55 protein-coding genes (2 of these 55 cut by a window edge) are annotated in these 56,525 nt (G+C 73.2%); 17 read left to right on the top strand and 38 right to left on the bottom strand.

All coding sequences use genetic code 11. The features are described from left to right. Positions 1–160, top strand: partial view of a PfkB family carbohydrate kinase gene (locus FXF65_RS41675; protein WP_148356001.1) — the 3' end only. It extends 797 nt beyond the left edge of the window; only the last 160 of its 957 coding nucleotides appear in the window; its start codon lies off the left edge, out of view; it ends in the stop codon at positions 158–160. Here FXF65_RS41675 and FXF65_RS41670 read toward each other — a convergent pair. Next, positions 136–849 carry an HIT family protein gene (locus FXF65_RS41670; protein WP_148356000.1) on the bottom strand — a complete coding sequence of 238 codons (714 nt, stop codon included), beginning with the start codon at positions 847–849 and terminating at the stop codon, positions 136–138. The genes FXF65_RS41675 and FXF65_RS41670 overlap by 25 nt on opposite strands. 167 nt (positions 850–1,016) lie before the next feature. Here FXF65_RS41670 and FXF65_RS41665 point away from each other — a divergent pair, with 167 nt between their 5' ends. Then, positions 1,017–2,441: a prenyltransferase/squalene oxidase repeat-containing protein gene (locus FXF65_RS41665; protein ID WP_148355999.1), complete on the top strand. Its 1,425-nt coding sequence runs from the start codon at positions 1,017–1,019 to the stop codon at positions 2,439–2,441. Between the two features lie 6 nt (positions 2,442–2,447). Here the strand turns inward: FXF65_RS41665 and FXF65_RS41660 are convergent, their stop codons facing one another. The 8 genes from FXF65_RS41660 to FXF65_RS41625 form a co-directional block, all read right to left on the bottom strand. Next, on the bottom strand, positions 2,448–3,302 hold the full coding sequence (locus FXF65_RS41660) for a shikimate dehydrogenase (RefSeq protein WP_148355998.1): 855 nt from the start codon (positions 3,300–3,302) through the stop codon (positions 2,448–2,450). After that, positions 3,299–4,462 carry an endolytic transglycosylase MltG gene (gene mltG / locus FXF65_RS41655; protein WP_148355997.1) on the bottom strand — a complete coding sequence of 388 codons (1,164 nt, stop codon included), beginning with the start codon at positions 4,460–4,462 and terminating at the stop codon, positions 3,299–3,301. The genes FXF65_RS41660 and mltG overlap by 4 nt, the downstream gene beginning before the upstream one ends. Continuing rightward, entirely contained in the window at positions 4,459–4,917 is a 459-nt protein-coding gene (ruvX, locus tag FXF65_RS41650; RefSeq protein WP_148355996.1) for a Holliday junction resolvase RuvX, read from the bottom strand. Before ruvX ends, mltG begins: the two co-directional genes overlap by 4 nt. A gap of 40 nt (positions 4,918–4,957) precedes the next feature. After that, positions 4,958–7,627, bottom strand: coding sequence for an alanine--tRNA ligase (gene alaS / locus FXF65_RS41645; RefSeq protein WP_148355995.1), 2,670 nt, complete (start codon positions 7,625–7,627; stop codon positions 4,958–4,960). 2 nt (positions 7,628–7,629) lie between these two features. Continuing rightward, complete coding sequence (locus FXF65_RS41640; protein WP_246199459.1) at positions 7,630–8,019, bottom strand: hypothetical protein; 390 nt, start codon at positions 8,017–8,019, stop codon at positions 7,630–7,632. After that, positions 8,016–8,489, bottom strand: a complete 474-nt coding sequence (locus tag FXF65_RS41635) for a DUF948 domain-containing protein (protein ID WP_148355994.1) — start codon at positions 8,487–8,489, stop codon at positions 8,016–8,018. Before FXF65_RS41635 ends, FXF65_RS41640 begins: the two co-directional genes overlap by 4 nt. Positions 8,490–8,606: 117 nt before the next feature. Continuing rightward, on the bottom strand, positions 8,607–9,860 hold the full coding sequence (locus tag FXF65_RS41630; RefSeq protein WP_246199465.1) for a replication-associated recombination protein A: 1,254 nt from the start codon (positions 9,858–9,860) through the stop codon (positions 8,607–8,609). 165 nt (positions 9,861–10,025) lie between these two features. Then, a complete protein-coding gene (locus tag FXF65_RS41625; RefSeq protein ID WP_187412804.1) occupies positions 10,026–10,850 on the bottom strand; it encodes a phosphatase PAP2 family protein in 825 nt (274 codons plus the stop codon). A gap of 166 nt (positions 10,851–11,016) precedes the next feature. Between FXF65_RS41625 and FXF65_RS41620 the strand changes: the two genes are divergently transcribed. The 4 genes from FXF65_RS41620 (at position 11,017) to FXF65_RS41605 (ending at position 13,452) form a co-directional block, all read left to right on the top strand. Next, positions 11,017–11,475: a hypothetical protein gene (locus tag FXF65_RS41620; RefSeq protein ID WP_148355992.1), complete on the top strand. Its 459-nt coding sequence runs from the start codon at positions 11,017–11,019 to the stop codon at positions 11,473–11,475. Between the two features lie 100 nt (positions 11,476–11,575). Next, a complete protein-coding gene (locus FXF65_RS41615; protein ID WP_148355991.1) occupies positions 11,576–12,193 on the top strand; it encodes a thioredoxin-like domain-containing protein in 618 nt (205 codons plus the stop codon). After that, the gene (locus tag FXF65_RS41610; protein ID WP_246199458.1) at positions 12,190–12,816 is read left to right on the top strand and encodes a DUF305 domain-containing protein; all 627 of its coding nucleotides are present in this window, start codon (positions 12,190–12,192) and stop codon (positions 12,814–12,816) included. The genes FXF65_RS41615 and FXF65_RS41610 overlap by 4 nt, the downstream gene beginning before the upstream one ends. A 69-nt stretch (positions 12,817–12,885) precedes the next feature. Continuing rightward, the gene (locus FXF65_RS41605; protein ID WP_148355990.1) at positions 12,886–13,452 is read left to right on the top strand and encodes a TIGR03086 family metal-binding protein; all 567 of its coding nucleotides are present in this window, start codon (positions 12,886–12,888) and stop codon (positions 13,450–13,452) included. Positions 13,453–13,477: 25 nt separating this feature from the next. On the opposite strand, the gene FXF65_RS41600 is transcribed toward FXF65_RS41605, so the two are convergent. Both FXF65_RS41600 and FXF65_RS41595 read right to left on the bottom strand, forming a co-directional pair. Continuing rightward, a complete protein-coding gene (locus tag FXF65_RS41600) occupies positions 13,478–14,713 on the bottom strand; it encodes a DUF349 domain-containing protein (RefSeq protein WP_148355989.1) in 1,236 nt (411 codons plus the stop codon). A gap of 73 nt (positions 14,714–14,786) precedes the next feature. Beyond that, complete coding sequence (locus tag FXF65_RS41595) at positions 14,787–15,539, bottom strand: peptidylprolyl isomerase (RefSeq protein ID WP_148355988.1); 753 nt, start codon at positions 15,537–15,539, stop codon at positions 14,787–14,789. Positions 15,540–15,746: 207 nt separating this feature from the next. Here FXF65_RS41595 and FXF65_RS41590 point away from each other — a divergent pair, with 207 nt between their 5' ends. From FXF65_RS41590 to aspS, 3 genes are read left to right on the top strand one after another with little or no spacing between them, the layout of a single operon-like run. Then, entirely contained in the window at positions 15,747–16,469 is a 723-nt protein-coding gene (locus FXF65_RS41590; RefSeq protein ID WP_148355987.1) for an MBL fold metallo-hydrolase, read from the top strand. Between the two features lie 12 nt (positions 16,470–16,481). After that, positions 16,482–17,762: a histidine--tRNA ligase gene (gene hisS / locus FXF65_RS41585; RefSeq protein WP_148355986.1), complete on the top strand. Its 1,281-nt coding sequence runs from the start codon at positions 16,482–16,484 to the stop codon at positions 17,760–17,762. Next, a complete protein-coding gene (gene aspS, locus FXF65_RS41580) occupies positions 17,759–19,522 on the top strand; it encodes an aspartate--tRNA ligase (protein ID WP_148355985.1) in 1,764 nt (587 codons plus the stop codon). The genes hisS and aspS overlap by 4 nt, the downstream gene beginning before the upstream one ends. 22 nt (positions 19,523–19,544) lie before the next feature. On the opposite strand, the gene FXF65_RS41575 is transcribed toward aspS, so the two are convergent. The 18 genes from FXF65_RS41575 to pgsA form a co-directional block, all read right to left on the bottom strand. Then, the gene (locus tag FXF65_RS41575; protein ID WP_222869028.1) at positions 19,545–21,719 is read right to left on the bottom strand and encodes a RelA/SpoT family protein; all 2,175 of its coding nucleotides are present in this window, start codon (positions 21,717–21,719) and stop codon (positions 19,545–19,547) included. A gap of 533 nt (positions 21,720–22,252) precedes the next feature. Then, the gene (locus tag FXF65_RS41570) at positions 22,253–22,777 is read right to left on the bottom strand and encodes an adenine phosphoribosyltransferase (protein ID WP_148355984.1); all 525 of its coding nucleotides are present in this window, start codon (positions 22,775–22,777) and stop codon (positions 22,253–22,255) included. Positions 22,778–22,902: 125 nt separating this feature from the next. Next, entirely contained in the window at positions 22,903–24,081 is a 1,179-nt protein-coding gene (secF, locus tag FXF65_RS41565) for a protein translocase subunit SecF (protein WP_148355983.1), read from the bottom strand. 3 nt (positions 24,082–24,084) lie between these two features. After that, positions 24,085–25,884 carry a protein translocase subunit SecD gene (secD, locus tag FXF65_RS41560; RefSeq protein ID WP_246199457.1) on the bottom strand — a complete coding sequence of 600 codons (1,800 nt, stop codon included), beginning with the start codon at positions 25,882–25,884 and terminating at the stop codon, positions 24,085–24,087. Positions 25,885–25,925: 41 nt separating this feature from the next. Then, complete coding sequence (yajC, locus tag FXF65_RS41555; protein WP_187412803.1) at positions 25,926–26,423, bottom strand: preprotein translocase subunit YajC; 498 nt, start codon at positions 26,421–26,423, stop codon at positions 25,926–25,928. A gap of 178 nt (positions 26,424–26,601) precedes the next feature. Next, positions 26,602–27,669 (bottom strand): Holliday junction branch migration DNA helicase RuvB, encoded by a 1,068-nt coding sequence (gene ruvB / locus FXF65_RS41550; RefSeq protein ID WP_148355982.1) that lies wholly within the window; start codon positions 27,667–27,669, stop codon positions 26,602–26,604. Next, entirely contained in the window at positions 27,666–28,274 is a 609-nt protein-coding gene (gene ruvA, locus FXF65_RS41545) for a Holliday junction branch migration protein RuvA (RefSeq protein WP_148355981.1), read from the bottom strand. Before ruvA ends, ruvB begins: the two co-directional genes overlap by 4 nt. Next, positions 28,271–28,846, bottom strand: coding sequence for a crossover junction endodeoxyribonuclease RuvC (ruvC, locus tag FXF65_RS41540; RefSeq protein ID WP_148355980.1), 576 nt, complete (start codon positions 28,844–28,846; stop codon positions 28,271–28,273). Before ruvC ends, ruvA begins: the two co-directional genes overlap by 4 nt. A gap of 93 nt (positions 28,847–28,939) precedes the next feature. Then, positions 28,940–30,091, bottom strand: coding sequence for a GNAT family N-acetyltransferase (locus FXF65_RS41535; RefSeq protein WP_148355979.1), 1,152 nt, complete (start codon positions 30,089–30,091; stop codon positions 28,940–28,942). A gap of 78 nt (positions 30,092–30,169) precedes the next feature. Then, the gene (locus tag FXF65_RS41530) at positions 30,170–30,925 is read right to left on the bottom strand and encodes a YebC/PmpR family DNA-binding transcriptional regulator (protein ID WP_067894429.1); all 756 of its coding nucleotides are present in this window, start codon (positions 30,923–30,925) and stop codon (positions 30,170–30,172) included. A 3-nt stretch (positions 30,926–30,928) separates the two neighbouring features. Continuing rightward, positions 30,929–31,546 (bottom strand): pyridoxal 5'-phosphate synthase glutaminase subunit PdxT, encoded by a 618-nt coding sequence (gene pdxT / locus FXF65_RS41525; protein ID WP_148355978.1) that lies wholly within the window; start codon positions 31,544–31,546, stop codon positions 30,929–30,931. 138 nt (positions 31,547–31,684) lie between these two features. Further along, on the bottom strand, positions 31,685–32,299 hold the full coding sequence (locus tag FXF65_RS41520) for a DUF6928 family protein (RefSeq protein WP_148355977.1): 615 nt from the start codon (positions 32,297–32,299) through the stop codon (positions 31,685–31,687). A 112-nt stretch (positions 32,300–32,411) separates the two neighbouring features. Further along, positions 32,412–33,335, bottom strand: a complete 924-nt coding sequence (gene pdxS / locus FXF65_RS41515; RefSeq protein ID WP_148355976.1) for a pyridoxal 5'-phosphate synthase lyase subunit PdxS — start codon at positions 33,333–33,335, stop codon at positions 32,412–32,414. Between the two features lie 92 nt (positions 33,336–33,427). After that, the gene (locus FXF65_RS41510) at positions 33,428–34,465 is read right to left on the bottom strand and encodes a DUF3048 domain-containing protein (protein ID WP_148355975.1); all 1,038 of its coding nucleotides are present in this window, start codon (positions 34,463–34,465) and stop codon (positions 33,428–33,430) included. A 104-nt stretch (positions 34,466–34,569) separates the two neighbouring features. After that, the gene (locus FXF65_RS41505) at positions 34,570–35,112 is read right to left on the bottom strand and encodes a hypothetical protein (RefSeq protein WP_148355974.1); all 543 of its coding nucleotides are present in this window, start codon (positions 35,110–35,112) and stop codon (positions 34,570–34,572) included. 3 nt (positions 35,113–35,115) lie between these two features. Continuing rightward, positions 35,116–36,285: a glycosyltransferase family 4 protein gene (locus FXF65_RS41500; protein WP_148355973.1), complete on the bottom strand. Its 1,170-nt coding sequence runs from the start codon at positions 36,283–36,285 to the stop codon at positions 35,116–35,118. Positions 36,286–36,386: 101 nt separating this feature from the next. Continuing rightward, positions 36,387–37,322: a phosphatidylinositol mannoside acyltransferase gene (locus FXF65_RS41495; protein ID WP_281289007.1), complete on the bottom strand. Its 936-nt coding sequence runs from the start codon at positions 37,320–37,322 to the stop codon at positions 36,387–36,389. Beyond that, positions 37,319–37,951, bottom strand: coding sequence for a phosphatidylinositol phosphate synthase (gene pgsA, locus FXF65_RS41490; RefSeq protein WP_148355972.1), 633 nt, complete (start codon positions 37,949–37,951; stop codon positions 37,319–37,321). The genes FXF65_RS41495 and pgsA overlap by 4 nt, the downstream gene beginning before the upstream one ends. A 358-nt stretch (positions 37,952–38,309) precedes the next feature. Between pgsA and FXF65_RS41485 the strand changes: the two genes are divergently transcribed. Continuing rightward, positions 38,310–40,475, top strand: a complete 2,166-nt coding sequence (locus FXF65_RS41485; protein WP_148355971.1) for an elongation factor G-like protein EF-G2 — start codon at positions 38,310–38,312, stop codon at positions 40,473–40,475. A 145-nt stretch (positions 40,476–40,620) separates the two neighbouring features. Continuing rightward, on the top strand, positions 40,621–41,463 hold the full coding sequence (locus tag FXF65_RS41480; protein WP_148355970.1) for a polysaccharide deacetylase family protein: 843 nt from the start codon (positions 40,621–40,623) through the stop codon (positions 41,461–41,463). 83 nt (positions 41,464–41,546) lie between these two features. Here FXF65_RS41480 and FXF65_RS41475 read toward each other — a convergent pair whose 3' ends face one another. Then, complete coding sequence (locus FXF65_RS41475; RefSeq protein ID WP_246199455.1) at positions 41,547–41,942, bottom strand: thiol-disulfide oxidoreductase DCC family protein; 396 nt, start codon at positions 41,940–41,942, stop codon at positions 41,547–41,549. 17 nt (positions 41,943–41,959) lie between these two features. Next, positions 41,960–42,499 (bottom strand): HIT family protein, encoded by a 540-nt coding sequence (locus tag FXF65_RS41470; protein ID WP_246199462.1) that lies wholly within the window; start codon positions 42,497–42,499, stop codon positions 41,960–41,962. A 270-nt stretch (positions 42,500–42,769) separates the two neighbouring features. Here FXF65_RS41470 and FXF65_RS44965 point away from each other — a divergent pair, with 270 nt between their 5' ends. Beyond that, positions 42,770–43,432 (top strand): Asp23/Gls24 family envelope stress response protein, encoded by a 663-nt coding sequence (locus FXF65_RS44965; protein WP_222869022.1) that lies wholly within the window; start codon positions 42,770–42,772, stop codon positions 43,430–43,432. Here the strand turns inward: FXF65_RS44965 and FXF65_RS41460 are convergent. The 4 genes from FXF65_RS41460 to FXF65_RS41445 form a co-directional block, all read right to left on the bottom strand. Further along, a complete protein-coding gene (locus FXF65_RS41460; RefSeq protein ID WP_148355968.1) occupies positions 43,411–44,007 on the bottom strand; it encodes a hypothetical protein in 597 nt (198 codons plus the stop codon). The genes FXF65_RS44965 and FXF65_RS41460 overlap by 22 nt on opposite strands. A gap of 36 nt (positions 44,008–44,043) precedes the next feature. Continuing rightward, positions 44,044–46,020 carry a threonine--tRNA ligase gene (gene thrS / locus FXF65_RS41455; RefSeq protein ID WP_246199453.1) on the bottom strand — a complete coding sequence of 659 codons (1,977 nt, stop codon included), beginning with the start codon at positions 46,018–46,020 and terminating at the stop codon, positions 44,044–44,046. A gap of 314 nt (positions 46,021–46,334) precedes the next feature. Next, entirely contained in the window at positions 46,335–47,801 is a 1,467-nt protein-coding gene (locus FXF65_RS41450) for a sugar porter family MFS transporter (RefSeq protein WP_148355966.1), read from the bottom strand. A gap of 77 nt (positions 47,802–47,878) precedes the next feature. Further along, positions 47,879–48,511: a class I SAM-dependent methyltransferase gene (locus FXF65_RS41445; RefSeq protein ID WP_148355965.1), complete on the bottom strand. Its 633-nt coding sequence runs from the start codon at positions 48,509–48,511 to the stop codon at positions 47,879–47,881. 149 nt (positions 48,512–48,660) lie between these two features. On the opposite strand from FXF65_RS41445, the gene FXF65_RS41440 reads away from it, so the two are divergent. Both FXF65_RS41440 and FXF65_RS41435 read left to right on the top strand, forming a co-directional pair. Further along, positions 48,661–49,932, top strand: coding sequence for an ATP-binding protein (locus tag FXF65_RS41440; RefSeq protein ID WP_148355964.1), 1,272 nt, complete (start codon positions 48,661–48,663; stop codon positions 49,930–49,932). A gap of 40 nt (positions 49,933–49,972) precedes the next feature. Continuing rightward, positions 49,973–50,647 (top strand): response regulator, encoded by a 675-nt coding sequence (locus FXF65_RS41435; RefSeq protein ID WP_148355963.1) that lies wholly within the window; start codon positions 49,973–49,975, stop codon positions 50,645–50,647. 38 nt (positions 50,648–50,685) lie between these two features. Here FXF65_RS41435 and FXF65_RS41430 read toward each other — a convergent pair whose 3' ends face one another. Both FXF65_RS41430 and FXF65_RS41425 read right to left on the bottom strand, forming a co-directional pair. Next, on the bottom strand, positions 50,686–51,639 hold the full coding sequence (locus FXF65_RS41430; RefSeq protein ID WP_148355962.1) for a quinone oxidoreductase family protein: 954 nt from the start codon (positions 51,637–51,639) through the stop codon (positions 50,686–50,688). Positions 51,640–51,671: 32 nt separating this feature from the next. Further along, positions 51,672–52,418: an SDR family oxidoreductase gene (locus FXF65_RS41425; RefSeq protein ID WP_148355961.1), complete on the bottom strand. Its 747-nt coding sequence runs from the start codon at positions 52,416–52,418 to the stop codon at positions 51,672–51,674. Between the two features lie 46 nt (positions 52,419–52,464). Here FXF65_RS41425 and FXF65_RS41420 point away from each other — a divergent pair, with 46 nt between their 5' ends. Together FXF65_RS41420 and FXF65_RS41415 are read left to right on the top strand one after the other, a co-directional pair. Beyond that, a complete protein-coding gene (locus tag FXF65_RS41420) occupies positions 52,465–53,688 on the top strand; it encodes an acyl-CoA dehydrogenase family protein (RefSeq protein ID WP_148355960.1) in 1,224 nt (407 codons plus the stop codon). Continuing rightward, positions 53,685–54,386, top strand: coding sequence for a TetR/AcrR family transcriptional regulator (locus tag FXF65_RS41415; RefSeq protein WP_148355959.1), 702 nt, complete (start codon positions 53,685–53,687; stop codon positions 54,384–54,386). The genes FXF65_RS41420 and FXF65_RS41415 overlap by 4 nt, the downstream gene beginning before the upstream one ends. Here the strand turns inward: FXF65_RS41415 and FXF65_RS41410 are convergent. Further along, positions 54,383–55,411 carry an ROK family transcriptional regulator gene (locus FXF65_RS41410; protein WP_148355958.1) on the bottom strand — a complete coding sequence of 343 codons (1,029 nt, stop codon included), beginning with the start codon at positions 55,409–55,411 and terminating at the stop codon, positions 54,383–54,385. The genes FXF65_RS41415 and FXF65_RS41410 overlap by 4 nt on opposite strands. 64 nt (positions 55,412–55,475) lie before the next feature. Here FXF65_RS41410 and FXF65_RS41405 point away from each other — a divergent pair, with 64 nt between their 5' ends. After that, positions 55,476–56,525: the 5' portion of an MFS transporter gene (locus tag FXF65_RS41405; protein WP_148355957.1), read on the top strand. It continues 195 nt past the right edge of the window; only the first 1,050 of its 1,245 coding nucleotides appear in the window; the start codon lies at positions 55,476–55,478; its stop codon lies beyond the right edge, outside the window.

The raw sequence follows: 56,525 nt of genomic DNA, 5'->3' as shown, positions 1-56,525 counted from the left end.
GCTGCGGTTCGGCCCGACATCGTTGGAACGGGTGCTCGCCCATCAGCGCGGACGTCCGCCGATCGAGTATTCGAGCGGATACCGGCACGGCGTGGAGCGCGCGGGGTTCGGCGACCGGCTCGCCGCGTCCGAGCTCTACTGGTGGCTGTCCGAGGACTGAGGCTCCTCGGACAGCGGCTCGTCCTGGACCGCGGCGCGCAAGGACCGCAGCGTGCGCAGGAAGCGGCGCCTGCTGGCCGGGAGGCCGAACGCCTCCTGCCAGCGCCAGGTCTCTCCCGGCCGTCCGGCGGTGGTCACGGCCCAGCGCAGGAACTGGCTGCGCACGCCGTCCCCGGGATGGACTGTCGCGACGCCGTCCTCCTCGATCAGGAGGTAGGAGCGCCCGGCGCGGAGGCGGGCGCGCAGCGCGGCGTGGCCGGCGGGCGCGCCGGGGAGCCCCCGGTCCTCGGCGAGCCTCCGCACGCCGGGCGTGCCGGGCAGGAAGTGCCAGTGCGCGTGGTCGATGCACGCGCCGCCGCCCTGCGGGGTGGCCGGGCCGTGCTCGAAGAGGAGCAGGTCGTCCGTCCCGTAGGCGCGGCGGTAGAGGCGGGCGGCGCGGTCGCGCCAGCGCAGGGCCCGCTCCCACAGCGGCGGGGCGAAGGCGGCGGCGCACTGCCAGTGCTCGCGGGTCACCAGGAGGAGGTGGCCCTCGGCGAGCGGCGCGACGTCCGGCATCAGCAGGAAGTCGGCGTCGCGCGCGATGACGCCCGCCTCGCCCGGGAGGTCGGCCATCTCGTTGAACCGGAACCGCAGGGGCGGGCAGAGGACGCAGTCATGGCCGGGCTCGTGCCGCGGCGTCGGCTCGACCAAGCCTCCTCCAGTCCGGGCGTCGCGCGGTCCCCGTTTTCCACCGTGCCCGGTGCGCGGCGGACGCGACCGGTGTCCGGCAGAGATCTGTACGGCGGCGGATACCGACATACATCCCATGCGGTACAAAACCTGGCTACACGGGAACAAAGTCAGCAGAAGGCGACATCGTGAACCAGAGAACCCCGCTCCCCGCACCGGCCCCCCGCGCCGCCCCTCCCGCCGCCGCGTCCGCCGCCCCCGACACGGCCGCCATCGACCTGGCGGTGCTGCACGCGCGGCTGGAGGAGTCCCTCGACGTCCTCCGCGACACCTACGCGCACGCCCTCGGCACCGGCGGCGGCTGGTACCACGAGCTGACGCGCCCCGAGCCCGGCATGACCGCGACCGCCCTCGGCCTGCTGGCGTTCGTGGAGGCGGGACGCCCCTTCGAGTACTTCGACGAGGGCCTCGCGTTCCTCGCGTCCCGGCAGACCGCGTCCGGCGACGCGCTGCGCGACGGCGGCTGGGCGACCAAGACCAGCCTCGGCATGCCCGTCGTGGAGGCGACCGGCTGGATCGCCCGGTTCCTCGCCCGCGCCCGCTGCGACCTCCGCGACGACGCCCCCGACCTGAAGCGCGCCTACCAGTGGCTGCTGCGCAACCAGAACCCGGACGGCGGCTGGGGCTCGCTGCACGGCTGCCGGTCCCGGGTGTGGCTGACGTGCCTGGCGCTCCGCGCGCTCAGCCAGCTCAACCCGTACGACCCGGCGGTCGACCGGGGCGTGGAGTGGCTCACCGCGGACCGGACCGCCGCCCGCCCCGGGTGGGGGCCGACGCAGGAGGCCGCGCCGACCGTCACGCACACCGCGTTCGCGCTGGTCACGCTGGCCGAGGCGCGTCCCGACCTGCGGACCGACCGGCTCCTCGACGCCTACGACTGGCTCCTCGCCCACCTCGACCCCGACGACGACCACACCTGGATCGAGACCTACGACGTGTCGCCGCACGGCACCCCGTCGAACGGAACCGCGTCGAACAACACCGGGTCGAACAACACCGGGTCGAGCGGCGCGGCGCCGGAGCCGGTGTGGCGGCTCGCGCTGTGGCACTACGGGCTGCCGATCGCGCTGTCCGCGCTGCTGCGGGACCCGCGCGGGCCGCACGGCCCGGCCGTCGCCCGCGCGTTCCGGACGCTCGTCCGCCGCGAGGCCGTCGACCCGCGCTGGAACGTAGGACCCGGCGGGCGCACGTCGCTGTGGACGCTGTGGTGGCGGCTGGAGACCCTGACCGCGCTCAGCCGCGTCCCGCTCGCGGGCAGCGGCGACGTCCTGCACTGGCTGCCGGACGCGACCGTCGTGCAGCGCGCCCACGCCCGCGGCCGCCCGCTCGCCGACCTGCTGCCGCACAGCAGGCTCGTCGACCCGGTCGGGTTCGCGCGGCGGCACTGGGCGGCGGTGGTGCTCGGCGCGGTGTGCTCGGGCAGCGTGCTCGGCGTCGCCCTCGGCGCGTGGGGCTGGCGGGACTTCTGGCTGAGCGTGATCCTGCCCGTCGTCCTCACCAGCGTCGACGAGTCGGTGAAGCGGCGCCGCCCGCCGCGCGACCCGCCCGCGTGAAGAGGCTCAGCCGCGCCGGGCGAGTTCGGCCTCGCCCGCGGCGCGCATCGCGGCGACGGGCACGTCGTCGCGCCCGGTCATCAGCGCCACCTGCCGTACGGCCTGGTGCAGCAGCATCTCGAAGCCGCCGACGACCGTCCCGCCCGCGCGCCCGACGGCGGTGGCGAGCGCGGTCGGCCACGGCGCGTACACGACGTCGAACAGGGCCGCGCCGGACGCGGCGACCGCCTCGGCGAACGGGTCGGCGGCGCGTCCGGGCAGCGTCGACACCACCAGTTCGGCGGGCAGGTGCTCGCCGACCCGGTCGAGCGGCACGACGCGGACCGCGAGCCCGAACCGCTCCCCCACCTCGGCGGCCTCGGCGGCGCGCTCCGGGGTGCGGGCGGCGAGGACCGCCTCGTCCAGCCCGAGCCCGGCGAGCGCGGCCAGCGCGGACGCCGCCGTCGCGCCGCCCCCCAGCACCACCGCCGACGCCCCTTCTCTTGCCAGCGGAGCCTTCAGCCCGGCCTCGGTCAGCGCGGTCACGATGCCGTGGACGTCGGTGTTGTCGCCGTGGCGGCGGCCGTCCCGCAGGACGACCGTGTTGGCGCCGCCGACCTTCACCGCCAGGTCGGACACGGTGTCGACCAGGCCCAGCGCGACCCGCTTGAGCGGCATCGTCAGCGACAGGCCCGCCCACTCGGGGCCGAGGCCGTCGAGCAGCGCGGCGAGGCCGTCCTCGCCGCACTCGATCGCCTCGTAGGACCAGGCGTCCAGGCCCATCGCCGCGTACGCCCCCCGGTGCAGCGCCGGGGACAGCGAATGCGCGATCGGCGAGCCGAGCACCGCCGCCCGGCGGCGGTCCGTCCGTTCCGGTGTCACTGGCCCGGGTGCGCCCTCTGCCACGCCCGGAACTTCTGCTCCAGCCGGATGCGCTGGGCGTCGGTCACCGCGAACTCGGTGATCTTGCGGGACGGGTCCGTCGCGATGAAGAACAGCCAGTCGCCCTGCTCGGGCGCGAGCGCCGCCTCGATCGCGTCCGGGCCCGGGTTGGCGATCGGCCCGGGCGGCAGGCCCTTGTGCCTGTAGGTGTTGTAGGGCGAGTCGACCTGGAGGTCCTGGTTGGTGACGGTGAGGGTCCGCTTGTTCAGCGCGTAGAGGACGGTCGTGTCGAACTGCAGCGGCATGCCCTTGTCGACCCGGTTGTAGATCACCCGGGAGATCTTGGGCAGGTCGCTCGGCTTGCCGCCCTCGGCCTGGACCAGGCTGGCGAGGGTGATCACCGTGGCCGGGTTCATGCGCGCCTGGCGCGCCTTCCCGACGAGGTCGACGCTCTCGGCCTCCTGGTTGAACCGGCCCACCATCTGCTTGAGGATCTGCTCGGCCGTCCCGTTCGGGTCGAGGTCGTAGCGCCCCGGGTACAGGAACCCCTCGACCTTGCCCTTCGCGTACGCGGGCAGCCCGAGCGACTGCGGCCGCTTCGCCGCCGCCTGGAACTCGCGGACGGTGATCCCGGTCTTCTTCCCCAGCAGCTCGAAGACCTCGACGGCGCGCCGCCCCTCCGGGATCGTGATCTGGTTGCCGGCCCGGGACTTCGGGTCGAGCAGCAGGGCCATCGCCGCGGCCGACGACATCTGCAGCCGCATCTGGTAGAAGCCCGGCTGGATGCTCGACGCCCGCGTCTCCTTGGTGTACGCCTTCACGAACGCGCGCGAGCTCTTCACCACGCGGTGCCGCTCCAGCGTCAGGCCGATCACCGCGCCGCTCGCGCCGTCCTTGATCTGGACGGTCACGTTCCCGGAGCCGGCGCCCGAGTAGTCCGGCGGGTGCGTCCGGTTGTCGAGCCAGGCGTAGCCGAGGACGCCGCCGGTGCCGAACACCGCGACCAGGAACGCCAGCGCGAACATGGCGGCGGCGCGGCCGTTGCGGCGGCGGCGCTTCTGCCGCCTGCGGACGCGCCGCTGGTCGCGCCTGCCGCCGTGCCGGTCGTCGGGCGGCTGCCCTTCGCCGTAGGGGTCTGAGAACAGGTCCAAGTCGTTCATGAGCTCTCCCGGACGATCTCGCCTGGGGGGTTGCCCGTCAACCGTTCAGCGTCCAACGCGGCCTGGAGCAGCACCGTCGCGGCCGCCTGGTCGACGACCGCGCGCCGCGCCTTGCCGCGCACTCCTCCGGCCCGCAGGCCGCTCTCCGCCGTCACCGTGGTGAGGCGCTCGTCGTACAGCCGGACCGACCCCTGGGGGAGCCGGCCGGCCAGCCTCGCCGCGAACGCGCGGGCCGCCTGCGCGGCCGGGCCCTCGCGTCCCGACAGGGACGTCGGCAGGCCCACGACCACCTCGATCGCCTCGTGCTCGGCGGCGAGGGCGACCAGCCGGTCCACGTCGCCCCTGCCGCTCCTGACCGTCTCCAGCGGCGTCGCGAGTATGCCGCCGGGATCGCAGCGCGCGACCCCCACGCGCACGCTCCCGACGTCGACCCCCAGCCGGACCCCGGGCCTCATGGCCCGGACTCCGGCGCGTCTTCCCCCCGAAGCCCCGGCCTCACGCGGCCCCTACGGCCTGCTGGACGGCGGCGAGCGCCTCCCCCACGGCGCCCGGGTTCGCGCCGCCGCCCTGGGCGAGGTCGTCCTTGCCGCCGCCGCCCCCGCCGAGCGCCTTCGCCGCCAGCCCGACGAGCGCGCCCGCCTTCAGGCCGCGCTCGCGGGCGCCCTCGGTGACGGCGACGACCACGACGGGACGGTCCTTCGGCACGCCCGCGACCATCACCACGGCGGGCCGGGCGGTCAGCCGCCCGCGCACGTCCACGGCGAGCTTGCGCAGGTCGTCGGCGCCGGTGCCGTCCGGGGCGCGGTGGCCGACGAACGCGATGCCGTTCACGTCCTCGGCGCCGTCGGCGAGCGACCCGGCGACGGCGAGCACCTGCCGGGAGCGGAGCTTCTCCAGCTCCTTCTCCGCCTCGCGCAGCCGCGAGACGACGCCGGACACGCGCTCGGGCAGCTCCTCCTTGCGCGCCTTCAACTGCTCGGCGAGCTGCGCCACGAGGACGCTCTCGCGCGCCAGGAACCGGAAGGCGTCGATGCCGACGAGCGCCTCGACGCGGCGGACGCCCGCGCCGATCGACGCCTCGCCCAGCACCTTGATCAGGCCGAGCTGCCCGGACCGCGCGACGTGCGTGCCGCCGCACAGCTCCCGGGAGTACTCGCCGACCTCGACGACCCGGACCTCGTCGCCGTACTTCTCGCCGAACAGGGCGAGCGCGCCCATCGCGCGGGCCTCGTCGATCGAGGTGTGGAACGCGCGGACGTCGAGGTCGCCGACGAGGACGTCGTTGACCTCGTCCTCGACGTCGCGGAGCACGCTCGGCGGGACGGCCCCCGACGCGGTGAAGTCGAACCGGAACCGGCCGGGCGAGTTCTCCGACCCGGCCTGCGCCGCGGACTCGCCGAGCGCCCGCCGGAACCCGGCGTGCACCATGTGGGTCGCGGTGTGCGAGCGGGAGATGGCGCGGCGGCGCTCGACGTCCACCTCGGCGTGCGCGGTGTCGCCGGCCTGCGCCTCGCCGCTCGCGACCTTGCCGCGGTGGACGATGAGCCCGGCGAGCGGCGACTGGACGTCCGTCACCTCGATGACGGCGCCGTTGCCGAGCCGGATCACCCCGTGGTCGGCGAGCTGGCCGCCGCCCTCGGCGTAGAAGGGGGTGCGGTCGAGGACGACCTCGACCTCGGTGCCCTCCCCCGCCGCGGGCGCGTTCGCGCCGTTCACCAGCAGCCCGACGAGGCGGGCGTCGCCGAGCAGGTGCCGGTAGCCGATGAAGTCGACCCGGCCGCCCGCGCCGGTGAGCAGCTCGTCGAGGACGGACACGTCGAGGTTGCCGGTCTTCTTGTCGCGGGCGTCCTTCTTGGCGCGCTCCCGCTGCTCGCGCATGAGCCGCCGGAAGCCCTCCTCGTCGACCTGGAGGCCCTGCTCGGACGCCATCTCCAGGGTGAGGTCGATCGGGAACCCGTAGGTGTCGTGCAGCTTGAACGCCTGGTCGCCCGCGAGGGTCGCGCCGCCCGCCCGCCGGGTCTGCTCGGCGGCGGTGTCGAAGATCGCGGTGCCGGTGCGGAGCGTCTGGAGGAAGGAGTCCTCCTCGGCGTCGATGACCGTGTGGATGTTCGCGGCGGTGCGGACCAGCTCCGGGTACTGCTCGCCCATCGCGGCGATCGCGACGGCGGTCAGCTCGTGCATGAGGCCCGCGTCCTCGCCGCCGAGCAGGCGCAGGTTGCGGATGGAGCGGCGCAGGATGCGGCGCAGCACGTAGCCGCGGCCCTCGTTGCCCGGGCGGATGCCGTCGGCGACCATCATCGTCCCGCTGCGGACGTGGTCGGCGATGACGCGCAGCGACACGTCCGCGCGGTGCTCGCGGCCGTACCGGGTGTCGGTCAGCCCGGCGGCGCGGTCGAGGACGCGCCACAGCGTGTCGGTCTCGTAGATGTTGTCGACGCCCTGCAGGATCGCCGCCATGCGCTCGAGGCCCATGCCGGTGTCGATGTTCTTCGAGGGCAGGTCGCCGAGGATCGGGAAGTCGGTCTTGCTCTCCCCCGGGCCCCGCTCGTACTGCATGAAGACGAGGTTCCACACTTCGAGGTAGCGGTCCTCGTCGGCGACGGGGCCGCCCTCGCGGCCGTACTCGGGGCCGCGGTCGTAGTAGATCTCCGAGCACGGGCCGCACGGGCCGGGGACGCCCATCGACCAGAAGTTGTCCTCCATGCCGCGCCGCTGGATGCGGTCGAGGGGGACGCCGACCTTGTCGTGCCAGAGCCCCACGGCCTCGTCGTCGTCGTTGAAGACGGTGACCCAGAGCTTCTCCTCGGGGAAGCCGAAGCCGCCGTCGTCCCTGGACCGGGTCAGCAGCTCCCAGGCGAACGGGATCGCCTGCTCCTTGAAGTAGTCGCCGATGGAGAAGTTGCCCAGCATCTGGAAGAACGTGGCGTGCCGGGTGGTCTTGCCGACCTCCTCGATGTCGGGCGTCCGGACGCACTTCTGCGCGCTGGTCATCCGCGGGGACGGCGGCGTGCGCTGGCCGAGGAAGTACGGCTTGAACGGGACCATGCCCGCGTTGACCAGCAGGAGGGTCGGGTCCTCGGCGACCAGGCTGGCCGAGGGCACCACCGTGTGCCCGCGCTCCTCGAAGAAACCGAGGAAGCGGCGCGCCACCTCTGCCGACTCCATGATCAGTGGCCATCCTTCTCGTCGTCGCTGTGATCGATGCCGCGGTCCGTGCCGGGGTCGATGCCGTGATCGATGCGGTGGTCGGCGGGCTCGCCGACGATCGTGTACCGCGCCCTGAGCACCCGGCGGGGCCGGGCGGCGAGGGCGTCCGGCGGGGCCTGGTCCAGTCGGACGGCCTCGCGGATCTCGTCCTCGCGGGCCTTCATCTCGGTACGCACGTCGGAGGCGAAATGCCTCAGCCGGTCGCCCGCGCCCTGCCCGGTGGCCACGGCCCGCGCCGCGACGCCGCCCGGCGACCAGGTGCGCGCGAAGCGTTCCACGCGGCGCTTGACGCGGTGCGAGGCGTACACTCCGGCGCCCGCGCCGACCGTCACCCAGAACAGCCGCCTCATCGCCGCCCCCTCCGGGTCGGACGGGACCGCCGCCGCGACTCCGGACCGGCCTGGAGCTGCGGCCTGGACGGCGCGGCAGCCCGGCCATCGGCGCGGGTCTCGGCACGGGCCTCGCCGTCGCGGCCGCCGTTCGCGAGCGCCTTGCGGACCCCGTAGGAGAACGCGGCAGCCTTCACCAGCGGCCCGCCCACCACCGAGGTCATGACGGTGGTGACGGCCGAGACGTTCTGCGTCACCCCGGCGACCTGCTTGGTGATGACGTCGGTGCGGCCGAGCTGCTCGTCGGCGCGGCGGACCGTCCGGGACATGTCGTCCAGCAGGGGGGCGGCCTGGTCGCCGATCTCACGGACGACCTCGCCCGCCTCGGCGAGGAGGCGGGAGAGCCGCAGCAGGGCGAGCGCGATGAACGAGACGAGCACCGCCCAGAACACGGCCACGATGAGACCCGCGAGCTGTCCACCAGTGAGCATCAGGGCTTTCCGTTTCGTGCGAGTTCGGCTCGGCCGCGCCCGCCCGGAGGCGACACGGCCTGACAGACCTTACCGGTCCCCCGGGCCGTGTGGCGGGACCACCGGCCGGGCGGGCGATCACCGTTCGCCGCGCAGGACGGAGCGTATCCGCGCGAGGACCTCGGTGAACCGGGATTCGGCTCCGTGCCTGGTCGGGCGATAGTACTCCCGGCCCCGCACGGCGTCGGGGGCGTACTGCTGCCGGACGACGCCGCCCGGATGGTCGTGCGCGTACTTGTAGCCCTCGCCGTGCCCGATCTTGGCGGCGCCCTTGTAGTGCGCGTCGCGCAGGTGGCCGGGGACGGGCCCGGCGAGGCCCTTGCGGACGTCGGCGAGCGCCCCGTCCACCGCCATGATCACGGCGTTGGACTTGGGCGCCAGCGACAGGTGCACGACCGCCTGGGCGAGGTTGATGCGGGCCTCGGGGAGGCCGACGAACTCGACGGCCTGCGCGGCGGCGACCGCGGTCTGCAGCGCGGTCGGGTCGGCCATGCCGACGTCCTCGCTGGCGTGCACGATGAGGCGGCGGGCGATGAACCGCGGGTCCTCGCCGGCCTCGATCATGCGGGCGAGGTAGTGCAGCGCGGCGTCGACGTCGCTGCCGCGGATGCTCTTGATGAACGCGCTGATGACGTCGTAGTGCTGGTCGCCCTCGCGGTCGTAGCGGACGGCGGCCCGGTCGACGGCCTTCTCCAGGACGTCGGCGTCGACCGTCCCGCCGTCGTCGACGACCAGGGACGCGGCCTCCAGGTAGGTGAGGGCGCGGCGGGCGTCGCCGCCGGCGAGGCGGATGAGGTGGTCCTCGGCGGCCGGTTCGAGGGTGACCGCGCCGTTCAGGCCGCGCTCCTCGGTCAGCGCGCGGCGGATGACCTCGCGCAGCTCGTCGTCGCCGAGCGGCTCCAGGGTGAGCAGCAGCGAGCGGGACAGCAGCGGGCTGATGACGGAGAAGAACGGGTTCTCGGTGGTGGCGCCGATGAACGACACCCAGCGGTTCTCGACGGCGGGGAGGAGCGCGTCCTGCTGGGCCTTGTTGAAGCGGTGGACCTCGTCGACGAACAGGACGGTCTGCCGTCCGGCCATGCCGAGCTCGCGCCGGGCGAGGTCGATCTCGGCGCGGACGCGCTTGACGCCGTCGCTGACCGCGGAGATCTCCACGAACCGGCGCGAGGTGACGTGGCTGACGACCGTGGCGAGGGTCGTCTTGCCGGTGCCGGGCGGGCCCCACAGGACGAGCGACATGGGGACGTCCCGGTCGACGAGCTGCCGGATCGGGGTGCCGGGCCCGAGCAGGTGTCCCTGCCCGACCACCTCGTCGAGGGCGCGCGGGCGCATCCGCACGGCGAGCGGCTGCGCCGACAGAGGCTGCGCCACCTGGTGCCGGTCGGGGCGCGCGTCCAGGCCCGGCGTCGCCGGGCGGCCCGCGGCCTCCGGTGGCGCCGGGGCGTCGAAGAGGCCCTCAGGCTCGCCCGATTCCGCCCTGTCGGTCACGCTCCGACACTATCTCGGGGCGCCGACAGCGCCGGACGGCCCGCCCTCCCGGTCGTCCAGCCGGTCGTCCAGCCGGTCGTCCAGCCCCAGCCCGTCGTCCAGCCAGGGCACGGCCGACGTCAGCCACAGCACGCCGGCGACGATCGCCGAGCCGACGAGGCCGTCCAGCCAGTAGTGGTTCGCGGTGAGCACGACGACGAGCAGCGTGATCACGGGATGGGCGACGAGGACGTACCGCCACCGGCCGCGCCCGTACCGGACGACGCCCCACGCGACCAGCACCGCCCAGCCGACGTGCAGCGACGGCATCGCGGCGAACTGGTTGGCGAGGCCGCTGCCGGGCTCGGCCGCGTACGCGCTCGGCCCGTAGGCGCGCATGAGGTCGACGAGCCCGTGGCCGGGCAGCATCCGGGGCGGCGCCAGCGGGAACGCGAAGTGGAGCGCCAGCGCCGCCGCGGCCGACAGGACGACCGCCGCGCGCACGCGCGGCCACGCCCGCCGGTGCCGGAACCACACCCACACCATGAAGACCGTGGTCGCCGGGAAATGGACGCGGACGTAGTACTGGTTCGCGGCGCGCACCCAGCCGTCCCAGCCGAGCGCCCAGTTCTGCAGGGAGGCTTCGTCGGGCAGGCGGAGGGCGCGTTCGGCGTCCCACAACCATCGCGCGTTGGAGAACGCATGGGCGGGACGCCCGTCCGCGAGGTGCCGGCCGTACTCGTAGACGAGCAGGACCACGGCCATGACCCCGATCTGGAGGACGGTGGCCAGCACCACACGCGAGACCCGCCGCTGGTTCCGCAACGCCGTGCCCTCGGCCCCCGATCGAGTCATAGGCTTCATCTTCGGGGCGCCCTGACCGGATCCTCCTGCTACGTCAGGAGGGTTCCGCCTCGTCCGAGGGTCGCGGGCCCCATGGAACCTGAGGCGGGGCTGCCGCGTTGGAACGGCGCGTAGGGCGCATTGAAGGCGCATTCGGGAGCGTGACGGAGTGTCCGGTATGACCCGGCGCCGTCGGCACGGGCCGGCGGGCCTGCTCGTGGCGCTCTTCGTCGTGGGCGGACTGATCTTCAGCTACGGGCTGGGGCACGCGCCGCCGCCGCGCGTCTGCACCCAGCACGCCGTGAGCGTCCCCGTCGCGGCCGCGTCGTCCGCCGCCGGGCACGAGGCGCGGGACGCCGGGGTTTCGCCGCTCCAGAGCCTTCACAGCGCCGCTGACGCGGTACTGACCGGCGGAGCGGCGGTGTCCGGGCCCGCGAAGCGGGTGCCGTCGCAGGCGCCGGTCGACGTGTGCCTGTGCCTCGCCGTCGTGTTCACCCTCGTCCTGCTTGGGCTGGCGGCCGTCCTGCGCCGCCGCGGCCTGCGGCTGCCCGCCCGCGTCGGCTGGGCCCTCGCCCCGATCTTCAGGGGCGCGTCCGCGTTCGCGCCCCGGCCCGCTCTCCAGGTTCTCCGGCTGTGACGGACCGGCCGTAAGGCCACTTCGCCGCCGTGTCCCCCGCGATACGGCGCTGCCTTCATGTCCGCAGCCAATTCAGAGCCTGTACGAGAGGACCGCTCTCATGTCCAAGAGCGCCCGCAACCAGAACGCGCGCAAGAAAGCCCAGAAGAACGTGCTCACCAAGCGTGAGATCCCCTGGGGCGTCATCGGTTTCTTCACCGTGATCGGAGTGGTGGCGTTCGTCGCCATCGGCTATGCGTTCATGCAGTCCCGTCCGTCGTCGGCGGACGACTCCGCGTCCATCTCCGGGATGGTGACCAAGGACGGCCTGTCCCGCGACCACACCACGAGCCCCGTCCGCTACGACACCGCCCCGCCGATGGGCGGCGCCCACGACCCCACCTGGCAGAACTGCGACGGACGTGTGTACGACGCTCCGCTGCGCAACGAGAACGCCGTCCACGCGCTGGAGCACGGCGCCGTCTGGATCGCGTACCGCCCCGGCCTGGCCGCCGCCCAGCTCGACGCGCTCAAGGGCAAGGTCAACGGGACCGACTACACGTTCCTCAGCCCGTACCCGTCGCTGGACGCCCCGATCGCGCTCAGCGCGTGGGGACGCCAGGTCAAGGTCCAGGACGCCTCCGACGCGCGCGTGGACCAGTTCCTGCGCGCCTACGTCAAGGGCCCGCAGACGCCCGAGCCCGGCGCGCCCTGCGACGGGGCCAAGGACACCCCGTGACCGGCGGGGCGCCGCGAGGACGGCGGGTCACCGTCGTCCTCGCGGTCCTCGTCCTCCTCACCGGCGCGGTGCTGGTGGCGCTCAGCGTCGCCCGCTCGGGCGAGCCGGGCAGAGACGGCCCCGAGGCCGGGTTCGCCCGCGACATGAGCGCCCACCACGCCCAGGCGGTGCGGATGTCGTTCATCGTCCGGGACCGCACGGACGACCCCGAGGTCCGGTTGCTGGCCTACGACATCATCAACACGCAGTCCGCCCAGATCGGCATGATGACGGCCTGGCTGGACGAGTGGGGCCTGCCGAAGACCGACCCGGCGGGGCGCATGCGCTGGATGTCCGGGCACGGCGGCCACGGGAGCCCGGCCGCGAGCGGCGACGCGGCGATGCCCGGGATGGCGACGCGCGAGCAGCTCGCCGACCTGGAGCGGGCGTCCGGACGCGACGCCGAGGCCCGGTTCCTGCGGCTGATGATCGCCCACCACCGGGGCGGCGTCGCGATGGCGGAGGCGGTGCTGGCCCGCACCGGGCGGGACCTCGTCCGCCGCCTCGCCCGCACCATGGTGGACGGCCAGCGCGCCGAGATCCGCCTGATGGAGGGGATGCTCCGGCAGCGCGCCGCCGCCTGACGCCCGGCCGGTGGGCGACCTTCGCGATAACGCTTGACAGGGCGGTCGGATCGCGCGTCACTGACCACCATGGCTCAGAACCTCAGCGGCTACCACCGGGCCCTCGACCTGTTCGAGGGCCTGGTCGCCGGCGTCCCCCGGGACGGCTGGGACGCGACGTCGCCGTGCGCCGGCTGGACCGCCCGCGACGTCGCCGGGCACGTGACCGGCGGGCAGCGCATGGTCCTCGCGCTCGCCGCCGGGGAACCCGCCCCGGAGGTCAACGCCGACCCGGCCCGGTTCGCGCCGGACGACGTCCTGCTGTGCTGGCGGACGGCCCGCGAGGACTGCACCGCCGCCCTCACCCCGGCCGCGCTGAGCCGTCCCGTCCCGTTCGGCGAGCTGGGCGACCTGCCGCTCGGCGACTTCCTGGAGGGCTACATCCTGGAGCCGCTGGTACACGCCTGGGACCTGGCAGAGGCCACCGGCCAGCCGTCCCGGCTGGACCCGGACCTCGTCCACCACGCCTTCGCGACCGCCCAGGTCGTCGCCGCGCCCCTGCGCGCACGAGGCCACCTCGCCCCGCCCCGCCGGGCCCCACAGGGCGCCGACGAGCAAACGCGAATGCTCTCCTTCCTGGGCCGCACCCCGGTCTAGCCGCGCGGCCCGGCCGGAGATCAGATCAGGAGAACTCGGCGAGGGTGCGTTCGGCCTCTTCGAGCCAGGCGCGGCGGGCGCTGATGGCCTCTTCGGACTCCTTGACGTCCTTCTCGCGGCCGGCGTCGCGGGCCTTGCCGAGGCGCTTCTCCAGCTGCTCGATGGAGCTGCGCAGCTGGGCGACGGTCGCCTCGGCGCGGGCGCGGGCCTCGGGGTTGGTGCGGCGCCACTCGTTCTCCTCGGCGGCGCGCACGGTCTCCTCGATCTTGCGGAGCCGTCCCTCGAGGCGGTCGCGCTGGTCGCGGGGCACCATCCCGGCGGCCTCCCAGCGCTCCTGGATGGCGCGCAGCGACTGCCTGGCCTGCCGGATGTCCCGGACGGGCAGCAGCCGCTCGGCCTCGGCGAGGAGCTTCTCCTTCTCCTCGGCGTGCACGCGGAACTCGGCGTCGCGTTCGGCGAACACCGCGCTGCGGGCCTGGAAGAAGGTGTCCTGGGCGGCCTTGAAGCGCGTCCACAGGTCTTCCTCGGCGTCGCGGGACGCGCGTCCGGCGAGCTTCCAGCGGCGCATCAGGTCGCGGTAGGCGGCGGCGGTCTCGCCCCACTCGGTGGAGCCCGACAGCGCCTCGGCCTCGACGACCAGGCGCTCCTTCTCCCGGCGGGACTCCTCGCGCTGGTCGTCCAGCGTCGCGAAATACGCCTTGCGGCGCTTGGTGAACGCGTTGCGGGCCGACGACAGGCGCTTCCACAGGGCGGTCTCGGTGGGCCGGTCGATGCGGTCGGCGGCCTTCCACTCCTCGACGAGCTGGCGCAGCCGCTCGCCGCCGTTCTTCCAGTGGGTCTCCTCGGCCGCGATCCGCTCGGCCTCCTCGACGATCCGCTCCTTGACCACGCGGGCCTCGGAGCGGTGCTGCTCGCGCTCGGCCTTGACCTGCTCGCGGCGGCGGCCGACCTGCGCGGTCAGGCCGTCCAGGCGGCGGCCGAGGGCGTCGAGGTCGCCGACCGCGTGCGCCCCGGAGACGGCCTCGCGGAGCCGGTCGATGCTCTGCTGGGCCTGCGCGGGCTGCAGGTCGGTGGTGCGGACGCGCTGTTCGAGCAGGCCGATCTCGGTGACGAGCGAGTCGTACTTGCGCTTGAAGTAGGCCAGGGCCTCTTCGGGCGCGCCGGCCTGCCAGGAGCCGACGACCCGCTCGCCGCCCGACGTCCTGACATAGACGGTGCCGTCCTCGTCCACCCGGCCCCAGGGATCGGTCGCGCTGGACACCCTTGCCTCCTGAATCGCGGGTCCGGACGAACTACCGCCCTCCGGACCCTCCACACCTTAGTATCCCGTTCGCCTATTTCCCGGCGATCGTGACGTCCTGGATCTCTACCTTCTTCTTCGGCTTGCCGTCGCCCTTCGGGTCCGAACCAGCGTCCGCGATCTTCGTCAGCACGTCCAGCCCCTTGGTGATCTTCCCGAAGACGGTGTAGTCGGGCGGGAGCTGCGAGTCCTTGTACACCATGAAGAACTGGCTGCCGTTCGAGTCGGGCAGGTTGCTGTGCGCCATCGCCAGCGTGCCCTCGGTGTAGGTAGCGCCGCTGGTGTTCTCGTTCGCGAACCCGTAGCCCGGCCCGCCGGTGCCCTTCCCCGTGGGGTCGCCGCACTGCAGGACGTTCAGGCCGCCGCTCGTCAGCCGGTGGCACGGCGACTTGTCGTAGAAGTTCTTCTCCGCGAGGTAGACGAACGACCCGACCGTGCAGGGCGCCTTCTCGCCGTAGAGCTGCATCTCCACGTCGCCGCTGTTGGTCTTGACCGTCGCCTGGACGGTCCCCGTGTGCGCGGGCTTCGCCGGCGGAGTCCCGAGCCCCTTGGGCGCGCCCTCGTTCGGGGCCGCCTTGTAGGCGCACTTCGGGCCGTCGGCCGTGGACTCGTCGTCCTTGCCGGTCGCCACCATGAACACGCCGCCGCCGACGGCGACCACCGCCACCGCGGCCGCGGCGCCGACGAGCTTGACGCGGCGCGCCCGCGCCGCCTCCTGCGCCCGCCGCTGCTGCTGCCGCTCATAGCGCTGCCGCGCGATCTCCTTCTTGCGGTCCTTCCCCGCCACGGGCCTGTCCCTCCGGTGTGATCAGGTGAACGTGCAGCGCATAGTAGCGGCACCCGCGAGTAAAATCGCGTCCGCTTTCAGGGAGGGGCCCGCGGGGCCCCGGGACCCCGTCCCGCGACACGGCGGCCGCGATCTCGTTCGCCGCGGCCATGGCCGCGCCGGTACCCTCGGACAGGCCGCCCGTGATGCCTCGAAGGAAGGACGACCGTGCTCGTCGCCGGGTTCCCCGCCGGATCGTTCGCCGCGAACTGCTATGTCGTGGCGCCCGCCGCGGGTGAGGAGTGCGTGATCGTCGACCCCGGCGAGGACGCCGAGGCGGGGATCGACGCGATCCTGCGCGAGCACCGGCTGAAGCCGGTCGCGGTGCTGCTGACCCACGGCCACATCGACCACGTCTGGTCGGTGGCGCCGGTCTGCGGCGCGAAGGACGTCCCCGCCTACATCCACCCGGACGACCGCGAGCTGCTCACCGACCCGGCCAAGGGGCTGTCCCTCGGCCCGGGCCAGCAGCTCTTCGGCGGCCTCGAGCTGTCCGAGCCGGACGAGGTGAAGGAGCTGGCCGACGGGTCGGTGCTGGAACTCGCGGGGCTGAGCTTCACCGTCGACCACGCCCCGGGCCATACGCCGGGGTCGGTGACGTTCCGGACGCCGGAGACCGCGGAGCTGCCGGACGTGATGTTCAGCGGCGACCTGCTGTTCGCCGGGTCCATCGGACGCACCGACCTGCCGGGCGGATCGTACGAGGAGATCCTCGCCAGCCTGTCCCGGGTGTGCCTCAGCCTGCCCGACGAGACGGCGGTCCTGCCCGGCCACGGACAGCAGACCACAATCGGCCGCGAGCGCGCGACGAACCCGTTCCTCTCGGAGCTCTCTCCGGGTTCAGGGAATGACCGGGCGGTTCCGCCGAACGGGCCCAACAAGGGATTCTGAGCCAGAGAGACCATGAGTTCGAGCTTCCGGGCCCCCAAGGGGGTCAGTGAATACGTTCCGCCGCGCGCGGACCTTCTCTACGCCGTCCGCGAGGCGTTCGCCGAGCGGGCGCGGCTGGCCGGTTACGGCTACCTGGAGCTGGCCGTCTTCGAGGACACCAACCTCTTCAGGCGGGGCGTCGGCGAGTCCACCGACGTGGTGTCCAAGGAGATGTACACCTTCGAGGACCGCGGCGGCCGGTCGCTGACGCTGCGTCCCGAGTTCACCGCGTCGGTGCTGCGCGCCGTCCTGGAGAACAACCTGCACCGGGGCGCGCTGCCGGTGAAGGTGTGGACGAGCGGCCCCGCGTTCCGCGCGGAGCGCCCGCAGCAGGGCAGGTACCGGCAGTTCTACCAGCTCGACCTGGAGGCGATCGGCAGCGAGGACCCGCGCGTCGACGCCGAGACCATCGCGATCGCGTGGCACTGGTACCGGTCCCTCGGGCTGACCCGGGTGCGGCTGCTGCTGAACTCGCTCGGCTGCAAGGAGTGCCGCCCGGCCTACCGGGCCCTGCTGCAGGACTTCCTGCGCGGCCTCGACCTCGACGAGGACACCCGCGCCCGCGTCGAGATCAACCCGCTGCGGGTGCTGGACGACAAGCGCCCCCAGGTCCGGGCCCAGCTCGGCGGCGCCCCGCTGATGGCCGACCACCTGTGCCCGGCGTGCAAGGCGTACCACGACCGCGTCCGCGAGCTGCTCGCCGACCTCGGCATCGCGTGGGAGGACACCCCCACCCTCGTCCGCGGGCTCGACTACTACACCCGCACGACCTACGAGTTCGACCACCCGCTGCTCGGCGCGCAGTCCGGCATCGGCGGCGGCGGGCGCTACGACGGCCTGTCGGAGGACATCGGCGGCCCGCCGCTTCCCGGCATCGGGTTCGGCCTCGGCCTCGACCGCACGCTCCTCGCGATGGACGCCGAGTCGCAGGAGGGCGGGGACGTCGCGTTCGAGGCGCGGCCGCGCTGCGAGGCGTTCGGGGTGGCGCTCGGCGACGCGGCGGAGCGGCGGATGTTCGCGCTGGTGGACGAGCTGCGCCGGGCCGGGATCGCCGCCGACATGGCGTTCGGCGGCAAGCGGCTGAAGGGCGCGATGAAGGACGCCGACCGATCCGGCGCCCGGTACGCCGTGATCCTCGGGGAGCGAGATATCGCGGACGGCGTCGCCCAGGTCAAGGACCTGGCCGAGGGCGAGCAGACCGCCGTCCCGCTCACCGGCATCGTCACGACGTTGAAGGAGAGGCTCTCCAAATGATCCGCACGCACGAGGCGGGGACGCTCCGCAAGGAGCACGCCGGGCAGCAGGTCACGCTGGCCGGCTGGGTCGGCCGCCGCCGCGACCACGGCGGCGTCACGTTCATCGACCTGCGGGACGCGTCCGGCGTCGCCCAGGTGGTCTTCCGGGAGGAGGACACCGCGCACGACCTCCGCTCGGAGTTCTGCGTCAAGGTCGTCGGGGAGGTGCGCGTCCGCCCGCCGGGCAACGAGAACCCCGAGCTGCCGACCGGCGACGTCGAGGTCGCCGCCGCCGACATCGAGGTGCTGTCGGACGCCGCGCCGCTGCCGTTCCCGATCGAGGGCGACGTCAACGTCAACGAGGAGATCCGGCTCAAGTACCGGTACCTCGACCTGCGCCGCGACTCCGTCGCGCGGGCGATGAAGGTGCGCTCGGAGGCGTCGTTCCTCGCGCACGAGGTGATGCGCGAGCACGGCTTCGTCAACGTGGAGACGCCGACGCTGACCCGGTCGACGCCGGAGGGCGCGCGCGACTTCGTCGTCCCCGTCCGGCTCAAGCCGGGCCACTGGTACGCGCTGCCGCAGTCACCGCAGCTGTTCAAGCAGCTCCTCATGGTCGGCGGCCTGGAGCGCTACTACCAGATCGCCCGCTGCTACCGCGACGAGGACTTCCGCGCCGACCGGCAGCCCGAGTTCACCCAGATCGACATCGAGATGTCGTTCGCCGACCAGGACGACGTCCTCAAGGTCGGCGAGGACCTCGTCGCCCGGCTGTGGAGGGAGATCGCCGGGTACGAGGTCCCGCGCCCGATCCCCCACATCACCTACGCCGACGCGCTGGCCCGGTACGGCTCCGACAAGCCCGACCTGCGGTTCGGCCTCGAGCTGACCGACATGACCGAGTACTTCTCCGGCACGTCGTTCCGCGTCTTCCAGGCCCCGTACGTCGGCGCGGTCGTGATGCCGGGCGGCGCGTCCCAGACCCGCAAGGAGCTGGACGCCTGGCAGGACTGGGCCAAGGCGCGCGGCGCCCGCGGCCTCGCGTACGTGCTCGTCCAGGACGACGGGACCCTCGGCGGCCCCGTCGCGAAGAACCTGTCCGACGCCGAGAAGGACGGCCTCGCCGCGAAGACCGGCGCCGCCCCCGGCGACGCGGTGTTCTTCGGCGCCGGGAAGCGGCACGCCACGCAGGAGCTGCTCGGCGCGGCCCGGCTGGAGATCGGCCGCCGCCGCGAGCTGATCGACGAGACGGCGTGGGAGTTCGTCTGGGTCGTCGACGCGCCGATCTTCGAGCCGGTCGAGGACGACAAGGGCGAGCGGATCGGCTGGACGGCCGTGCACCACCCGTTCACCGCGCCGAAGCCGGAGTTCGCCGACACCTTCCACGACGACCCGGGCTCCGCCCTCGCCGACGCCTACGACCTCGTCCTGAACGGCAACGAGATCGGCGGCGGGTCGATCCGTATTCACCGGGTGGAGATGCAGCAGCGGGTGTTCGACGTGCTCGGCCTGTCGAAGGAGGAGGCCGAGTCGCAGTTCGGGTTCCTGCTGGAGGCGTTCAAGTTCGGCCCGCCCCCGCACGGCGGCATCGCCTTCGGCTGGGACCGGACCGTCATGCTCCTCGCCGGGCAGGACTCGATCCGCGACGTGATCGCGTTCCCGAAGGCGGCGTCCGGGTACGACCCGCTGACCGCCGCGCCGACGCCGATCAGCCCGCAGCAGCGGGCGGAGGCGGGCGTCGACTTCGTCCCCGAGGACGAGGAACCGGCCGAAGACTGACCCGACGGCAGCGGCGCCGCCCCTAGCGGGTGGCGCCGCTGGTCGTCCGGTACACGTCGTACACGCCGTCGATGGACCGGACGGCCTTCAGCACGTGCCCGAGGTGCTTCGGGTCGCCCATCTCGAACGTGAACCGGCTGACCGCGACCCGGTCGCGGGTCGTCGTGACCGACGCCGACAGGATGTTCACGTGCTGGTCGGACAGGACGCGGGTCACGTCCGACAGCAGCCGCGGCCGGTCGAGCGCCTCCACCTGGATCGCCACGAGGAAGACCGACTCCTCCCCCGGTGACCATTTCACGTCGATCAGCCGGTCGGGCTGCGACTTCAGGCTGGCGACGTTCGCGCAGTCGGCGCGGTGCACGGACACGCCGTGCCCGCGCGTCACGAACCCGACGATGTCGTCGCCCGGCACCGGGGTGCAGCACCGGGACAGCCGGACCCAGACGTCCGGGTCGTCCGCGACGACGACGCCCGGGTCACCGGCGGGACGGCTCCGCTTGCGCCGCGTCGGCAGCGCGATCTCGGCGAGGTCCTCGTCGGCGGACTCGACGCCGCCGAGCGCGTCCACCAGCTTCTGGACGACGTTCTGCGCCGACACCTGGCTCTCGCCGACCGCCGCGTACAGCGACGACACGTCCGGGTAGCGCAGGTCGCGGGCGAGGGCGAGCAGCGCCTCGCCGGACATCATCCGCTGCAGCGGCATGTTCTGCTTGCGCATCGCGCGGGCGATGGCGTCCTTGCCGGACTCGATCGCGGTGTCGCGGCGCTCCTTGGAGAACCAGTGCTTGATCTTGTTGCGGGCGCGGGCGCTCTTGACGAAGCCGAGCCAGTCGCGGCTCGGACCCGCGTCCTGCGACTTGGAGGTGAACACCTCGACGGTGTCGCCGTTGTCGAGGGTCGATTCGAGGGGGACGAGGCGCCCGTTGACGCGGGCGCCGATACATCGGTGCCCGACCTCGGTGTGGATCGCGTACGCGAAGTCGACCGGCGTCGCGCCCTGCGGCAGCGCGATCACGTCGCCCTTCGGCGTGAACACGAACACCTCGGACACCGACAGGTCGAACCGCAGCGACTCCAGGAACTCGGCCGGGTCGGCGGTCTCCTTCTGCCAGTCGAGGAGCTGGCGGAGCCACTGCATGTCGCCGGCCTTGCGGCCGCCGACCGTCTCCTCCTTGTACTTCCAGTGCGCGGCGACGCCGTACTCGGCGCGCCGGTGCATGCCCCAGGTGCGGATCTGCAGCTCGACGGGCTTGCCCTCCGGGCCGATCACCGTCGTGTGCAGCGACTGGTACATGTTGAACTTCGGCATCGCGATGTAGTCCTTGAACCGGCCGGGGACCGGGTTCCACCGCGCGTGGATCGAGCCGAGTGCGGCGTAGCAGTCGCGGACGCTGTCGACGAGGACCCGGATGCCGACCAGGTCGTAGATGTCGTCGAAGCTGACGTCCCGCGCGATCATCTTCTGGTAGATCGAGTAGTAGTGCTTCGGCCGTCCCGTCACCGTGGCCTTGATCCGGGCCTCGCGCAGGTCGGTGGAGACGTTCTCGATCACTTCCTGCAGGTAGACGTCGCGGCGCGGGGCGCGCTCGGACACCAGCCGCGCGATCTCGTCGAACCGCTTCGGGTACAGGGTGGCGAAGGCGAGGTCCTCCAGCTCCCACTTCAGCGTGTTCATGCCGAGGCGGTGCGCGAGCGGCGCGAACACCTCAAGGGTCTCGCGGGCCTTCTTCTCCTGCTTGTGGCGCGGCATGTAGCGCAGGGTGCGCATGTTGTGCAGCCGGTCGCCGAGCTTGATCACCAGGACGCGGATGTCGCGGGACATCGCCACGACCATCTTGCGGACGGTCTCGGCCTCCGCCGCCTCCCCGTACTTGACCTTGTCGAGCTTGGTGACGCCGTCGACGAGCGCGCCGATCTCGTCGCCGAACTCGGTGGTCAGCTGCTCCAGCGTGTACGGGGTGTCCTCGACGGTGTCGTGCAGCAGCGCCGCGCAGAGCGTCTCGGTGTTCATGCCGAGCTCGGCGAGGATCGTCGCGACCGCGAGGGGGTGCGTGATGTAGGGGTCGCCGCTCTTGCGCTTCTGGTGGCGGTGGTAGTGGGCGGCGACGTCGTAGGCGCGCTCGATGAGCCGCAGGTCCGCCTTCGGATGGGTGTTGCGGACCGTCTTGATCAGTGGTTCGAGTACCGGGTTCATAGTGGGGCCGCGCTGGGCGCCCAACCTGGCGAGCCTACGGCGCACCCGGGCGGCAGACGGTGGAATCGTGGCCGGCGTGGGCCTGGACGGGACGGCGGGCTCGGATTTCCGGGCGGGCGCCGCGGGCTTCTCGGCCGCGGACGCGGTGCCGGACTTCTCGGCGGGCTTGTCGGCGGCGGGGTCGGCGGGTTTCTCGGCGGATTTTCGGTCAGGGCCTTTTGCGGGATCCTCGGCGGGTTCGCCGGGCGCGGGTTTCGCGGCGGCCGGCTTCTCGGCCGGCCGTTCGGCCGGGGCTCGCCGCGCGCCGGTCCGACCGGCGGCGGGCGCCTGCTCCGGCGGGCGCTCCGGCCCGGGCGGCGCCTGGACGTCCCCCGTCGTCGGCGCGGCGGTGTCGTTCACCGCGTCGGTCGATACCACCTCACCTGGCACCCAGCCTCCTTGGTCCACGCGGGCGCTCGTTCCCCCTGACCGGCGGGACGCGCCCGTTCCCGCCGGGCCCTGATGGCGCCAGTGTATCCGGCGCCTATTTCGTACTAGACCGTAACGAGTGAATGAACGTCCAGATTCCGCAGCTTGTCGCGTCCGTTCAGGAACGACAGCTCCATCAGGACGGACAGCCCGGCGATCTCCCCGCCGCCCCGGCGGACGAGTTCGGCGGTGGCCGCGGCCGTCCCGCCGGTGGCGAGGACGTCGTCGACGATCAGTACACGGTCGCCCGGTTCGAGCGCGTCGAGATGGATCTCGATCGTCTCGGTTCCGTATTCGAGATCATAGGTCTCCTCGTGCGTCGCCGCGGGCAGTTTCCCCTTCTTGCGCACCGGCACGAAGCCCGCGCCGAAGTGGTAGGCGACGGGCGCGGCGAGGATGAACCCGCGCGCCTCGATCCCGACGATCTTGTCGATGGTGCCGCGGCCGTGGTGGTTGACGATCGCGTCCACGACTCCCGCGAACGCGACGTGGTCGGCCAGCAGCGGCGTGATGTCCTTGAAGACGACCCCGGCCTTCGGGTAGTCGTCCACGTCGCGGATCCGGTCCTGGATCAGCTTGCCGAGGTCCACGTTGCGCTCCCTGTGAGGTATTCCACTCTTCCGCGGCCGGGCGAAAGGGCCCGGACACGCGCCGTGCCCGCGTCCGCCGGGGGCTGTCTCGCCCCGGGCGGGCGCGGGCACGGCCTTCGGACGGCCTACTTGCCGCCGCGGCGCTGCTGCCGGGTGCCGCGCTTCGGCTGCTGGCGCGGCCCGGAGTTCACGACCTTGCGGACGGTGACGCTGCCGCGGACGTCGTCGGTGGACCCGCCGCCCGCGTCGTCCGGGTCGTCGTCCGAGCCGGGCGGCCCGTCGTCCGGCCCGCCGCCGGAGGCGCCCGCCGTGGCCTTGACCTTCGCGGTCTTGGCCTGCCGCTTCGTGCTCTGCTCGCGGCGGGCGATGTTCTCGCGGATCTGCTTGTACTTCGGCTCGCGCTCCTTGAACTGGACGAGCAGCGGCGTCGCCACGCAGATCGACGAGTACGTCCCGACGATCATGCCGACGAACAGCGCGAGCGACAGGTCCTTGAGGGTGCCCGCGCCGAACAGCGTCGTCCCGATGAACAGGATCGCGCCGACCGGCAGGATCGCCACCAGCGAGGTGTTCAGGGAGCGGACCAGCGTACTGCTGAGTGCCTGGTTGGCCGCCTCGCTGTAGGTGGTCTTCGAGGTCGGCCCGAGCGGTTTCGTGACCTCCTTGATCATGTCGAAGACCACGACCGCGTCGTAGAGCGAGTACCCGAGGATCGTCAGGAAGCCGAGCAGCGTCGCCGGGGTGACCTCGAACCCGGACCAGGCGTACACGCCCGCCGTGATGATCAGGTCGTGCACCAGCGCGACGACGGCGGCGACCGCCATCCGCCACTCGAACGCGACGGACAGGTAGGCGATGATCAAGATCATGAAGACGATCAGCGCCTGCCACGCCTTCTTCTGGATCTCACCGCCCCAGGAGGCGCCGACGACCTGGGTGCTGATCTTGTCCGGAGCGACGTTCAGCTTCTTGCCGACGACCGTCTTGACCTCGGTGACCTGGGCGGACGACAGGCTCTCCGTCGTCACGCGCCAGTCGCTGCCCGCCTTCTGCACGATCGCCTGGTGCGCGCCGCCGCCGGTGACGGCGCCGCGCACGTCCTCGATCGAGGTGCCCGCGGACTTGAAGGTGAAGACGGAGCCGCCCTTGAACTCGACGCCGAAGTTCAGCCCCTGGACGAGCAGTCCGGCGATCGACAGGGCCAGCAGCAGCCCGGAGATCGTGGCCCAGATCTTCGGCCGGCCGACGATGTCGGCGCTGATCTCGCCGCGGTAGATCCGGGAAGTGACCGCACGCAGTCCCATGGCTCAGCCCTCCTGGCTCGTGCCGACGGCGGCGGCGGTCGACTTCTGCGTCGCGCGGTGCAGCCGTCTCGGGTCGAGCCCGGACAGCGGATGGCCCCGGCCGAAGAAGTTCGTCCGGGACAGGAGCGCAACCAGCGGCTTCGTGAAGAAGAACACCACGACGATGTCGATCAGCGTCGTCAGGCCCATCGCGAACGCGAACCCGGCGACGCCGCCCACCGCGAGGAAGTACAGCACCAGCGCGGCGAGGAACGTCACGGCGTCGGCGACGAGGATGGTGCGCCGCGCCCGCTTCCAGGCGTTCTCGACCGACGGGCGGAGCCGGCGGCCGGCGCGCAGCTCGTCCCGCAGGCGCTCGAAGTAGACGATGAACGAGTCGGCCGTGATGCCGATGGAGACGATCAGGCCGATGATGTGCGGCAGCGACAGCCGGAAGCCCATCCCCTCACCGAGGATGACGACCGCCAGATAGGTGACCATGGACGCCACCGCGAGGCTGGACACCGCCACGAGGCCGAGGCCCCGGTAGTAGAACAGGCAGTAGAGCACGACCAGCCCGAGCCCGATCGCGCCCGCGACGAGGCCGCCGCTGAGCTGGTCGGAGCCGAGCGTCGAGGACACCTCGTCGATCGAGCTCTGCTTGAACTCCAGCGGCAGCGCGCCGTACTTCAGCACGTTGGCGAGGTCGTTGGCGTACTGCTGGTCGAAACTCTCGGGCGGGCCGTCGATGCTGGCGGTGCCGCCGGTGATCGCGCCCTCCCGGATGCTGGGCGCCGACACGACCTGGCCGTCCAGGACGATCGCGACCTGCGCCCGCGGGGAGTTCGGGTCCTGCTGGTAGGCGCCGGAGGCGTCGGTGGTGACCGCGCCGAACTGCTTGGCGCCCTTGCCGTCGAACTTCAGCGACACCGACCAGCTCGCCTGGCCCTGCTGCGAGTTCGGCGGCATCGCGTTGGCCTTGTCGACGTTCTCGCCGAGCACCCGGACGGGGCCGAGGATGTACTTGGTGACCCGGTCGTCCTCCGCCTTCTGGTCGCAGGCGGCGACGAACTGGCGGTTCGGGTCGTTCGCGCCGGGGACGCGCTTGTCGCCGCCGTAGCAGTCGAGCGTCTCGAACTGCTTGATCACTGCTTTGTCGGTGACGCCGGGGTAGTCCTGCGCGGGAGCCTGCGGCTGCCCGGACGGCTGCACCAGCGGCGACGACGGCGTCGGGGCCGCCGTCGGCGCGCCGGACCCGGACGGCTTCGGCGTCGGCGCGGCCAGCGCGCCCGACAGCGCCCGGCCGCGCGGCGTGGCCGACCCCGACGGAGACGCGGACGCGCTCCCGGACGGCGACGGGCTCTTGCTGTCCTTCTTCGCGCCGTCCTTGGCCTTGCCGGTGGGGCTCGGCGACGGGGCCGGCGGGGCGCCCGAGGTGGGCTTGCCGTCGGCGATCGCGAAAACCTGCCGGAACTGGAGCTTGGCGGTCGTTCCGATCAGGTTGACGACGCGGCCCTGTCCCTCACCGGGGACGTTGACCACGATGTTGTTGCTGCCCTGCTTCGTGACCTCCGCGTCCGAGACCCCGAGGCCGTTGACCCGCTGAGTCATGATCTTGACGGCCTGGTTCATCTGCTCGGCCGGCGGGTTCTTGCCGTTCGGGGTCTTGGCGGTGAGGGTCACGGTCGTCCCGCCGGCGAGGTCGAGCCCGAGCTTGGGCTTCGTCTGCCCTTGCCAGACCGCCACGCCGGCGAGGACGACCAAGGTCGCGAAGAGCGCGAGGAGCGTGCGCCCGGGCTTGGGAGCGCTGCTTGACGGAGCCACTTGTCGTCTTACTTCCCGTCTGGAGTCGAAACCGGAAGAGATCAGGCGGACGGCTTGTCCGCCGCCTTGACCTTGGCCCTCCCCTTGGGCTCGGACTCATCTGCCCCGTCTTCACCGTCCGCCTCGTCCTCTGCCGAGGCGTCGGTGCCGGCGTCCTTGGACAGGTCGACGCGGTCGTCGTCCTCGTCCTGGTCGTCGTCCCCGTCGAGCTCGTCGTCGAGTTCGTCGTCGACGTCGTCCGGCTCGTCCTTGAGAACCTGCATCACGGCCTGCTTGACGAAGCGGACCTCGACGCCCTCCGCGATCTCCAGCACGAGACCGTCGTCGTCGACCTCCACGACGGTGGCACGCATCCCGCTGGTCGTCAGCACGCGCGCGCCCGGCGTCATCGCGTTCTGCATCTGCATCTGCTCCTTGCGCCGCCTGCTCTGCGGGCGGATCAGCAAGAAGTAGAAGACCAGGGGCACGGCGAGGAGCAGCAGCAGGTTGAAGGCCCCGCTTCCGCCCGAGCCCGCCGCGAGAATCATGTCGCTGCCCATTACCGGGGCATCCTTCCGATGTCGTTTGTCCAGCCAGTGACCGGACCGGTCACGTACCACGGGACCGCCGGCTGGAGACGGTGAACCAGGTCCCGGAGTCTAGAGAGTACGCGAGACCCCGGCAACGACGCGACGATCGGTGACGCCGGGAAGTTCCCAACCCGTTACCCGAAGATCATCATTCCGAGCTTTCCGGATCGTCCCGGTCCAAATCGAACAGCGTCCCGGCCATGGGCGCGGTCGGCGGCGGAGTGAGCCCCAGATGCGCCCATGCGGCGCCCGTGGCCACCCTTCCGCGCGGCGTCCTGGCCAGCAGGCCCTGCCGGACGAGGAACGGCTCCGCGACGACCTCCACGGTCTCCGGCTCCTCCCCCACCGACACCGCCAGCGTCGACAGGCCCACCGGACCGCCGCCGAACTTGCGCAGCAGCGATCCGAGCACGGCCCGGTCGAGCCGGTCGAGGCCCCGTTGGTCCACCTCGTACAACGCGAGCGCGGACCGCGCGGATTCCCAGGTCACCGTCCCGTCGCCGCGGACCTCCGCGTAGTCGCGGACGCGGCGCAGCAGCCGGTTGGCGATCCGGGGGGTGCCGCGCGAGCGCCCGGCGACCTCGGCGGCGGCGTCGGCGGCGATCTCGACGTCCAGCAGCCGCGCCGACCGGTGGACGATCACCTCCAGCTCGGCGGGCTCGTAGAAGTCCATGTGCGCGACGAAGCCGAACCGGTCGCGCAGCGGGCCCGGCAGCATCCCGGCCCTGGTGGTGGCGCCGACCAGCGTGAACGGCGCGATGTCGAGCGGGATCGCGGTCGCGCCGGGGCCCTTGCCGACGACGACGTCGACGCGGAAGTCCTCCATGGCCATGTAGAGCATCTCTTCGGCGGGACGGGCCAGCCGGTGGATCTCGTCCAGGAACAGGACCTCGCCCTCGGCGAGCGTGGACAGCACGGCCGCGAGGTCACCGGCCCGCTCGATCGCCGGGCCGGAGGAGATCCGCAGCGGCCGCCCCAGCTCCGCCGCGATGATCATGGCGAGGGTGGTCTTGCCGAGGCCGGGGCCGCCGGACAGCAGCACGTGGTCGGGCGTCCGGCCGCGCCGCAGCGCGCTGTGCAGCACCAGCGACAACTGCTCGCGGACGCGCTCCTGGCCGACGAAGTCGTCCAGCATCTTCGGCCGCAGCGCGGCCTCGATCGCCTGCTCCTCCGCGCCGACCGCGTCCGCCGACACCAGCCGCTCCGGCTCACTCATCCCTTGCTCAGTTTCTTCAACGCGGACCTCAGCAGAACGGCGACGGGAGGCGCTTCGGCGCCGTCGAGGTCGGCCGCCACGGCGGAGACGGCGGCGTCGGCGTCCTTGGCGGACCAGCCGAGGTTGATCAGGCCCATCTGGACCTGCTCGCGCCACGGCTCGGCGCGGGCGGGCGCGCGGAGGTCGGCGGCGGCGTCACCGACCGGGCCGCCGAGCCGGTCGCGCAGTTCCAGCACGAGCCGCTGCGCCCCCTTCTTCCCGATGCCGGGGACCTTGGTCAGCGCGGTCAGGTCCTCGGCGGCGACCGCGTGGCGCAGCGCGTTCGGCGTGTGCACGGCGAGCATCGCCAGCGCCAGCCGCGGGCCGATGCCGCTCGCGGTCTGCAGCAACTCGAAGACGGCGCGCTCGTCGTCGTCGGCGAACCCGAACAGGGTGAGGGAGTCCTCGCGGACGACCAGCGAGGTCGGCACCTTCGCGTGGTCGCCGACCCGCAGCCCGGCGAGCGTCGTGGGGGTGCACTGCACCGACAGGCCGACGCCGTGGACGTCGATCACCGCCCCGTCGGGTCCGGCGGCGGCCACCCGGCCGCTGACGAAGGCGATCACTCGCTGGTTCCTCCTCTGCTCCGGGCGGCGAGCCGGGCGCGCTCGGCGTCCGCCGCCTGCTCGATCCGCGTCCGCTGCGCGCGGGCGAGGCGGTCCCGCGCGCCGCCGCGCCACACGTGGCAGATGGCGAGCGCGAGGGCGTCGGCGGCGTCCGCGGGGGTGGGCGGCGCGTCCAGCGCGAGCAGGCGCGTCACCATTCTCGTCACCTGCGCCTTGTCGGCGCGGCCGTTCCCGGTGACGGCGGCCTTGGCCTCGCTCGGGGTGTGCAGCGCGACGGGCAGGCCGCGGCGGGCGGCCACCAGCATCGCGACCCCGGCGGCCTGCGCGGTGCCCATCACGGTGCGGACGTTGTGCTGGGCGAACACGCGCTCCACGGCGACGGCGTCGGGGCGAAACTCCTCGACCAGGGCCTCGATGCCCGTCTCGATTCCCAGCAGGCGCAGGGCGACCTCGTCGCCGGGCGCGGTCCGGACGACGGACACGTGCACCAGGCCGAGCCGCTTGCCCGGGGCGCCCTCGACGACCCCCACCCCGCACCGGGTGAGCCCGGGGTCCACCCCCATCACCCGCACGGCCGCTCCTTCGATCACCTGTTCGGCCGAACACGCTACCAACTCGGCGTGACACCGGCACGGGCCGCGGGCGTGTCGTCCGGAAGGAGGCGCTCAGAAGTAGTCGAGGGAGAACGGCGCGGCGGCGAACGCGGCGGACAGCACGCCCGCGTCACCGCCCCCGAGCAGGCCGGACAGGCGCAGCGTCGACACCGGCACGCCCGCGTAGAGCGCCGCGAGCCCCCGCGCCCCGACCCGGACGGCGGCCGGGTCCTCGACGGAGCGCTCCAGGCGTCCGCGGCCGTCCGCGATCTCCAGCCGCCAGTGCCCCGAGTTCGCGGGACGCTGCGGATCGTCGATGAGAAGGGGCACTGAGCCCGCGACGCCGTCCGGGTAGCCGCGCGCCTCGATCGCGGCGGACGCGTCCACCAGGCGGAGCATCCACTGGCTCCGGCGGACGTTCTCGTGCTCGCGCTCGCGCAGCATCCACAGGACGGGGTCCATCGGCGACACGCACGCCCGGACGGTCGCGGCCGTCGACGAGCCGGATCCGACGATCGCCCACAGCGCCCGCAGCGTCCGCTCCGACGACGCCACGAGCTTGGCGACCTCAAGATGCGTGTTGCCGTCCGCCCACCGGTAGGCGAGGAAGCCGTCGTCGGCCAGGTAGGAGAAGAGGCCGGGCAGCGCGAGGACGGCCCGCCAGCGCGGCTCGTCGTACCCGACCGGGCCGCAGTCGCGGGCGTCCTCGTGCGCGCGGCCGACGACGGCGGCGACCCGCGCCGCGTCTTCGGGCCCGACTCGCCGGACGGGCACGCGCTCGGCGGCCACCGTGCGCAACTCCTCTGCGGGCAGTTCAACGTGGTGCTGCGCGCCCGCGTGTTCCCAGCCGAGCTTCCGGTAGAGCGTCGTCGTGGCCGGATACAGGACGGCCAGCGAATGCCCGAACGCGGCGCACCGCTCCAGGAGTTCGGTCACCATCGTCCGGGCGAGCCCGCTCCCGCGCCGCTCGGGCGCGACGGTGATCGAGCTCACGCCGCCCATGGACACCGGCCGGCCGTGCCACCACTGCGTCATCGCGTACAGCGCGCCGGTGGCGACGACCTCGCCGCCGTCGAACCCGGCGAACTGCCGCCCGGCCTCGGCCGACGGCGCGAACATCTCGGCGCGGCGGGCCCACAGGTCGTCCGGGACGGGCCCGAAGGCGCGGGCGCGGATGTCGCGGACGCTGTCGATCTCGTCCGGCCTGATCGCACGAACCTGCATGATCGAGACGTTACGTCATGCCTCGGACGCGAAACGCCGCCGCCCCGGGCGGGCGGCGGCGTCGGCGGAAGGCCCAGGTCAGGCGTCGATCGCCGCCAGGACGTCGTCGGGGACGTCGAAGTTGGCGTAGACGTCCTGGACGTCGTCGGAGTCTTCCAGGGCGTCGAGGAGGCGGAACACCTTCTTGGCGTTGTCCTCGTCGAGCGGGACGGTGACGGTCGGCAGGAACTTGCTCTCGGCCGACTCGTAGTCGATCCCCGCGTCCACCAGGGCGGTGCGGACGGCGACGAGGTCACCCGCCTCGCTGACGACCTCGAAGTTGTCCTCGTCGAGTTCGTTGACCTCTTCGGCCCCCGCGTCCAGGACGGCCATCATCACGTCGTCCTCGCTGGTGCCCGACTTCGGGACGATCACGACGCCCTTGCGGTTGAACATGTACGAGACCGAGCCGGGGTCGGCGAGGGACCCGCCGTTGCGGGTCAGCGCCACCCGGACCTCGGACGCGGCCCGGTTGCGGTTGTCGGTCAGGCACTCGATCAGGATCGCGACGCCGCCGGGCGCGTAGCCCTCGTAGGTGATGTTCTGCCAGTCGGCGCCTCCGGCCTCCTCACCGGCGCCGCGCTTGCGCGCGCGCTCGATGTTGTCGTTGGGGACGGAGTTCTTCTTCGCCTTGTAGATGGCGTCGTACAGCGTCGGGTTGGCGTCGGGATCGCCGCCGCCGGTGCGCGCCGCCACCTCGATGTTCTTGATCAGCTTGGCGAAGAGCTTGCCCCGCTTGGCGTCGAGGGCAGCCTTCTTGTGCTTGGTCGTCGCCCATTTGGAATGGCCGGACATCTGTCATTCCTCCTCTGTCGCCCGGCGCACCAGATCGGCGAAGTAGTGGTGCACGCGGAAATCGCCTGTCAGCTCCGGATGGAACGCGGTCGCGATGAGGCGCCCCTGGCGGACGGCGACGATCCTACCGGCGCTCGGACCGCTCTCGGTGCGTCCGAGTACCTCCACGGCCTCTCCGACCGACTCGACCCACGGCGCGCGGATGAAGACGGCGTGGTACGGCGCGTCCCCCATGCCGGTCAACTCGACGGCGGACTCGAACGAGTCGACCTGGCGGCCGAACGCGTTCCGCCGCACGGTCATGTCGATCCCGCCGACGGTCTCCTGGCCCGCGACGCCGTCCCGGATGCGGTCCGCGAGCATGATCATCCCGGCGCAGGAGCCGTACGCGGGCAGGCCCGCCTCGATGCGTTTGCGCAGCGGTTCGAGCATCTCGAAGGAGCGGGCGAGGCGCCACATGGTGGTGGACTCCCCGCCCGGCAGGACGATCCCGTCGACGCGCTCCAGCTCGTCGGGCCTGCGCACGTTCAGGGCGCGCGCGCCCGCCGCCTCCAGCGCGCGCGTGTGCTCGCGCACGTCGCCTTGCAGGGCGAGGACACCGATCGTGGGCACAGCGGTCACGTCGAACCTTCCCGGGGGTCGTGGAGATCGTCCAACCTTAGACGTTCCGTACAACGTTCCAAGACGGCGCGGCTCTTCCCACCGCCACGGCGATCGTCCGCCTGGGCGGGACTCCCCCGGCCGCCCGGAACAAGCGTGTCAGGCGTGCTTGAAACGGCGGAGCGGCAGTTCCAGCGGGAGGAAGCCGTCCTTGCCGCGGTCGGCGATGCCGCGTCCGAACATGTGCTCCTGCGCGAGCGCGAGCCCGAACTCCTCCGGGTCGAACGGCAGCGGGACGTCGGGCGCGCCCGCGTCGATCGCCCGCCAGAACGGGCGCTCGGCGGGCAGCCGCTCGCCCTGGTCGACGACGACGCCGTCCTCGGCCGTGACGAACACGTCCCGGCGCAGCTCGCCGGACTCGTACCAGCGGAACCAGCAGCCGTGGATCATGTTCTGCAGGACGAGCACCCCGCAGCGCGACCCGGGCAGCGCGGCGGCCGCCGTGTCGGCGATGCGGCGGGCGTCGTCGTCGAGGCCGAACAGCCGCCGGTCGCACAGCAGCAGCGCCCGCTCGAACGCGCCGACGAACAGCTCGTCCTCGTAGGGCCACAGCGCGAAGTCGAGGACGGTGTCGCCGGTCTCCGTCAGCGTGTCCGCCGGGTACAGGCCGCGCGCGATCGCGGCGGCGGCGTCCGGGTCGGGCACGAGCCCCGGCCGGAACACCTCCGCGGGTTCACCCGCGCTCGCGCACGCCAGCGCGACCGACCAAGCCATGCTCAACCCCTCCCGCGGCCGGGCACCGCCCGAGGAGCCCCGCTCCCCACCGGCCGCGCCGCCAGCGTAAACCCTGTCAGGGGCCGGTGTGGAGAGGGGTACCCCGATCCGGTTACCAGCCGCGGCCCGCGAACTTCTGGTCGTCGGCGAGGGAGGCCACGTTGATCCCGACCATGGCCTCGCCGAGCCCGCGGGACACCTTGGCGATCACGCCGGGGTCGTCGTGGAAGGTGGTGGCCTTCACGATCGCCTCGGCGCGCTGGGCCGGGTTGCCGGACTTGAAGATGCCGGAGCCGACGAAGACGCCCTCGGCGCCGAGCTGCATCATCATGGCGGCGTCGGCGGGCGTCGCGATGCCGCCGGCGGTGAACAGGACCACGGGCAGCTTCCCGGCCTCCGCGACCTCCTTGACCAGCTCGTACGGGGCCTGGAGCTCCTTCGCGGCGACGTAGAGCTCGTCCTCCGGCAGGTTCTGCAGCCGCCGGATCTCGCCGCGGATCTCGCGCATGTGCGTGGTGGCGTTGGAGACGTCGCCGGTGCCGGCCTCGCCCTTGGAGCGGATCATCGCCGCGCCCTCGGTGATGCGGCGCAGCGCCTCGCCGAGGTTGGTGGCGCCGCACACGAACGGGACGGTGAACGCCCACTTGTCGATGTGGTTCTCGTAGTCGGCCGGGGTGAGCACCTCGGACTCGTCGACGTAGTCGACGCCGAGCGCCTGCAGCACCCGGGCCTCGACGAAGTGGCCGATGCGGGCCTTCGCCATCACCGGGATGGACACCGCGGAGATGATCCCGTCGATCATGTCGGGGTCGCTCATCCGCGAGATGCCGCCCTCGGCGCGGATGTCGGCGGGCACCCGCTCCAGGGCCATCACGGCGACCGCGCCCGCGTCTTCGGCGATCTTCGCCTGGTCGGGCGTGACGACGTCCATGATCACGCCGCCCTTGAGCATCTCCGCCATGCCGCGCTTGACGCGGGCGGTCCCGATCTCGGGCGCGGCGTTCTCAGGGACGGGAGTGGAAGTGGACACGGGCATTCCTCACTACACGGACGATAAGTCCCTTCCATGGTATTGCCTGCTCGTCAGGCGTCTCGACCCGCATAGTGTCAGCGCGGGCGGCACGCCGGTTACGGGATGTACGGTTTCCCGTCGTTGACGAGCACGACCCAGACCTGGCCGGGCGCGAAGTTGACGGGCGTTCCGTCGGCCGCGGCGTAGGTCGTCCCCTGGCTCTCGGACGGGCGCGACCACTTGGCGTTGAACGCCTTGCCGTCCCGCAGGACGACGGCCCGTCCCGTCCCGGTGGTGTGGATCAGGGGCGTGTAGCTGCCGAGGAAGTCGTGGAACTTCGACCGGGTCGTCTTGGCGTACTGGACGACGACCGTCCGCCCGCCGAGGACGCCGCCCTCGGCGGCGACGTCGGGCCGTCCGCCCCAGCTCGCGAGCCACCGCTTCTGCTTGGCCGACCAGGTGAAACCCATCGTCGCGGCGGGCCACCGCGCCGTGAAGGACTTGACGGGCCTGCCGCCCGCGGGGGCCTCCCCGAACCGGAACCCGATGTCGCGCGGCCTGGCGGCCTTCGGCGCCTGCTTCAGCAGGTCCCTCGGATCGGCGTACAGGTTGTAGGGGATGCGCCGCGCCCCGGAGCGGAAGTACGCGGCGCCCGCCGACTCCTGGGACAGGTCGTACAGCGGCGCCTTGCGCACGTACTTCTTCATCTTGCTCTGGACGCCGGAGAACGCGAAGGCGGGGCGGCCGAACTGCGGCAGGATGTGCAGGTCGGAGATCCGGGCGCTGCGGACCGGTCCAACCCGCTTCGGCAGCCGGGACGAGAACACCGCCATCAGCCGCGTCTCGCCGCCCTCGACCTGCTCGACGTACACGATGTCGGCGGCCGACACCCCGCTCTGCGGCAGCGCCGGGCGCGTGTTCTCGACCTTGACCGCGAGGACGGGGTTGGTCAGCCCCTTCGTGCCTCCGTTGAAGGGATGCGTCGCCGGGACCGGCGCCGGGCTGTCGCTGGGCGCGACCGTGCTGCTCGGCGGCGCCGCCGACTTCGGGCCGCCGGAGTCCGAGCAGGCGGACAGCGCGGCGGCGCCGAGCGCGAGCAGGCCGAACCACGCGGCCCCCCGGCCCCTGACGGTGCTGCCCAAGACGGATCGCACGATCTGCCCCTCCTTTGTCCGGTCGCCCAGAGAGTCCTAGAGGGTAGCGAACGCCCGGATGCGTCCGTCCCCGTCCGCGGTACGGGCCCGGACGGGCGGCGGGGTCACGCCCCGGGCGGGTCGTCGTCGATCTCGAAGAAGTCGGGCAGCGGGGCGCGCCCGGCGAGCGGCAGCACCCGGATCAGCGGCCTGCGGCGCGCGGCCCGCGCCTGCCGGACGGCGTCGTTGTAGAACCGGCGCGCGTAGCCGACCCGCGCGGCGGCCGAGGTCAGCTCGTCCAGCGCCGCCTCCCCGTCGCCGGGGGCCCCGGCGGTGAGCGCGCCGGCGAAGTCGGGCTGGTCGACGACCGCGCGCAGCGCCCGGGACAGGTCGCTCTCGGCGAACTCGCGGTTGTCGGCGTCGGCGGTGCGGGCCTCGTGCGCGGCGGTCGCGAGGACGAGGCTGGCGGCCGGGTCGAGCAGCCGGGACGCGGCGAGCTCCAGCGCGGCGGCGGCGCGCCGGACGAGCGCGGCGTCCAGCGCGGCGCGGGCCGTCTCGACGCGGACGTGCAGCCGGTCGAGCCGGGTGGCGCGCCACGACACGTACACGCCGACCAGGAAGACGACGGCGACCCAGAACAGGACGTCGATGATCCAGTCGTAGGACATGCGTCAGGCCCCGAGGCCGGACTCGACGACGCGGGCGCCCGCCCCGGCGAGCGTCACCGTCTCGTACACGCGGAGAACGTCCCTGGCCACGGCGGACCAGTCGTAGGCGCGGACGGCGGCGCGGGCCTCCGCGGACAGCCGCTTGCGGCGCGCCGGGTCGTCCAGCAGCCCGCCCGCCGCCGCGGCGAGGGCCGCGTGGTCGCCCGCCGGGAACAGCTCCCCGGCCCGGCCGCCGAGCAGGACCCGGTCGAACGCCTCGATGTCGCTGGCGAGGATCGGCGCGCCCGCCGACATCGCCTCCGCGAGGACGATCCCGAAGCTCTCCCCGCCGAGGTTCGGCGCGACGAACACGTCCACCGAGTGGTAGGCGCGGACCTTGTCGGCCTCGCTGACCAGCCCGAGCACGACGACCCGGTCGCGCAGCCCCGGCGGGACGCGCGAGAGCGCGTCGTCGGCGTCGCCGGGCCCGGCGATCAGCAGCCGCAGGCCGGGCCGCGCCGGGGCGAGCGCCTCGAACGCGCGCAGCAGGACGTCCAGGCCCTTGCGGGGCTCGTCGATCCGGCCGAGGAAGCCGAGCGCCGCCGGGTCGGCGGGGCCGCGCGGGACGTCCGCCCGGCCGGACCAGCCGGGCAGCGGGTCGGCCACCGCGTACCGCTCGGTCGCGACGCCGTTCGGGATCAGCACGGCGTCGCCGCCGAGATGCTCGACGAGGCTCGTCCGGGCGGCCTCCGACACCGCGATCCGGCCGGTGATCTTCTCCAGCGCGCTCTGCAGGATCGGCGACATCACCGACAGCGCCCGCGACCGCTCGTAGGAGGCGTGGAACGTGCCCACGATCGGTCCGTCGGCGGCCCAGCAGGCGAGCAGGCCGAGCGACGGCGCGGTCGGCTCGTGGACGTGCAGGACGTCGAACCCGCCCTCGCGGATCCAGCGCCGGACGCGGCCCGCCGACCGGAACCCGAACGCCAGCCGCGCCACCGACCCGTTGTAGGGCACGGGCACGGCGCGACCGGCGGACGTCACGTGCGGCGGCAGCCGCGCGCCGTCGTCCGCCGGCGTGATCACCGACACCCGGTGGCCGAGCGCGATCAGCGCCTCGGCGAGGTCGCCGATGTGCTGCTGGACCCCGCCCGGCACATTCCACGTGTACGGGCAGACGATGCCGACCTTCATACGCCGACCTTCATACGCCGGCCCTTGCGAACCGGGCCCTCATACGCCGACCCTCATACGCCGCCGACCTTCATCGGGCCCCCCTTCGCCGGGCGCCGTCCTCAGCGGTCCTCGTCCGCGAGGTCGGCCACCCAGACCTTCTGCAGCATGTGCCAGTCCTCGGGGTGGGCGGCGATGCCCGCCTCGAAGACCCGCGCGAGATCCTGGGTCATCGCCTGGATCTTCTCCTGCCTGCCGCCGTCGTCCGGCACCGGGATCTCCGCGTGGACGCGCGCGGCCCAGTACTCCCCCTCGTACCAGAGTGTCACGGGGATGAGGGCGGCGCCGGTCTGGACGGCCAGCGCGGCGGCGACGGCGGGCATCCGGGCGGTGGCGCCGAAGAACTCCACGTCGATGCCGCTGGCGGTGAGGTCGCGGTCGACGACGAGGCACACCGGGCGGCCCGCGCGGAGCCGCTGCGCCATCCGCCCGTAGGCGGACGCGCCCCGGTGGGCGAGCACCTCCATGCCGAGCCCCTCGCGGAACTCGACGAACCGGTCGAACAGCGACTCGGGCCTCAGCCGCTCGGCGACCGTGGTGAACGGGTACCCGCTGTGCACCAGCCACGCGCCCGCGTGCTCGTAGTTGCCCATGTGCGGCAGCGCGAGGATCACGCCGCGCCCCGAGTCGAGGTTGGTGAAGATCTTCTTCTCGCCGGTGACCCGCATCCGGCCGAGGATCCGCGCCCGGTCGTACTCGGGCAGCCGGAACACCTCCAGCCAGTAGCGGAAGTAGGACCGCAGCACCTTCTTGCTGAGGACGCGGACCTCGTCGTCGACGGCGTCCTTGCCGAGGACGCGGCACAGGTTCTTCTCCAACTGCCGCACCCCGGAGCCGTAGCGGTGCCAGGTGCGGTCGGCGAGCGCGGCGAACGCGACCCTGGCCGCCGTCTCCGGCATCTTCCGCACGACCGTCCAGCCGACCGCGTAGGCGGCGTCGGCCACCTCGTCGCGCAGCGACGGACCGGTCCCGCGCGACGGCGGCCGGGCCGGGGTCACGGGTGCGGCTCCGGCTCCCGCGCCGCCGCCGCGGCGTCCCGCGCCTGGGCGTACACGGTGGCGAACCGCTGCCCGACCGTGACCGTGCTGATCGCGGCGAGCACCCACAGCGCGACCGCGAGGATGTAGGGGACGCCGAGCCCGTCGAACCCGGCGGCGACGAGCGCGACGATCAGCCGCTCGGCACGTTCCGCGATGCCCACGTTGCAGGTGTACCCGAGGCCCTCGGCGCGGGCCTTGGCGTAGGACACCACGACCCCGGAGACGAGGCAGTACAGGGCGACCCCGGCGAGCAGGTCCTGGCCGTCGCGGTACAGGCCGATCATCAGCCCGGAGAAGATCGCGGCGTCGGCCACCCGGTCCATCGTGGAGTCGAGGAACGCGCCGAACTTGGAGATCTTCCCGGTGACGCGGGCGACGGCGCCGTCCAGCATGTCGAACAGGACGAACGCGGTGATGACCATCGTGCCCCAGAAGAACTCGCCGCGCGGGTACAGCACGAGCGCGCCGGCGGCGACGCCGAGCGTCCCGACGACGGTGATGGCGTTGGGCGAGAGCCCGCTCCGCGCGACCGCGTTTCCGACGGGGGTGAGGACGCGTTCAAGCGCGGGCCTGATGTTGTTGAGCATCGCCGTCCGATCTCGTTCTTCCGTGGGGGCGTCGGCCGCGTGACGTCGCGGTCCGCCGCGGCGCGCCCATCGTAGTGCGGAGGCGGGCCCGCGGCGTGCGGAGCCGGGCGGCCGGGGGCGGGGCCCGGTTTGCCGGGCCCCGCTCCGGACAGATCGGAGTTGATTGCCGTCCACCCCTTGTGATCCCGCCCGTCACGGGAAAAGGTGGTGGTACGGGTGTGACGTCGGTCACGCACGTTGGACGAGGTCGGACGCCGCACTCGGACGTCAGGGCCGGGCCCCCGCGCCGGGGCCGGGCCGGTACCGCACGCGGGCCTGCCCGCGCGACACGCGCGGAGACCCGTCCGAGGAGGTAGTCATGGCGGACAAGGGAGGCCACCCGGGAGCCCCCGGCAGGGCACCGGAGGCCGGCGGATGCGACAAGGTGCGCAACGTCGCGTTGGTCGGCCATTCGGGCGCCGGGAAGACGACGCTCGTCGAGGCGCTGCTCGCCGCGACGGGCACGCTGCAGCGCGCGGGCAAGGTCGAGGACGGCACCACCGTCGGCGACTACGACGAGGTCGAGGTGCGCCAGCAGCGCTCGGTGAACCTCGCGCTCGCCCCGTTCACGCACGGCGGCGTCAAGATCAATCTCATCGACACCCCCGGCTACGCCGACTTCGTCGGCGACCTGCGGGCCGGGCTGCGCGGCGCGGACGCCGCGCTCTTCGTGATCTCGGCGGTGGACGGCATCGACGGGCTCAGCCGGATGCTGTGGGAGGAGTGCGCGGCGGTCGGGATGCCCCGCGCGGTCGTCATCACGAAGATCGACCAGCAGCGCGGCGACTTCGACGACGTGGTCCTGAGCTGCCAGGACGTCTTCGGCGAGGGCGTCGCACCGCTGTACTTCCCGGTCGGCTCGGGGGACGCGCCGACCGGCCTGATCGGCCTGCTGACGCAGCGCTGCCTCGACTACGCGACCGGGACGCGCACCGAGTGCGACCCCGATCCGGAGTACCTCGACCAGATCGCCGAGCAGCGCGCGTCGCTGATCGAGGGGATCATCCAGGAGAGCGAGGACGAGTCCCTCATGGACAGGTACCTGTCCGGCGAGGACATCGACGTCAAGGCCCTCATCGGGGACCTGGAGACCGCGGTGGCGCGCGGCAGCTTCTACCCGGTCCTCGCCACGTCCGTGCCGCACGGCGACCACCCCGGCCCGGTGATCGGCATGCAGGAGCTGCTGGAGGTCATCGCCCAGGCGTTCCCGTCCCCCCTCGAACACGGCATCCCGTCCGTCACCCCGGTGCGGGGCGGCCCCGCGACGCAGGTGGCGTGCGACCCGGACGGGCCGCTCGTCGCCGAGGTGATCAAGACCACGTCCGACCCGTACGTGGGACGGATCTCGCTGGTCAGGGTCTTCTCCGGGACGCTGCGCCCGGACACCACCGTGCACGTCTCCGGGCACGGCATGGCGGACCGCGGCCACGAGGACCACGACGTCGACGAGCGGGTCGGCGCGCTCACGTCGCCGCTCGGCAAGACGCAGCGGACGGCGACGTCCTGCATCGCGGGCGACATCTGCGCGGTCGCGAAGCTCAGCCGCGCCGAGACGGGCGACACGCTGTCCGATCCCGGCTCCCCCATGGTGATGGCGCCCTGGTCGATGCCCGACCCGCTGCTGCCGGTGGCGATCCGGGCCAAGTCCAAGGCGGACGAGGACAAGCTCAGCCAGGCGCTCGGCCGCCTCGTCGCGGAGGATCCGACGCTCCGGCTGGAGAACAACTCCGAGACGCGGCAGCTCGTCCTGTGGTGCATGGGCGAGGCGCACGCCGACGTGCTGATCGACCGGCTGCGGTCCCGGTACGGCGTCGAGGTCGAGCGGATCGACCTGCGGGTGCCGCTGCGCGAGACGTTCGGCGGGACGGCGAAGGGCCTCGGCCGGCACGTCAAGCAGAGCGGCGGGCACGGCCAGTACGGGATCTGCCACATCGACGTGGAGCCGCTCCCGTCCGGCGAGGGGTTCGAGTTCGTCGACAAGATCGTCGGCGGGGTGGTCCCCCGGCAGTTCATCCCCTCGGTGGAGAAGGGCGTCCGGCAGCAGATGGCGCGCGGCGTGTCCGCCGGGTACCCGCTCGTCGACATCAAGGTCACCCTGCACGACGGCAAGGCCCACTCGGTGGACTCGTCCGACATGGCGTTCCAGGCCGCCGGGGCGCTCGCGCTGAAGGACGCGGCGGGCCAGGTGCCGATCCTGCTCCTGGAACCGGTGGACGAGGTCGACGTGCTCATCGCCGACGACTACGTGGGCGCGATCATGTCCGACCTGTCGTCGCGGCGCGGCCGGGTGCTCGGCTCCCAGGCGGTGCCCGGCGGCCGCACGATGATCAAGGCCGAGGTGCCGCAACTGGAGATCATCCGCTACGCGATCGACCTGCGCTCCATGTCGCAGGGAACCGGGACGTTCAGCCGGACGTTCCTCCGCTACGAGCCGCTCCCCTCGCAGCTCGCCGACAAGGTCGCGGCCGACTCCAGGGACGGCTGACCCCGCCGGGACGCTCCGGCGCGGGGGACCCCGGCGCCGGAGCGTCATCCCAGAGGCTGACCGCGCTTCGGCCCGGAGGCTGATCGAGAACTCGGCCCGGAGGTTGAGGCCGGGCCCGCGCCGCCGTGGGATCCTTGTTCTCGTCATGAGAAAATCGGGGGACCACGACGCGCAGGGCACGCCCGCCAAGCCCACGCGCCGCAAGGTCATGAAGGGTCTGGGCGTCGCCGCGAGCGGGCTGGCGCTCGGCACCGGGATCAGCGCCGCGCTGCCGCGCAAGGTCGACGAGGCCGCCGCGATGGCCATCCCGGAGGCCGGGCCGTGGACGCCCGCCGCGGTCCACGGCCACGTCGACGTCACCTGGTCCGTCGACACGTCGCAGAAGCTGGTGGCGCTGACGTTCGACGACGGGCCCATGCCGAAGTGGACGCCGATGGTCCACGACATCCTCGACGAGGAGCGGGTCAAGGCGACGTTCTTCCTGGTCGGCGAGCGCCTGGTCCGACACGCGCGGCTGGTGCACGGGCGGATGGACCGGCACGAGGCCGGCAACCACACCTGGGGCCACGCCGACCTGGCGCTGCTCAGCCACGAGGCCGCCTGCCGGCAGATCCACCGGGCGCACGCGGCCATCGAGCGGATCACCGGCAAAGAGCCGCGGCACCTGCGGCCGCCGTACGGGCGGCTCGGCGGGACGACGCTGAGCGCCGCCGGGCAGTTCGGCTACAGCCTCACGCTCTGGTCGATCAAGATGCTGGAGAAGACGTACCAGAACGACCCGCCGCAGCTCGTCGACTACATCGTCGGCAACACCCACCCGGGGACGATCATCCTCGCGCACGACACGGGGCAGCCCGACCGGCTGGTGGCGCTGCGGAACCTCGTCCCGATGATCCGGGGGCTGCGCGCCAAGGGCTTCGAGTTCGTCACGGTGTCCGAGCTGATGGCGGCGTCGTCGCCGCCCCCGTCGAAGAAGGGCTCGTCCTGACGGGTCCTCCCGCGCGGACGCGGCCGGTGATGGACGGCCGCCGGTGCGGGCCCAGGCTCGCACCGGCGGCGGAACAGGGCAGGTCAGTTGGGGCGATCCCGGTCGGCCGCGCCGGGGCGCCGGGCGGCGGGCAGCTCGCACGCCGCCGTCCCGCCGGGCAGGCGGTGCCGGTTCTTCGAGACGGCCCGGTAGGCGGCCTCCACGACCCAGATCACCGGGACCGTCCGCATGACGACGCCGAGGGCCCGCCAGGGGCCGCCCGCGTCGGTCAGCAGGCGTCCGACGGCCTCGGCGCCGCCGCTGACGCGGCCCGTCCGGTCCACCCAGAGCACCTCGCTCTGGGCGCGCTCGGCGGTCGTGCCGAGTGCCTCCAGGTCGGCGAACTGGTACGCGGAGAGCTCCGCCCTGTGCGGCACGTACCGCTCCAGGAACCGGACGGACGACGTGCAGAAGCCGCAGTCGCCGTCGTACAGCAGCACCGGCCGCTCCCGCCGCGTCACGACGCGGGCCAGGCGTCGGCGAGGAGCTGCCGGGTGTCGCGCAGCAGTTGCGGCAGCACCTTCGTGTGCCCGACGACCGGCATGAAGTTCGTGTCGCCGCCCCAGCGCGGGACGACGTGCTGGTGCAGGTGCGCCGCGATCCCCGCGCCCGCGACGAGGCCCAGGTTCATCCCGACGTTGAAGCCCTGCGCGCCGCTCGCCTTGCGCAGCGCGGCGAGCGCCCGCTGGGTGAAGACGGCCAGCTCCAGGTACTCGGCCTCGTCGAGGTCGGTGTAGTCGGCGACGTGCCGGTACGGGACGACCATCAGGTGCCCCGAGTTGTACGGGTAGAGGTTCAGGACCGCGAACACCGACCCGCCGCGCGCGACGACGAGGCCGTCCTCGTCGGACATCCCGGGGATCTCGCAGAACGGGCAGCCGTCGCCGGACCCGGCGCCCGTGGGCTTGTTCTCGCCCTTGATGTAGGCCATGCGGTGCGGGGTCCACAGCCGCTGGAAGTTGTCGGGCGCGCCCGCGCCGCCCCGCTGCTCCTCCAAGCGGGGCCCGCGCTCGTCCCCGGCCCCGGACGCGCCCTCGCGCCCCTGCTGCACCACGGACTCCTCCGGCTCTGCGCTCAAGGCGGCGGTCTCCTTTTGTTCACGGCCTGACCAGCAGCATAGAGAGAGACGCCCGGCGCCCTGTAGCCGGGCTCCCTCGCGTGCGCGCGGGCGCGCGCACGCGAAACGCGCCCGTCTGCGGCCCTCCGCGTGGCGCAGCGCGGCTCCCTCCGCCACGATGGTCCCCCGACCGAACCGTGGGGAGCGATCATGACCGGGCTTGAGAAGGGCTTTACCGGCGACGGCGAGCCGGGACCGGACACCGGCCCCCAGCCGTTCTTCCCCGGACCGAACACCCGCCAGGGCACGGCACCGCAGCAGAGCACCCCTCCCCCGCATACCGGACCCACCCCGCAGAGTGGGCCGTCCGCGCAGAGTGGGCCGTTGCCCGCGCCGCCCGCCGCCGTCGTCCGGCCCTTCGGGGCGCCGAGGTCCGCCGGCTCCCCGCGGGCGGGCGGCCCGGGACGGCCCGCGCCGGAGTCCAGCGCGCTGACCTCGGGGGCGAACGCGCTGCCGATGACGCTGCAGGGGTCGTCCGGCGACATCAGCGCGCCGGTCGAGGGCCGCGTCACGGTCGGGGACGAGGTCATCGGCAAGATCGCCGGCATTGCGGCGCGGGAGGTCGGCGGGATCTCGGCGCTGGTCGAGCGGCCCGGCGCGGGCGGCGTCCGGGTCGCCGTGGCGGGCGAGGAGATCACGCTCGACGTCTCCGTCGCGGTCGAGTACGGCACCGTGATCCAGGACGTCGCGAAGGTCGTCCAGGCGAACGTGGCGCGGGTGACGGGGCTGATGGTCGGGATGCGGGTCGTGGCCGTCAACGTCTCGGTCGAGGACGTCCGCGTGCCGTCCGGTCACGCCGCGGCGCGTGCGTAGCAGGTCTGCATCGCGACCCCCACCGACACGGTCGTGACGGTCACCCGCCGTACGAGCCCCGGCGCGACGCCCCGGAAGTGGAAGGTGTGCGGCCCGCCGCCCTTCACGGTCGTCTGCTGGGACTGCGGCGCGTAACCCTGGAGGGCCAGCTCGGCCCGGACGGCCCCGCTGCCCGCGACGGAGATCGCGACGTCCACCCCGTCGCGGGCGGCCCGGTAGTAGGCCGTCCCGCGCGGGCACCAGCCGAGCGCGGACGATCCGTTCTGCTCGGGGATCTCCGGCCCGCCCCCGTCCCCGCCGCCGGAGCCGCCGTTCTGGCCGCCGGGGTAGGGCGAGCCGCCGTTGCGCCGCGGGGCCGCCTCCGTCGGGTCCACCTGGGCGCTCCCGCCCGGCGAACCGCCGGTCGCCGGGGCGGACGGGCCCGCGCGCGAAGTGCGGGCGCCGCCCTTCGAGCCGTCCAGCAGCGGGAGAAGGAGGACGGCGACGGCGGCCGCCGCGAGCAGCGCCGCGCCACCGTACCCGGCGATCCGGACCCAGAGGGTCCGGGGGCGCCGCGCCCGTCGCCTCGTCCTCATCACGGCGTCCCTCTCCCACGTGCCCGGGCGGCCCGGTCAGATCTGGACGCGGGCCTCGACCGCCTTCACGATCTCCTCGACCGCGTCCGCGATCGGGACGCCGTTCTTCTGCTCGCCGCTCCGGTACCGGAACGACACGGCGTCCCCGGCCACGTCGTCGTCGCCCGCGATCAGCATGTACGGGACCTTCTGCTTCTGGGCGTTGCGGATCTTCTTCTGCATCCGGTCGGACGAGGCGTCCACCTCGACCCGGATCCCGCGCTCGCGCAGCCGCTCGGCGACCTTCCGCAGGTGCGGGACGTGCCCGTCGCCGATCGGGATGCCGACCGCCTGCACCGGCGCGAGCCACGGCGGCATGGCGCCCGCGTAGTGCTCCAGCAGCACGCCGAAGAACCGCTCGATGGAGCCGAACAGGGCGCGGTGCAGCATCATCGGGCGCTGCCTGCTGCCGTCCGACGCCTGGTACTCCAGGCCGAACCGCTCCGGCTGGTTCGGGTCGACCTGGATGGTGGACAGCTGCCAGGTGCGCCCGATCGCGTCCTTGGCCTGGACGGAGATCTTCGGCCCGTAGAACGCAGCCCCACCCGGGTCGGGGACGAGGTCGAGCCCGGTGGACTCGGCGGCGTCGCGGAGCGCGGCGGTGGCCTTCTCCCACATCTCGTCCGAGCCGATGAACTTCTCGGAGTCGTCGCGGGTGGACAGCTCCAGGTAGAACTCGTTCAGCCCGTAGTCGCGCAGCAGCCCGAGGACGAAGTTCAGCAGGCGCTTGATCTCGTCGCCCATCTGCTCTTCGGTGCAGTAGATGTGCGCGTCGTCCTGGGTCATGCCGCGGACGCGGGTGAGGCCGTGCACCACGCCCGACTTCTCGTACCGGTACACCGACCCGAACTCGAACAGGCGCAGCGGCAGCTCCCGGTAGGACCGGCCGCGCGCCCGGTAGATCAGGTTGTGCATCGGGCAGTTCATCGGCTTGAGGTAGTACTCGGCCCCGTCCACCTCCATGGGCGGGAAGATGTCCTCCTTGTAGGAGCCGAGGTGCCCGGAGGTCTCGAACAGTCCGCCCTTGGTGATGTGGGGGGTGTTGACGAACTCGTACCCCTCCTCCTCGTGGCGGCGGCGGGAGTAGTCCTCCATGACCTTCCGGACGACGCCGCCCTTCGGGTGGAAGACGGCGAGGCCGCTGCCGATCTCGTTCGGGAACGAGAACAGGTCGAGCTCGGCGCCGAGGCGGCGGTGGTCGCGCTTCTCGGCCTCCTCAAGGAACTTCAGGTACTCGTCCTGCTTCTCCCTGGACTCCCAGGCGGTGCCGTAGATGCGCTGGAGCTGCGGGTTCTTCTCGCTGCCCCGCCAGTACGCGCCGCCGGAGCGCATCAGCTTGAACGCCGGGATGACCCGGGTGGACGGCAGGTGCGGGCCGCGGCACAGGTCCTTCCAGCGCAGGTCGCCGGACTTGGCGTCGAGGTTGTCGTAGATGGTCAGCTCGCCGCCGCCCACCTCGACGCTCGCGCCCTCGGCGGCGTCCTCGGCGGCGCCCGCGCCCTTGAGGCCGATCAGCTCCAGCTTGTACGGCTCGGCGGACAGCTCGGCGCGGGCCTCGTCGTCGGACACCGGCCGCCGGGAGAACCGCTGCCCCTGCTTGACGATCTCGCGCATCTTCTTCTCGATGCGCTTGAGGTCGTCGGGGGTGAACGGCTCGGCGACGTCGAAGTCGTAGTAGAAGCCGTTCTCCACGGGCGGGCCGATGCCGAGCCGGGCGTCGGGGAACAGCTCCTGGACGGCCTGCGCCATCACGTGCGCCGCCGAGTGCCGCATGATCGCGCGGCCGTCGGCGGAGCCGATCTCGACCGGCTCGACGGCGTCGCCGTCGCGCAGGCCCGCCGCGAGGTCGCGCAGCTCCCCGTTGACCCGGGCGGCGATCACGGTGCGGCCGTCGGCGTCCAGCGCCTGGCCCGCGGTGGCGCCCGCCGGCACCGCCCGCTCGCCCCCGTCCAAGGTGATGCGCAGCTCGGACACGGATACTCCTCGGGGTGATGGGTAGGGGTCAGCGGGTTCCGATGCTATCGACTCGGGGTGCGCGCCGGTCGCATCCGGTTTCATCTGCGGCTCCTCTCGTGGTGGAGGGCCGGGGCGGCGGTCCCGGACGCCGGAAAGGGCCCCGGGATCGCTCCCGGGGCCCTTCCGCGCGTGGTCTCTCGTCCCGTGGTCAGGACATGCCGTCGCGGCGCCGGGAGTGACCCGGCGTCGTCGTCTCGAACGCGTACGGCATGGCTCCACTGTAACCGACGGGCCGCGGCCCCGCCGGGCGGCGCGGCGGCCCCCGCCGGGCGTCAGGCGCGGGCGCCCGGGGCGGCGAGCTTGTCCATGTCCTCCAGTTCGCGGCCCTTGGTCTCGGGGACGGCCTTGATCACGAACAGGAAGGCGAGGACGGAGAACACCGTGTAGATCCCGTAGGCGAGGCCCAGGGAGAACCCGGAGATCCCGGGGAACGTCGTGGTGACCACCCAGTTGGCGAGCCACTGCGCGGCGGCGGCGACGGCGAGCGCGGACGCGCGGATGAAGTTGTTGAACATCTCGCCCAGCATCACCCACACCACCGGGCCCCACGTCGCGGCGAACGAGGCGACGAACACGTTGGCCGAGACGAGCGCGACCGGCCCGGCGAGGCCCCCGAGGTGCGGCTTGCCGTCCACGATGGGGGCGGTCGCGAAGCAGATCGTCAGCAGGCCGAGCGAGACCGCCATCCCGGCGGCGCCGCCGAGCAGCAGCGGACGCCGCCCGACCCGGTCGACCAGCGCGATCGCCACCAGCGTGAACACCACGTTCACCAGCGAGTTGATCACCGACGTGAGCATCGCGTTGTTCTCGGAGAACCCGACCGCCTGCCACAGCGACGAGGAGTAGTAGAAGATCACGTTGATGCCGACGAACTGCTGGAACACCGACAGCAGGATGCCGACCCAGACGATCGGCAGCAGGCCGAGCCGGGACCCGCGCAGGTCCCCGAGCCTGACCGGGCGGTCGCTGGCGATCGACCGCTCGATGTCGGCGATCTTGCCGTCCACGTCGCCGTGCCCCATCACCCGGGCGAGCACCTGCCGGGCGCGGGCCGGCTGGTGCTTCTTCACGAGGTAGCGCGGGGACTCGGGGATCGTCGTGGCGATGAGGGCCCACAGGACGGCGGGCACGATCGCGCTGGCGAACATCCACCGCCAGGCGCCGCCGCCCCACGGGAACGTTCCGGTGGCGCCGCCGTCCGAGACGCGGGCGATCACGTAGTCGACGACGAGCGCCGCGAAGATGCCGAGGACGATCGCCATCTGCTGCAGCGAGCCGAGCCGGCCGCGCAGCGCGGCGGGCGCGATCTCGGCGATGTAGGCGGGCGCGATCACCGACGCGGCGCCGATGGCGAGGCCGCCGACCAGCCGCCAGAACGTGAGGTCCACCGGGTTGAACGCGAGCGCCGAGCCGAGCGAGCTGATCACGAACAGTGTCGACGCGATCAGCATCACCCGGACCCGGCCGATCCGGTCGCTGATCGGCCCGGCGAACCAGGCCCCGACGGCGCAGCCGAGCAGCGCGGCGGACACGACGAACCCGACGACGAACCCGCTCAGGCCGAAATGCTCCTTCAGCGCGTCGACCGTCCCGTTGATCACCGAGGAGTCGTAGCCGAACAGGAACCCGCCGAGCGCGGCGGCCCCGGCGAGGAGCGCGGCGGTGAAGGATGAGTGGGACGTCCCGTCCCCGTCCCCGCCCCCACCGGTGTTCCGCGTCCCGCTCTCCTGTTCGGTCATGGAAGCGGATCTTCCCCGGCGGCGGGACCTTATGCGGAGGACCTCATCGGCGACTTCGTGACGAACCCCGCGTGGCGTCAGTCGCGGACGGCCGTGCCGAGGACGTGCGGCGACGCCGGGTTGACCCGCGCGGGCGTCGGGAACTCGAAGCGCCGCTCGTCCCGGACGGTGAACCCGGAGCGGGCGATCAGCTCGTCCGTCGGACGGGACACGTGGCACCCCGCGGCGATGAACGGCCACACCACGTCGGTGTAGCGCTGGACCCGCGTCTTGCCCGGCGTCCACCCGCGCACGTGCTCGTAGTAGCGCAGCTCGCCGCCCGGCCGCAGGGCGCGGCGCAGCTCCGCCAGCGCGCGGACGGGATCCCGCACCGAGCACAGCACGAGGGACGCGACCGCCACGTCGAACGAGGCGTCGTCGACGTCGAGGTCCTCGGCGACGCCGGGCCGGACCGTCACCGGGACGGGCGCCTCCGCCGCCGACCGCCCCGCCATGGCGCGCAGCCGCGGCTCCGGCTCGACGGCGACGACCTCGGTGACCTCGGGCGGGTAGTGCGCGAAGTTGGCCCCGTACCCGGCGCCCACCTCCAGCACCCGCCCGGACGCGCCCGCGAGCAGTTCGGCGCGGTGCGCGTCGCCGCCCGCCTTGGCGCACCCGGCGTCGAGCCGCGGATAGAGCCGGGCGAAGATCGGATGGCTCACATCGCTCATTCCCGCAGTCTCCGTCGCCCCGCCCGGGACTGCAAGATCACCGGAGCCCGGGCGAGCCGCGGGCCAGCGCTGATACCAGGGGGGCGGGACGGATCTCCCTCCCCGGGGGCAGGCCGGAACGGCGCGCCGCGTTCTAGGCTCGACCGCAAATGAACGACACACACCGCCCTCCCGGCGCGGACGGCGCCGCGGTCGGGGTCCGGCCCCGGCTGGTCGCCGGCGTCCGCGCCGCCCTCGTGCCGGGCCGGGACGACCCGACGGTCACGCTGCTGCCCGAATCCCTGGCGCTGCGGATCCCGCTGGTGGCGCTGCTCTTCGCACTGACGGTCGGTTTCACCGCCGGGTCCATCGCCATCGCGATCTCGGGCTACCACATGAGGCCGGGGCTCGCCTGGCCGCTCGGCGTGCTGCAGGCGACGCCGCTGATCTTCGCGGCCCGGTGGCCGCTCGCCGCGTGGCGGGTCGCGGCGGCCGGGATGCTCCTGACGGTCCTCGCCCGGCACGGGACGGGCTTCATGCCCTGGCCGGTCACGGCGATCCTCGCCATGATCGTGATCCTGTTCTTCACCGGGGTGGGCGCCGACCGGCAGACCACGGTCGGCGTCGGCGCGGTGACGATCGGCGGGGTGCTGACGCCCGCCGTGGTGGCCGGGATGCCCGGCTGGTTCGGGATGATCATCGCCGGGATCGCGGCCGTCGCGCTGACGTTCGGCGACGCGGTCGGCGGCCGGCACTCCGCGATGGAGGAGCTGCGCAGGCGGGAGGAGCAGCACCGGGAGGACCTCCGCCGCCAGGCCGTGCTGGAGGAGCGCGCCCGCATCGCGCGGGAGCTGCACGACGTGGTGGCGCACCACATGTCGGTGATCGCGATGCAGGCGGAGGCCGCCCCGTACAAGATCCCCGACCTGCCGGACGCGGCCCGGCAGACGTTCGGCGTCGTCCGGGACGCGGCGCGCGAGGCGCTCACCGAGACCCGGCGCGTCGTCGGCCTGCTCCGCAGCGACGACGAGGGCGCCGAGCGGGCCCCGCAGCCCGGCCTTGAGCGGCTGGACGACCTGGTCGCCGCCGCCCGCCGGGCCGGGCTGTCGGTCGCGACGGTCGTGGTCGGGATGCCTCGTCCGCTGACCACGGGCGTCGACCTGTCGGCGTACCGGATCGTGCAGGAGTCGCTGAGCAACGCGTCCCGGTACGCGCCGGGCGCGCAGGTGCACGTCGAGGTGAAGTACGGCGCCGAGTCGCTGACGGTGTCGGTCGCCGACGACGGGGCGCGCGGCGCGCCGGAGGGGTCGCAGGGCGGCGGGCACGGCCTCGTCGGGATGCGCGAGCGGGTGACGATGCTCGGCGGCAGCCTCGAAGTGGGCCCCCGCGACGACGCGGGCTGGTCGGTCGTCGCCGAGCTTCCCTACGGCGACCCGGACTGATCCTCACCGGACCGATCTTCTGGGGCAATAAAGTGTCCTGGTGACGATTCGGGTGCTGATCGCCGACGACCAGGTGATGATCCGCGACGGGCTCGCGGCGCTGCTGTCCTCCGACGCCGGGATCGAGGTGGTCGGGCAGGCGGGCAACGGCCGGGAGGCCGTGGAGATGGCGCGCGCGCTCGACCCGGACGTGATCGTCATGGACATCCGGATGCCGGAGATGGACGGCCTCGCCGCCACCGCCGAGCTGGTTGGCGAGCCCGCCGCCGAGGCCGACCCGGCGGTCACCCGGCCGAGGGTGCTGGTCCTCACGACGTTCGACCTGGACGAGTACGTCTACGAGGCGCTCGGCGCGGGCGCCAGCGGGTTCCTGCTGAAGGACGCCTCGGCCGCCGACCTCGTCAGCGGCGTGCGGATCGTCGCGGCCGGGGACGCGCTGCTCGCGCCGTCCATCACCCGGCGGCTGATCGGCGACTTCGCGCGCCGGCGGCGGCACCAGCGGCCGAGCCCGCAAGCGACGGCGGGCCTCACGCCGCGCGAGCTGGACGTGCTGCGGCTGATCGCGCGCGGGCTGTCCAACGCGGAGATCGCGGCGGAACTGGTGCTGGCCGAGCAGACGGTGAAGACCCACGTCGGGCACGTGCTCACCAAGCTGACCCTGCGCGACCGCACCCAGGCCGTCGTCTACGCCTACGAGAACGGCCTGGTGGGCTAGGGCTGGGCGGCTGGGGCTGGGCGGCTGGGGCTGGGCGGCTAGCGGGACGGGTCGAGGACGAGCTTGCCGGTCGTGCGGCGGGCGCGCAGGTCCTCGTGGGCGCGGCGGGCGTCGGTGAGGGCGTACTCGCCGCCCGCGACGACGCGGAGCCGCCCGGCGGCGGCGAGGCCGAACAGCTCGTCCAGGGCGGTGCGCATCACGTCCCCGGGGAGCTGGAAGACGTGCGCGAGCCACATGCCCGCGATGGTCGTCGAGTGCGTCAGCAGCGTCGCCGGGCGGACGGCCGCCGGCTCCTCCCGGGACGCCATCCCGTAGAAGGCGAGGCGCCCGAAGGGCGCGAGGGCGCGCAGGCTCTGGTCGGTGACGGCCCCGCCGGTCATCTCCAGGACGATGTCGACACGCTTCCCGCCGTTGGCGTCGATGAGGGCGTCCCTGAGGTCGGGCTCGTTCGCGTCGATCGCGACGTCCGCGCCGAGGTCGAGGGCGAGGGCCCGCTTCTCCTCGGACGAGGCGGTCGCGATGACGCGCCCCGCGCCCCACGCCTTCGCGAGCTGGACGGCGAGGCTCCCCACCCCGCCCGCGGCGGCGTGCACGACCACCGACTCCCCCGCCGCCAGGTGGACGCTGCGGCGCAGCAGCACCCACGCCGACGCACCCTGGATGATCATGCCGAGGGCGGTGACGTCGTCGATGGCGTCCGGGACGTCCCAGGCGAGCGCCTCCGGCGCGACGGCCCGCTCGGCGTAGCCGCCGGTGCCGGTGAGCGCGACGACGCGACGGCCGTCCGCGACGCCGACGACCTCGCCGCCCGGCACCAGCGGCAGCGTGGACTCCTGGAGGTAGCTGTTCTCGGCCTGGTGGGTGTCGGCGTAGTTGACCCCGGCCCGCGACACGTCGATGAGCAGGTGCCCCGGCCCGGCGGACGGCTCGGGCAGGTCGGCGACGGTGAGCGCCTCCGGCCCGCCGAACTCGGTGATCTGGATCGCGCGCATGTCTCTCCTGTCGCTGTCGGCTCGCGTGTCTCTCAGCGGGGCCCGGGGACGCCGCGGAACCGGAACGGCTCGGACTCCCGGCCCGGCACCACGTACCACGCCTCCCCGGTGCCGTCCCCGTCGAGGACGCGCATGAACGCCTCGACGACGTCGGCCACGTCCAGGATCGGGAACCCGGTCTCCTGGAGGTGCCCCTTCAGCGGGACGAGGATGTCGGTGTCGGCGAAGGACGGGCAGAGCGCGTTCACCCTGATCCCCTCCTTCTCGTAGGCGGGGCCGAGGGCGCGGACGAGCCCGACGACGGCCGCCTTGTTCGCGCCGTAGACGGGGTCGAACGGCGCGGCGGTGAGCCCCGCCATGCTCGCGGTCGCGACGACGTCGCCGCCGCCCCGGGCGCGCAGCGCGGGCAGCGCCGCGTGGACGCCGAACACGACGCCGTCGAGGTTGACGCCCATCGCCCGCCGGTACTCGGCGAGGTCGAACCCGTCGCCGACGCCGCCTCCCGCGGCCACGCCCGCGTTGAGGAACGCGACGTCCAGGCCGCCGAAGCGGTCGGCGGCCACCGCGACGGCCGCCTCGCTGTCGGCGGGCTCGCGGACGTCGCAGCGGACGAACGCGCCGTCCAGCTCCGCCGCGAGCGCGCCCCCGGCCTCGGCGTCGACGTCCGCGAGGACGACCCGCGCCCCGGCGCCCGCCAGGCGGCGGGCGACCGCCGCCCCGATGCCGTGCGCCCCGCCCGTGATCAGCGCGACCTTGCCGTCCGCCGCGAACGCGGGCATGGGGGCTCCCTCCGGAAGTAACTGACTCGTCAGTTACCCTAGCGGAATGGACTTCGGTTTGAGCGAGCGGGCCCGGGACCACCTCGGCCGCCTCCAGGACTTCATGGCCTCCCACGTCTACCCCGCCGAGCCCGTCTACGCGGCGCAGCGGGCCGAGCTGCGCGCGGCGGGACGGGAGCACCACGTCCCGCGGGTCGTCGAGGACCTCAAGGTCGAGGCGCGCAAGCGGGGCCTCTGGAATCTGTTCCTCCCCGACAGCGACGACCCGGCGCACGGCCTGTCCGTCGCGGACTACGCGAGCCTCGCCGAGATCACCGGCCGCTCCCCCGAGCTCGCGCCCGAGGCCCTCAACTGCGCGGCGCCCGACACGGGGAACATGGAGGTGCTGCACCTGTTCGGGACGCCCGAGCAGAAGGAGAAGTGGCTGACGCCGCTGCTGAACGGCGAGATCCGCAGCGCGTTCGCGATGACCGAGCCGGACGTCGCGAGCTCCGACGCGAAGAACATCTCGACGAGCATCGTGCGCGACGGCGACCACTACATGATCAACGGCCGGAAGTGGTGGATCACCGGCAGCGCCGACCCGCGCTGCAAGATCATGATCGTGATGGGCAAGACGGACCCGGACGGGCATCCCTACCGGCAGCAGTCGATGGTGCTCGTCCCGATGGACACGCCCGGGGTGGAGGTCGTCCGGCCGCTGCCCGTGTTCGGCTACCAGGACCAGCACGGCCACTGCGAGATCACGTTCACCGACGTCCGGGTGCCGGTGGAGAACCTCGTCGGCGAGGAGGGCGGCGGCTTCGCGATCGCGCAGGCCCGGCTCGGGCCCGGCCGCATCCACCACTGCATGCGCGCGCTCGGCGTCGCCGAGCGGGCCCTTGAGCTGATGTGCGAGCGCGCCCTGTCGCGCGAGGCGTTCGGCGGGCCGCTCGCCAAGCAGGGCGTGGTGCAGCAGCAGATCGCCGAGGCGCGGATGGCGATCGACCAGGCCCGGCTGCTCACGCTGCGGACCGCGTGGCTGATCGACGAGCAGGGCGCGCAGGCGGCGCGGTCGGAGGTCGCGGCGATCAAAGTGATCGCGCCGCGCGTCGCGCTGGGCGTCGTCGACACCGCGATCCAGGTCCACGGCGGCGCGGGCGTCAGCGACGTCACGCCGCTCGCCGCGATGTGGGCGGGCCTGCGCACGCTGCGCATCGTGGACGGGCCGGACGAGGTCCACGTCCGCTCCGTGGCCCGCGCCGAGCTGGGCAAGTACACCGGCAAATGACGGACGGCGCGGGCGGGACGGCACCGCACGGGACGGCACCGCCTGGGCAGACACCGGGCGCGCGGCGGCGGATGCCGCACGCCCGGCGGCGCGAGCAGCTCCTCCGGGTGGCGCTGGAGGAGTTCGGGGCGCGCGGCTACCACCTGACCCAGATGGAGCACGTGGCGGCGGCGGCCGAGGTGTCGAAGGCGCTGCTCTACCAGCACTTCGCCTCGAAGGAGGAGCTGTTCGGCGAGGTCACCGAGTCGATCGTCGCCGAGCTGACCGGACGGCTGAACGCGGCGGTGCTCGCCGAGCACGGCTCCGCCGAGGGCATCCGCGCCATGATCCGGGTGCTGTTCGACTACGCCACCGAGGAGCCCGCCGCGTGGGCCCTGCTGGTCCGGCACATCGACAAGCCGGAGGTCGGGCTGGAGCTGCGCGAACTCCGCGACCGGCTCGGCGCGGCGTTCGCCGCCCTGCTGCTGCGCCGCCGCCGCGCCGACCCGAAGCTGTCGCGGGCCGCGCTGGAGGTCAACGAGCGGCGGGCGCGGCTGCTCGTCCCGCTCATGTACGGGTCGATGCTGTCGATGGTGTCGTGGTGGCTTGAGCATCCGGACACGCCGCGCGAGCGGGCCGAGCAGATGGCGGGCGAGTTCATCTGGCTCGGCCTCGACCGGCTCCGCACGGGCGAGCGGCTGCCGAAACTCGACGGCTAGCCGAACACGTCGTCGCGGACGAGGTCGAGGGCGGTCAGCACCGCGCCGCGCCGGATCGTGTCGCCCTCGATCGCGCTCGCCCGCACCTCGGTGGGGGCGGGCGAGACGGCGCCGAGCCGGTCGGCGACCAGCCCGGCGAGGCGGTCGCCGCCGTCGCGGCCGATGCGGCCGCCGAGCACGACCAGGCCGGGGTCCATGACGGCGACGAGCACGAACACGCTCTCGACGAGCACGTCCGCGAGCGCCTCCGGGCCGAGGTCACGCGCGACACCGGCCTCGACCAGGTCGCAGAAGTCCTCGCCGCCGATCTTGAGGAGGCCGACCTCGCCCGCGCCGCCGGACGCGCCGCGCCGCAGCCGCCCGTCCAGGACGATCGCCGCGCCGACGCCGTCGTCCATCCAGAGGAGCGCGAAGTCGTCGCGGCCGGCCGCCGCGCCGCCCCGGTGCTCGGCGATGGCGGCGAGGTTGACCTCGTTCTCCACGATCACCCGCGTGCCGAGCCGGTCGCGCAGCGCCGGGCCGAGGTCGGCCCGTCCGCCGGGGACGTCTCCGCCGGTGGCGAGCCCGGTGCGCGGATGGATGAGGCCCGGCGTGCCGAGGACGAGCGTGTGCGGGACGCGCCCGTCCGCCGCCTCCGCGACCGCTTCGGCGATGAACGTCACGAGGTCCGGCTCCGCCGGGAGGCGCCGGGACACGGCGCCGATCTCGTTCCCGGCGATGTCGGCGACCGTCACGTGGACCGCGTCCCGGCGCAGGTTCACGCCCGCCACGTGCGCGCGGTCCGCGATCAGGCCGTAGAGGCGGGCGTTCGGGCCGCGCCGGTTCGCGCCCGTCTCCCCCGCCACCTCGATCAGCCCGCTCGCGCGCAGCCGCTCGATCAGGTCGGCCACGGTCGGCCGGGACAGCCCGGTCAGGTCGCGGAGCTGCGGCGCGGTCAGCGGGCCGCGCTCCAGCAGGAGGTCGAGCGCGAGCCGGTCGTTGATCGCGCGGGCCATCGTCGGGTCGGCGGTCTTCACGGAGGCCATATTAGTCAGGGTTCCTGCCTTATATCTCTTTTCATCAGGAAGCCTTCCTGTTAGTTTCCCAACCATGCATCTCCGTCATTCCGGGGGGACGACCCCCCGGACCCCCCGGAAAAGCCGGGAGCACCGCGCCATCGGCGTGATCTTCATCGCCCACGGAGCCGTCGCCGGGACGCTCGCCACCCGCATCCCCTGGATCCAGGACCGGCTGGACCTCTCCCCCTCCGTCCTCGGCCTCGCGCTGCTGTGCCCGTCCATCGGCGCCTTCACCGGCATGCCGACGGCGAGCCGGGTGGCGCACCGGATCGGCGAGCGGCGCGCCGTCCGGCTGCTGATCGCCGCCTGGTGCGCGATCATCGCGCTGCCCGCGCTCGCGCCCGCGCCCGGCTGGCTGTTCGCCGCGATGCTGCTCTACGGCGCCGCCGCCGGGATGAGCGACGTCGTGATGAACTCGCACGCCGTCGCGGTGGAGCGGGCGATCGGACGCCCGGTCATGTCCGGGCTGCACGGGCTGTGGTGCGTCGGCAGCCTCGCGGCGGGCGGCGTCGGGATCCTCGCCGCGCACCACGGCGTGGACGCCCGGCTGCACCTCGGACTGGTCGCCGCCGTGCTGCTCGGCGTCGGCATCGCGGGCGGACGCGGGCTGCTCCCCGACCGTCCCGCCGCCGGCGTCCCCGCGCCGCGCCGGTTCGCCCTACCGAACCGGGCGATCCTCGCCATCGGGCTCGTCGGGTTCTGCGGGACGTTCGCCGAGGGCGCCAGCGCCGACTGGACCGCCGTCTATCTCACCGAGGTCACCGACGCGGGCCCCGGCCTCGCCGCCGCGAGCTTCACCGTCTTCATGACCTGCATGGCGGCGACGCGGCTCGCCGGGGACCGGCTGGTGCGGCGGCTCGGCGCGCCGAAGGTCGTCCGGTGCGGGGGCGGGGTCGCGGTGCTCGGCGGCGTCCTGGTCGTGGCGGCGCGCGCGCCGTGGACCGCGATCACCGGGTTCGCGCTGATCGGCATCGGGGTCGCGACGGTCGTCCCGCTGGTGTTCGCGGCGGCGGCCGATCGGGGCGCGACGCCCGGCGAGGGCGTGGCGGGCGTCGCGACGATCACCTACCTGTCCGGGCTG

It is taken from the genome of Actinomadura syzygii, assembly GCF_008085905.1.
Taxonomy (GTDB): Bacteria; Actinomycetota; Actinomycetes; order Streptosporangiales; family Streptosporangiaceae; genus Spirillospora; species Spirillospora syzygii.
The sequence above is the reverse complement of the archived record's forward strand: the minus strand, read 5'-3'. Positions and strand labels throughout refer to the sequence as shown.

Coding starts and splice junctions, on each gene's coding strand:
- FXF65_RS41620 (WP_148355992.1), top strand. CDS start 11,017: ATGACCCGGCGCCGTCGGCACGGGCCGGCGGGCCTGCTCGTGGCGCTC.
- FXF65_RS41430 (WP_148355962.1), bottom strand. CDS start 51,639: ATGCGCGCGATCCAGATCACCGAGTTCGGCGGGCCGGAGGCGCTCACC.
- FXF65_RS41625 (WP_187412804.1), bottom strand. CDS start 10,850: ATGACTCGATCGGGGGCCGAGGGCACGGCGTTGCGGAACCAGCGGCGG.
- FXF65_RS41425 (WP_148355961.1), bottom strand. CDS start 52,418: ATGCCCGCGTTCGCGGCGGACGGCAAGGTCGCGCTGATCACGGGCGGG.
- mltG (WP_148355997.1), bottom strand. CDS start 4,462: ATGAACGACTTGGACCTGTTCTCAGACCCCTACGGCGAAGGGCAGCCG.
- pdxS (WP_148355976.1), bottom strand. CDS start 33,335: ATGCCCGTGTCCACTTCCACTCCCGTCCCTGAGAACGCCGCGCCCGAG.
- secF (WP_148355983.1), bottom strand. CDS start 24,081: ATGGGACTGCGTGCGGTCACTTCCCGGATCTACCGCGGCGAGATCAGC.
- hisS (WP_148355986.1), top strand. CDS start 16,482: ATGAGTTCGAGCTTCCGGGCCCCCAAGGGGGTCAGTGAATACGTTCCG.
- FXF65_RS41635 (WP_148355994.1), bottom strand. CDS start 8,489: ATGCTCACTGGTGGACAGCTCGCGGGTCTCATCGTGGCCGTGTTCTGG.
- FXF65_RS41410 (WP_148355958.1), bottom strand. CDS start 55,411: ATGGCCTCCGTGAAGACCGCCGACCCGACGATGGCCCGCGCGATCAAC.
- FXF65_RS44965 (WP_222869022.1), top strand. CDS start 42,770: ATGACCGGGCTTGAGAAGGGCTTTACCGGCGACGGCGAGCCGGGACCG.
- FXF65_RS41605 (WP_148355990.1), top strand. CDS start 12,886: ATGGCTCAGAACCTCAGCGGCTACCACCGGGCCCTCGACCTGTTCGAG.
- pgsA (WP_148355972.1), bottom strand. CDS start 37,951: ATGCTCAACAACATCAGGCCCGCGCTTGAACGCGTCCTCACCCCCGTC.
- FXF65_RS41640 (WP_246199459.1), bottom strand. CDS start 8,019: ATGAGGCGGCTGTTCTGGGTGACGGTCGGCGCGGGCGCCGGAGTGTAC.
- FXF65_RS41415 (WP_148355959.1), top strand. CDS start 53,685: ATGACGGACGGCGCGGGCGGGACGGCACCGCACGGGACGGCACCGCCT.
- yajC (WP_187412803.1), bottom strand. CDS start 26,423: ATGGGCAGCGACATGATTCTCGCGGCGGGCTCGGGCGGAAGCGGGGCC.
- FXF65_RS41520 (WP_148355977.1), bottom strand. CDS start 32,299: ATGGCTTGGTCGGTCGCGCTGGCGTGCGCGAGCGCGGGTGAACCCGCG.
- FXF65_RS41445 (WP_148355965.1), bottom strand. CDS start 48,511: ATGAGCGATGTGAGCCATCCGATCTTCGCCCGGCTCTATCCGCGGCTC.
- FXF65_RS41505 (WP_148355974.1), bottom strand. CDS start 35,112: ATGTCCTACGACTGGATCATCGACGTCCTGTTCTGGGTCGCCGTCGTC.
- FXF65_RS41500 (WP_148355973.1), bottom strand. CDS start 36,285: ATGAAGGTCGGCATCGTCTGCCCGTACACGTGGAATGTGCCGGGCGGG.
- FXF65_RS41535 (WP_148355979.1), bottom strand. CDS start 30,091: ATGCAGGTTCGTGCGATCAGGCCGGACGAGATCGACAGCGTCCGCGAC.
- FXF65_RS41630 (WP_246199465.1), bottom strand. CDS start 9,860: ATGCGCCCGCGCGCCCTCGACGAGGTGGTCGGGCAGGGACACCTGCTC.
- FXF65_RS41460 (WP_148355968.1), bottom strand. CDS start 44,007: ATGAGGACGAGGCGACGGGCGCGGCGCCCCCGGACCCTCTGGGTCCGG.
- FXF65_RS41420 (WP_148355960.1), top strand. CDS start 52,465: ATGGACTTCGGTTTGAGCGAGCGGGCCCGGGACCACCTCGGCCGCCTC.
- aspS (WP_148355985.1), top strand. CDS start 17,759: ATGATCCGCACGCACGAGGCGGGGACGCTCCGCAAGGAGCACGCCGGG.
- FXF65_RS41615 (WP_148355991.1), top strand. CDS start 11,576: ATGTCCAAGAGCGCCCGCAACCAGAACGCGCGCAAGAAAGCCCAGAAG.
- FXF65_RS41485 (WP_148355971.1), top strand. CDS start 38,310: ATGGCGGACAAGGGAGGCCACCCGGGAGCCCCCGGCAGGGCACCGGAG.
- ruvX (WP_148355996.1), bottom strand. CDS start 4,917: ATGAGGCCCGGGGTCCGGCTGGGGGTCGACGTCGGGAGCGTGCGCGTG.
- FXF65_RS41575 (WP_222869028.1), bottom strand. CDS start 21,719: ATGAACCCGGTACTCGAACCACTGATCAAGACGGTCCGCAACACCCAT.
- ruvB (WP_148355982.1), bottom strand. CDS start 27,669: ATGAGTGAGCCGGAGCGGCTGGTGTCGGCGGACGCGGTCGGCGCGGAG.
- FXF65_RS41450 (WP_148355966.1), bottom strand. CDS start 47,801: ATGACCGAACAGGAGAGCGGGACGCGGAACACCGGTGGGGGCGGGGAC.
- FXF65_RS41530 (WP_067894429.1), bottom strand. CDS start 30,925: ATGTCCGGCCATTCCAAATGGGCGACGACCAAGCACAAGAAGGCTGCC.
- alaS (WP_148355995.1), bottom strand. CDS start 7,627: ATGGAGTCGGCAGAGGTGGCGCGCCGCTTCCTCGGTTTCTTCGAGGAG.
- FXF65_RS41440 (WP_148355964.1), top strand. CDS start 48,661: ATGAACGACACACACCGCCCTCCCGGCGCGGACGGCGCCGCGGTCGGG.
- FXF65_RS41480 (WP_148355970.1), top strand. CDS start 40,621: ATGAGAAAATCGGGGGACCACGACGCGCAGGGCACGCCCGCCAAGCCC.